At 66.3% G+C, this 53,338-nt stretch carries 55 protein-coding genes and 6 pseudogenes (1 of these 61 only partly in view); 31 read left to right on the top strand and 30 right to left on the bottom strand.

All coding sequences use genetic code 11. The features are described 5' to 3' along the window. Nucleotides 1-245 (bottom strand): annotated as a pseudogene (locus ABIB51_RS03680) (AraC family transcriptional regulator); the annotation flags it as partial. A gap of 138 nt (nt 246-383) precedes the next feature. Here ABIB51_RS03680 and ABIB51_RS03675 point away from each other — a divergent pair. From ABIB51_RS03675 to ABIB51_RS03665, 3 genes and pseudogenes are all read left to right on the top strand, one after another. After that, nucleotides 384-1,418, top strand: a complete 1,035-nt coding sequence (locus tag ABIB51_RS03675; RefSeq protein WP_354185546.1) for a zinc-dependent alcohol dehydrogenase family protein — start codon at nt 384-386, stop codon at nt 1,416-1,418. Between the two features lie 191 nt (nt 1,419-1,609). After that, nucleotides 1,610-2,590, top strand: a pseudogene (locus ABIB51_RS03670) (IS3 family transposase). 157 nt (nt 2,591-2,747) lie between these two features. Then, nucleotides 2,748-3,080: pseudogene (locus ABIB51_RS03665) on the top strand (IS3 family transposase); the annotation flags it as partial. A gap of 160 nt (nt 3,081-3,240) precedes the next feature. Here ABIB51_RS03665 and ABIB51_RS03660 read toward each other — a convergent pair. Beyond that, complete coding sequence (locus tag ABIB51_RS03660; protein ID WP_354185544.1) at nt 3,241-3,684, bottom strand: MarR family winged helix-turn-helix transcriptional regulator; 444 nt, start codon at nt 3,682-3,684, stop codon at nt 3,241-3,243. Between the two features lie 85 nt (nt 3,685-3,769). Between ABIB51_RS03660 and ABIB51_RS03655 the strand changes: the two genes are divergently transcribed. Beyond that, complete coding sequence (locus ABIB51_RS03655) at nt 3,770-4,111, top strand: rhodanese-like domain-containing protein (protein ID WP_354185542.1); 342 nt, start codon at nt 3,770-3,772, stop codon at nt 4,109-4,111. Between the two features lie 563 nt (nt 4,112-4,674). On the opposite strand, the pseudogene ABIB51_RS03650 reads toward ABIB51_RS03655, so the two are convergent. The 6 genes and pseudogenes from ABIB51_RS03650 to ABIB51_RS03625 form a co-directional block, all read right to left on the bottom strand. After that, a pseudogene (locus ABIB51_RS03650) lies at nt 4,675-5,898 on the bottom strand (IS256 family transposase); the annotation flags it as partial. A gap of 199 nt (nt 5,899-6,097) precedes the next feature. After that, nucleotides 6,098-6,703 carry a PadR family transcriptional regulator gene (locus ABIB51_RS03645; RefSeq protein WP_354185540.1) on the bottom strand — a complete coding sequence of 202 codons (606 nt, stop codon included), beginning with the start codon at nt 6,701-6,703 and terminating at the stop codon, nt 6,098-6,100. A gap of 122 nt (nt 6,704-6,825) precedes the next feature. Beyond that, nucleotides 6,826-6,990, bottom strand: a complete 165-nt coding sequence (locus tag ABIB51_RS03640; RefSeq protein WP_354185538.1) for a hypothetical protein — start codon at nt 6,988-6,990, stop codon at nt 6,826-6,828. 62 nt (nt 6,991-7,052) lie between these two features. Beyond that, nucleotides 7,053-8,066, bottom strand: a complete 1,014-nt coding sequence (locus tag ABIB51_RS03635) for a GGDEF domain-containing response regulator (RefSeq protein WP_354185536.1) — start codon at nt 8,064-8,066, stop codon at nt 7,053-7,055. After that, nucleotides 8,063-11,353, bottom strand: coding sequence for a hybrid sensor histidine kinase/response regulator (locus ABIB51_RS03630; protein WP_354185534.1), 3,291 nt, complete (start codon nt 11,351-11,353; stop codon nt 8,063-8,065). The genes ABIB51_RS03635 and ABIB51_RS03630 overlap by 4 nt, the downstream gene beginning before the upstream one ends. A 32-nt stretch (nt 11,354-11,385) precedes the next feature. Then, entirely contained in the window at nt 11,386-11,535 is a 150-nt protein-coding gene (locus ABIB51_RS03625; RefSeq protein WP_354185532.1) for a hypothetical protein, read from the bottom strand. A gap of 378 nt (nt 11,536-11,913) precedes the next feature. Between ABIB51_RS03625 and ABIB51_RS03620 the strand changes: the two genes are divergently transcribed. The 3 genes from ABIB51_RS03620 (at nt 11,914) to ABIB51_RS03610 (ending at nt 14,366) form a co-directional block, all read left to right on the top strand. After that, nucleotides 11,914-12,597, top strand: a complete 684-nt coding sequence (locus ABIB51_RS03620) for a hypothetical protein (RefSeq protein WP_354185514.1) — start codon at nt 11,914-11,916, stop codon at nt 12,595-12,597. A gap of 105 nt (nt 12,598-12,702) precedes the next feature. After that, nucleotides 12,703-13,917, top strand: a complete 1,215-nt coding sequence (locus ABIB51_RS03615; RefSeq protein ID WP_354185530.1) for a molybdopterin-dependent oxidoreductase — start codon at nt 12,703-12,705, stop codon at nt 13,915-13,917. Further along, complete coding sequence (locus ABIB51_RS03610) at nt 13,914-14,366, top strand: hypothetical protein (RefSeq protein ID WP_354185528.1); 453 nt, start codon at nt 13,914-13,916, stop codon at nt 14,364-14,366. The genes ABIB51_RS03615 and ABIB51_RS03610 overlap by 4 nt, the downstream gene beginning before the upstream one ends. Nucleotides 14,367-14,396: 30 nt before the next feature. Here the strand turns inward: ABIB51_RS03610 and ABIB51_RS03605 are convergent, their stop codons facing one another. From ABIB51_RS03605 to ABIB51_RS03575, 7 genes are all read right to left on the bottom strand, one after another. Further along, nucleotides 14,397-15,458: an NAD-dependent epimerase/dehydratase family protein gene (locus ABIB51_RS03605; protein ID WP_354185526.1), complete on the bottom strand. Its 1,062-nt coding sequence runs from the start codon at nt 15,456-15,458 to the stop codon at nt 14,397-14,399. Then, nucleotides 15,455-16,336, bottom strand: coding sequence for an MTAP family purine nucleoside phosphorylase (locus ABIB51_RS03600; protein WP_354185524.1), 882 nt, complete (start codon nt 16,334-16,336; stop codon nt 15,455-15,457). The genes ABIB51_RS03605 and ABIB51_RS03600 overlap by 4 nt, the downstream gene beginning before the upstream one ends. 50 nt (nt 16,337-16,386) lie before the next feature. Next, nucleotides 16,387-17,859, bottom strand: a complete 1,473-nt coding sequence (locus ABIB51_RS03595) for a glycosyltransferase 87 family protein (RefSeq protein WP_354185522.1) — start codon at nt 17,857-17,859, stop codon at nt 16,387-16,389. Next, nucleotides 17,856-18,563, bottom strand: coding sequence for a methyltransferase domain-containing protein (locus ABIB51_RS03590; RefSeq protein ID WP_354185520.1), 708 nt, complete (start codon nt 18,561-18,563; stop codon nt 17,856-17,858). The genes ABIB51_RS03595 and ABIB51_RS03590 overlap by 4 nt, the downstream gene beginning before the upstream one ends. After that, entirely contained in the window at nt 18,560-19,237 is a 678-nt protein-coding gene (locus tag ABIB51_RS03585; protein WP_354185518.1) for a TIGR04282 family arsenosugar biosynthesis glycosyltransferase, read from the bottom strand. Before ABIB51_RS03585 ends, ABIB51_RS03590 begins: the two co-directional genes overlap by 4 nt. 5 nt (nt 19,238-19,242) lie before the next feature. After that, complete coding sequence (locus ABIB51_RS03580) at nt 19,243-19,959, bottom strand: glycosyltransferase family 2 protein (protein ID WP_354185516.1); 717 nt, start codon at nt 19,957-19,959, stop codon at nt 19,243-19,245. 148 nt (nt 19,960-20,107) lie between these two features. Then, on the bottom strand, nt 20,108-20,791 hold the full coding sequence (locus ABIB51_RS03575) for a hypothetical protein (RefSeq protein ID WP_354185514.1): 684 nt from the start codon (nt 20,789-20,791) through the stop codon (nt 20,108-20,110). Nucleotides 20,792-20,984: 193 nt separating this feature from the next. Here ABIB51_RS03575 and ABIB51_RS03570 point away from each other — a divergent pair. Both ABIB51_RS03570 and ABIB51_RS03565 read left to right on the top strand, forming a co-directional pair. Next, a pseudogene (locus ABIB51_RS03570) lies at nt 20,985-21,254 on the top strand (hypothetical protein); the annotation flags it as partial. A gap of 264 nt (nt 21,255-21,518) precedes the next feature. Beyond that, complete coding sequence (locus ABIB51_RS03565) at nt 21,519-21,782, top strand: hypothetical protein (protein WP_354185512.1); 264 nt, start codon at nt 21,519-21,521, stop codon at nt 21,780-21,782. 170 nt (nt 21,783-21,952) lie between these two features. On the opposite strand, the gene ABIB51_RS03560 is transcribed toward ABIB51_RS03565, so the two are convergent. From ABIB51_RS03560 to ABIB51_RS03535, 6 genes are all read right to left on the bottom strand, one after another. Beyond that, complete coding sequence (locus ABIB51_RS03560) at nt 21,953-22,444, bottom strand: hypothetical protein (protein WP_354185511.1); 492 nt, start codon at nt 22,442-22,444, stop codon at nt 21,953-21,955. A gap of 109 nt (nt 22,445-22,553) precedes the next feature. After that, nucleotides 22,554-23,054: a HEAT repeat domain-containing protein gene (locus tag ABIB51_RS03555; protein ID WP_354185509.1), complete on the bottom strand. Its 501-nt coding sequence runs from the start codon at nt 23,052-23,054 to the stop codon at nt 22,554-22,556. Between the two features lie 83 nt (nt 23,055-23,137). Continuing rightward, the gene (locus tag ABIB51_RS03550) at nt 23,138-23,971 is read right to left on the bottom strand and encodes an ABC transporter permease (protein WP_354185507.1); all 834 of its coding nucleotides are present in this window, start codon (nt 23,969-23,971) and stop codon (nt 23,138-23,140) included. Next, nucleotides 23,968-24,939, bottom strand: a complete 972-nt coding sequence (locus ABIB51_RS03545) for an ATP-binding cassette domain-containing protein (RefSeq protein WP_354185505.1) — start codon at nt 24,937-24,939, stop codon at nt 23,968-23,970. Before ABIB51_RS03545 ends, ABIB51_RS03550 begins: the two co-directional genes overlap by 4 nt. A gap of 26 nt (nt 24,940-24,965) precedes the next feature. Beyond that, a complete protein-coding gene (locus ABIB51_RS03540) occupies nt 24,966-25,832 on the bottom strand; it encodes a DUF4097 family beta strand repeat-containing protein (protein WP_354185503.1) in 867 nt (288 codons plus the stop codon). A 9-nt stretch (nt 25,833-25,841) separates the two neighbouring features. Next, nucleotides 25,842-26,345, bottom strand: a complete 504-nt coding sequence (locus ABIB51_RS03535; RefSeq protein ID WP_354185501.1) for a toxin-antitoxin system HicB family antitoxin — start codon at nt 26,343-26,345, stop codon at nt 25,842-25,844. 191 nt (nt 26,346-26,536) lie between these two features. On the opposite strand from ABIB51_RS03535, the gene ABIB51_RS03530 reads away from it, so the two are divergent. The 3 genes from ABIB51_RS03530 to ABIB51_RS03520 are packed head-to-tail and all read left to right on the top strand — an operon-like array spanning nt 26,537 to nt 30,002. Beyond that, nucleotides 26,537-27,064, top strand: coding sequence for a PadR family transcriptional regulator (locus tag ABIB51_RS03530; RefSeq protein WP_226774166.1), 528 nt, complete (start codon nt 26,537-26,539; stop codon nt 27,062-27,064). Next, entirely contained in the window at nt 27,061-27,774 is a 714-nt protein-coding gene (locus ABIB51_RS03525) for an ABC transporter ATP-binding protein (protein WP_354185499.1), read from the top strand. Before ABIB51_RS03530 ends, ABIB51_RS03525 begins: the two co-directional genes overlap by 4 nt. Beyond that, nucleotides 27,771-30,002: an FtsX-like permease family protein gene (locus ABIB51_RS03520; protein ID WP_354185497.1), complete on the top strand. Its 2,232-nt coding sequence runs from the start codon at nt 27,771-27,773 to the stop codon at nt 30,000-30,002. The genes ABIB51_RS03525 and ABIB51_RS03520 overlap by 4 nt, the downstream gene beginning before the upstream one ends. A gap of 132 nt (nt 30,003-30,134) precedes the next feature. On the opposite strand, the pseudogene ABIB51_RS23180 reads toward ABIB51_RS03520, so the two are convergent. Then, a pseudogene (locus tag ABIB51_RS23180) lies at nt 30,135-30,413 on the bottom strand (DUF805 domain-containing protein); the annotation flags it as partial. Between the two features lie 294 nt (nt 30,414-30,707). Beyond that, the gene (locus ABIB51_RS03510; RefSeq protein ID WP_354185495.1) at nt 30,708-31,043 is read right to left on the bottom strand and encodes a hypothetical protein; all 336 of its coding nucleotides are present in this window, start codon (nt 31,041-31,043) and stop codon (nt 30,708-30,710) included. A 120-nt stretch (nt 31,044-31,163) separates the two neighbouring features. Between ABIB51_RS03510 and ABIB51_RS03505 the strand changes: the two genes are divergently transcribed. The 5 genes from ABIB51_RS03505 to ABIB51_RS03485 are packed head-to-tail and all read left to right on the top strand — an operon-like array spanning nt 31,164 to nt 34,543. Continuing rightward, nucleotides 31,164-31,574, top strand: a complete 411-nt coding sequence (locus tag ABIB51_RS03505) for a TOBE domain-containing protein (protein ID WP_354185493.1) — start codon at nt 31,164-31,166, stop codon at nt 31,572-31,574. After that, a complete protein-coding gene (gene modA / locus ABIB51_RS03500) occupies nt 31,571-32,389 on the top strand; it encodes a molybdate ABC transporter substrate-binding protein (protein ID WP_354185491.1) in 819 nt (272 codons plus the stop codon). Before ABIB51_RS03505 ends, modA begins: the two co-directional genes overlap by 4 nt. A gap of 7 nt (nt 32,390-32,396) precedes the next feature. Then, the gene (locus tag ABIB51_RS03495; protein ID WP_354185489.1) at nt 32,397-33,218 is read left to right on the top strand and encodes an ABC transporter permease; all 822 of its coding nucleotides are present in this window, start codon (nt 32,397-32,399) and stop codon (nt 33,216-33,218) included. Further along, complete coding sequence (locus ABIB51_RS03490) at nt 33,215-34,264, top strand: sulfate/molybdate ABC transporter ATP-binding protein (RefSeq protein ID WP_354185488.1); 1,050 nt, start codon at nt 33,215-33,217, stop codon at nt 34,262-34,264. Before ABIB51_RS03495 ends, ABIB51_RS03490 begins: the two co-directional genes overlap by 4 nt. A 30-nt stretch (nt 34,265-34,294) precedes the next feature. Beyond that, on the top strand, nt 34,295-34,543 hold the full coding sequence (locus ABIB51_RS03485) for a hypothetical protein (RefSeq protein WP_354185487.1): 249 nt from the start codon (nt 34,295-34,297) through the stop codon (nt 34,541-34,543). Between the two features lie 43 nt (nt 34,544-34,586). Here ABIB51_RS03485 and ABIB51_RS03480 read toward each other — a convergent pair whose 3' ends face one another. Then, the gene (locus tag ABIB51_RS03480) at nt 34,587-34,988 is read right to left on the bottom strand and encodes a hypothetical protein (protein WP_354185485.1); all 402 of its coding nucleotides are present in this window, start codon (nt 34,986-34,988) and stop codon (nt 34,587-34,589) included. A gap of 232 nt (nt 34,989-35,220) precedes the next feature. On the opposite strand from ABIB51_RS03480, the gene ABIB51_RS03475 reads away from it, so the two are divergent. The 4 genes from ABIB51_RS03475 to ABIB51_RS03460 all read left to right on the top strand — a co-directional run bounded on the left by ABIB51_RS03475 (nt 35,221) and on the right by ABIB51_RS03460 (nt 38,953). Continuing rightward, on the top strand, nt 35,221-36,474 hold the full coding sequence (locus ABIB51_RS03475; RefSeq protein ID WP_354185483.1) for a serine hydrolase domain-containing protein: 1,254 nt from the start codon (nt 35,221-35,223) through the stop codon (nt 36,472-36,474). A 179-nt stretch (nt 36,475-36,653) separates the two neighbouring features. After that, complete coding sequence (locus tag ABIB51_RS03470; protein WP_354185481.1) at nt 36,654-37,742, top strand: hypothetical protein; 1,089 nt, start codon at nt 36,654-36,656, stop codon at nt 37,740-37,742. Between the two features lie 218 nt (nt 37,743-37,960). Beyond that, entirely contained in the window at nt 37,961-38,236 is a 276-nt protein-coding gene (locus tag ABIB51_RS03465; RefSeq protein ID WP_354185479.1) for a hypothetical protein, read from the top strand. A gap of 288 nt (nt 38,237-38,524) precedes the next feature. After that, a complete protein-coding gene (locus ABIB51_RS03460; protein WP_354185477.1) occupies nt 38,525-38,953 on the top strand; it encodes a hypothetical protein in 429 nt (142 codons plus the stop codon). Here the strand turns inward: ABIB51_RS03460 and ABIB51_RS03455 are convergent. Beyond that, nucleotides 38,950-41,619 (bottom strand): PEP/pyruvate-binding domain-containing protein, encoded by a 2,670-nt coding sequence (locus tag ABIB51_RS03455; RefSeq protein WP_354185475.1) that lies wholly within the window; start codon nt 41,617-41,619, stop codon nt 38,950-38,952. The two genes, ABIB51_RS03460 and ABIB51_RS03455, sit on opposite strands and share 4 nt — an antisense overlap. A 489-nt stretch (nt 41,620-42,108) precedes the next feature. Here ABIB51_RS03455 and ABIB51_RS03450 point away from each other — a divergent pair, with 489 nt between their 5' ends. Beyond that, entirely contained in the window at nt 42,109-42,432 is a 324-nt protein-coding gene (locus ABIB51_RS03450) for an antibiotic biosynthesis monooxygenase family protein (RefSeq protein ID WP_354185473.1), read from the top strand. Here the strand turns inward: ABIB51_RS03450 and ABIB51_RS03445 are convergent. Together ABIB51_RS03445 and ABIB51_RS03440 are read right to left on the bottom strand one after the other, a co-directional pair. Beyond that, nucleotides 42,429-43,058, bottom strand: a complete 630-nt coding sequence (locus ABIB51_RS03445) for a DUF6919 domain-containing protein (protein ID WP_354185471.1) — start codon at nt 43,056-43,058, stop codon at nt 42,429-42,431. The genes ABIB51_RS03450 and ABIB51_RS03445 overlap by 4 nt on opposite strands. A 5-nt stretch (nt 43,059-43,063) precedes the next feature. After that, nucleotides 43,064-43,624 carry an SRPBCC family protein gene (locus ABIB51_RS03440; protein ID WP_502916065.1) on the bottom strand — a complete coding sequence of 187 codons (561 nt, stop codon included), beginning with the start codon at nt 43,622-43,624 and terminating at the stop codon, nt 43,064-43,066. Nucleotides 43,625-43,735: 111 nt separating this feature from the next. Here ABIB51_RS03440 and ABIB51_RS03435 point away from each other — a divergent pair, with 111 nt between their 5' ends. Continuing rightward, entirely contained in the window at nt 43,736-44,077 is a 342-nt protein-coding gene (locus ABIB51_RS03435) for a GNAT family N-acetyltransferase (protein WP_354185467.1), read from the top strand. A 68-nt stretch (nt 44,078-44,145) separates the two neighbouring features. Continuing rightward, nucleotides 44,146-44,706 (top strand): LacI family DNA-binding transcriptional regulator, encoded by a 561-nt coding sequence (locus ABIB51_RS03430; protein WP_354185465.1) that lies wholly within the window; start codon nt 44,146-44,148, stop codon nt 44,704-44,706. 50 nt (nt 44,707-44,756) lie between these two features. Here ABIB51_RS03430 and ABIB51_RS03425 read toward each other — a convergent pair whose 3' ends face one another. Beyond that, nucleotides 44,757-45,758, bottom strand: a complete 1,002-nt coding sequence (locus ABIB51_RS03425; RefSeq protein WP_354185463.1) for a bile acid:sodium symporter family protein — start codon at nt 45,756-45,758, stop codon at nt 44,757-44,759. 273 nt (nt 45,759-46,031) lie between these two features. Between ABIB51_RS03425 and ABIB51_RS03420 the strand changes: the two genes are divergently transcribed. Beyond that, entirely contained in the window at nt 46,032-47,555 is a 1,524-nt protein-coding gene (locus ABIB51_RS03420) for a SulP family inorganic anion transporter (protein ID WP_354185461.1), read from the top strand. Between the two features lie 136 nt (nt 47,556-47,691). On the opposite strand, the gene ABIB51_RS03415 is transcribed toward ABIB51_RS03420, so the two are convergent. Continuing rightward, on the bottom strand, nt 47,692-47,985 hold the full coding sequence (locus ABIB51_RS03415) for a DUF4287 domain-containing protein (protein WP_354185459.1): 294 nt from the start codon (nt 47,983-47,985) through the stop codon (nt 47,692-47,694). A gap of 179 nt (nt 47,986-48,164) precedes the next feature. On the opposite strand from ABIB51_RS03415, the gene ABIB51_RS03410 reads away from it, so the two are divergent. After that, nucleotides 48,165-48,605 (top strand): protein-tyrosine phosphatase family protein, encoded by a 441-nt coding sequence (locus ABIB51_RS03410; protein ID WP_354185457.1) that lies wholly within the window; start codon nt 48,165-48,167, stop codon nt 48,603-48,605. Nucleotides 48,606-48,728: 123 nt separating this feature from the next. On the opposite strand, the gene ABIB51_RS03405 is transcribed toward ABIB51_RS03410, so the two are convergent. Further along, complete coding sequence (locus ABIB51_RS03405) at nt 48,729-49,088, bottom strand: hypothetical protein (protein WP_354185455.1); 360 nt, start codon at nt 49,086-49,088, stop codon at nt 48,729-48,731. 169 nt (nt 49,089-49,257) lie between these two features. Between ABIB51_RS03405 and ABIB51_RS03400 the strand changes: the two genes are divergently transcribed. From ABIB51_RS03400 to ABIB51_RS03380, 5 genes are all read left to right on the top strand, one after another. Next, nucleotides 49,258-49,542, top strand: coding sequence for a DUF1540 domain-containing protein (locus ABIB51_RS03400; RefSeq protein ID WP_354185453.1), 285 nt, complete (start codon nt 49,258-49,260; stop codon nt 49,540-49,542). A 116-nt stretch (nt 49,543-49,658) separates the two neighbouring features. Continuing rightward, the gene (locus tag ABIB51_RS03395; RefSeq protein ID WP_502916067.1) at nt 49,659-51,224 is read left to right on the top strand and encodes a pyridoxal phosphate-dependent decarboxylase family protein; all 1,566 of its coding nucleotides are present in this window, start codon (nt 49,659-49,661) and stop codon (nt 51,222-51,224) included. After that, nucleotides 51,221-52,594 (top strand): lysine N(6)-hydroxylase/L-ornithine N(5)-oxygenase family protein, encoded by a 1,374-nt coding sequence (locus tag ABIB51_RS03390; RefSeq protein WP_354185449.1) that lies wholly within the window; start codon nt 51,221-51,223, stop codon nt 52,592-52,594. Before ABIB51_RS03395 ends, ABIB51_RS03390 begins: the two co-directional genes overlap by 4 nt. Further along, on the top strand, nt 52,591-53,154 hold the full coding sequence (locus ABIB51_RS03385; protein WP_354185447.1) for a GNAT family N-acetyltransferase: 564 nt from the start codon (nt 52,591-52,593) through the stop codon (nt 53,152-53,154). The genes ABIB51_RS03390 and ABIB51_RS03385 overlap by 4 nt, the downstream gene beginning before the upstream one ends. Further along, nucleotides 53,151-53,338: the 5' end (the start) of an IucA/IucC family protein gene (locus ABIB51_RS03380; protein WP_354185445.1), read on the top strand. 1,822 nt of this gene lie beyond the right edge of the window; only the first 188 of its 2,010 coding nucleotides appear in the window; its start codon is at nt 53,151-53,153; the stop codon falls past the right edge of the window. Before ABIB51_RS03385 ends, ABIB51_RS03380 begins: the two co-directional genes overlap by 4 nt.

The following is a 53,338-nucleotide window of genomic DNA, read 5'->3' as shown; positions in this document are numbered from 1 at the left end:
GTGGTCAGCGAGGACGAGGGGACTGCGATCAGGTCAGCGTCTGCGGCGTCGGCCAGCGCGCCGGTCGCGGTGACGAACGCACCTGCCCCCGCCGACAGAGGCTCCTCCGGGGTTTCGGCACACACCAAGTATTCGAATCGTGGTACGCCATCGGCAGAACGGTCGACGCCGAATACCTCCGCCAAGACGCCCAACTCAAACAAAGACACCGGTGGTTGCAGGATGACGGCAATCTTTTTAAGCACCTCATCATGATATGGCCGAATTTTGTCTATAAACAGCGTTTACGCCACTTTCGCTGCATAACTTGCCGGTGGAATATTGCTTCTATGACTACTCAACCAGCCGCCAGCCCGACCGTGATGTACGGGCACGCCGGCCCCATGACTGCCTGGACCACCCACGGTGACGGGATCGAAAAGATCTCACCACGCCAGCTGCCGATACCGACACCAGGGCCTGGTGAAGTGCTGGTGAAGATCGCGGCGCTGTCCCTTAACTACAGGGACCTGTTGGTCGTCGGCGGTTTGGGTGGTTGGAAGCCGGCCCACCCCGTGGTGCCAGTTTCTGACGCGGTGGGCACCGTTGTCGGGGTCGGAGAGGGAACCAACCGGTTCGCCGTCGGCGACCGGGTCTCTGCGATATTCCTACCCAAGTGGCAGTCGGGCCCGCTCACGCGTGAGACGTATGTGACTCCAACAGGTGGCCCGGCTAACCGCGGCATGCTTGCCGAATACGTCACGATCGATCAGGACGAGGCCGTGAGCGCACCACGCTCTCTTGATGATGAGCACGCCGCAACGCTGCCGGTCGCTGCCCTTACTGCCTGGCACGCTGTCGTGCGCCGCGGACGCATCCAGCGAGGCCAAACGGTTCTCATTCACGGCACGGGCGGCGTTTCGTTGTTCGCGCTGCAGTTCACTCTCGCACTTGGAGCCATCCCCATCATCACCTCCAGCAGCGACGACAAAATCCGAAAATTGCACGCGCTGGGTTCCCTCAAGACGATCAACTACCGGAAGACTCCCGATGTGGCCTCGGAAGTCCTAAGACTTACGGGTGGGGAGGGCGTTGACCACGTCATCGAGACGATTGGCGGCGAGAACCTTAACCACTCCCTGAGGGCCGTGAAAATCGGGGGAGCCATCGCCTTCATAGGACTCATCGCCGGTTTGGCGGCGCTCATCAACACCTATGAGTTCGTCAGCAAAAACGTCACAATTCATGGCGTCGAAACCGGATCGCGTGAAATGTATGAGGAAATGGGCGCGTTCATCGACCAACACTCCATCCGCCCCTTGGTCGACTCGACATACACAGCCGAGAAGATCCACGAGGCACTCAAGCACCTGGAAGCTGGCCAACACTTCGGCAAGATCGTCATCACAATGCCACAATCCCCGCTGCCCGGGTGGTGACTCCTAGCCGGCGTCCACTCCGTGTCCACTGCACGCTCACCTTCAAGGCAGGGGAACGCCCCAGAGGGGTCGTATCACGGCGAGCGACCACAGGCCAGGGAAGAAACGCGCCCCACTAGGAATGAGCTGCCGCGGAGATCTCGGACAGTGGGCCCTCTTAAAATGAGGGTCTACCGAAGGTAGAGATCAGCATGACCGCATCACGCAAGCGATTTACCCAGGAGTTCAAGGACGAGCTGTGCCGGGAGGTGATCAACACGTCCAAGCCGATCAAGGACGTGGCCACCGCGTATGGTGTCGGCCCCGAGACGCTCCGGAACTGGCTGGTCAAGTACCGCGCGGCCAACGGCGGCACGGAGGCGGATCTGACGGTGTCTGAACGGGCCCGGCTGAGGGAGCTCGAGCGTGAAGTTCAAGAGCTGCGGGCGGAGACTGCCTTCCGGAAAAAAGCCAGCGCTTACTTCGCGCGGGAGCAGCGGTAGTGAGCACGTATGAATTCATCGATTCCCGCGGAACAGACCGGGTGCTCTCCCGAGCTGGTGCGGCAGATCATGCGCGGCCAGGGCCTGGTGGCCTGTCAACCACGCCCGTTCCGCATCACCACCGAGGCTGGCGCTGAGGCGGCCGCGGGCATGCCCGACCTCGTCCAGCGGGACTTCACCGCGGACCGCCCCGGGGTGAAGTTCGTCGGCGACATCACCTACATCCACACCTGGCAAGGATTCCTCTGCCTCGCCACCGTCATCGACTGCTACTCGAAGAAAGTCGTCGGCTGGTCCATCGTCGATCACATGCGCACCGGACTCGTCGCAGACGCGCTCAAGAACGCCGCCGCTACGACCCGGATCGAGCCGTCCGCGATCTGGCACTCTGATCGGGGCAGCGTCTACACCTCAACGGATTTCAGGGCACTGGTGGCCGGCCTGGGCATGCGCTCCCCGATGGGACGCACGGGCGTCTGCTGGAACAACAGCATGGCCGAATCGTTCTTCTCAGCCCTGAAGAACGAGCGTGTGTATCGGACCGTTTACGCGACCACATCACAAGCCCGCAGCGACGTCCTTCGCTACATCGAGGGGCTTTACAACAGCCGGCGCCGCCACTCCGCGCCCGGTTACCGGCGGCCCAACGAAGTCCACTCTGGTTATCAACAGCCAGCCCTGGCAGCGTAGAAAACCCACTCAATCCGCTGTCCGAAATCCCCGCAGCAGCTCAGAAGCCGGGGTCTTCAAGTGCAGAACGCTCTGCATCGGCCAGATCTGCCCCGTCAGCCGGTCAATAGTCTGTGGGCGCCGGCTTCTGGATCTATTAAGGCGGCTGCGAGTTCACGTTCGAGCCTTCAGTTTCGACTTCCAGTCCGATGTGGCCTCCTGCGGGCGGCACATCCGGTTCTCCACCGGTCGTTCAAGGCCTCCGACGTGGTCGCGGCGCGGGAGGGCATCATCGCCGAAACCGGATACCACACCGGCCTACGTCCGCTGCGACAACGGGCCCGAGTTCACCGCTGAGGTTCTGGTCAGCTGATGCAACACCGCCAGGGTGTCCACCGCATTCATCGACTCCGGATCGCCCTGGCAGAACGGCTTCGTCAAATCATTCGACGCCCACTTCAGAAGGGAACAACTCTCCGGAGAAATCAACGACCCCATGGCCGAAGGCAAACGGTAGTGGGAAACCTGGACCCAAGAAAACCAATTTAGCTATCGCATAGAAGCCGGACTGCAACGGGGCCCAGCATGTCCCGGTGAAGGCATCGGCTGTTTTTGGCGAGAGGAGGCCGACGGATCGGGTGCTTCTGTGGGGGCGGGAGTCCATCATGGAGTCACGCGGTTGGCTTCTGGATCTTGCCGAGGACCCGCGACAGAAGCAGGAGGTCCTCGTTGGTGAGGGTGGACGCGAACTTACTCTCGATCGCGCGGATGTAAACCGGGGCCGAGGCGCGGAATTCGGCCAATCCGGCCTTCGTGATGACAGCGTATGCCGAGCGTCGGTCATCAGGATGGCCCTCCTTGGTGATCAGGCCTCGGACGACCAATTCGTCCACGAGCCGGCTGACCCGTGTTCGGCTAAGGACCACTCGTTCTGCGAGGTCGCTCATCCTCAGTCGTCCCTCTGGCTCGGTTGCCAGTTCGAGCAGAACGTCGTACCACGACAACGGTAATCCGGTCTGACTTTGGACTTCCTTGTCCAGGATTGGGACAAGCGCGGCGTGTACTTGGAGCAGTGCGCCCCAAGCATCGGAGGCGAGCTTCTTGCGGGAAGGCATAAGCCAATCCTATTCGATGTTGCGTGCACACGCACACTCCTTTATAGTTGTGTGCACACGCACATAACTAGAGAAAGAAGGCATCATGGTCGAACTCATCAGCCGCGACGAACTCCGGCTGGCAATTGACTCGGGAACTGTCACTGTAGTCGACGCGCTGGGGGGCATGTACTACGAGCAGCAGCACCTGCCCAAGGCGCTGCCACTCGTGGAAGCCGACGTGGCGGCACAGGCACCGAGCCTGCTCCCGGACCAGAATGCTGCGATCGTTACCTACTGCTCCAATGAGTCCTGCCCGAATAGTCAGAGCGTAGCGAACCGACTGGTGGCAGCTGGGTATACCAATGTGCGCAAGTACCGCGAAGGCATTCAGGACTGGGTACAAGCGGGCCTGCCGATCGAGTCTGGCGCGTTCATCAACGCCTAACGAGGTCGCCGATCAGGCCGGCCCTCGCCGTGACCTCGGCATCCTCCTGACTTCCGTGGAGGCCACCGATGCAACAGGCCAGAGTGGCAGCGCCTCCGGCGACGCCACTTCCTGGAAGGCGGAACTTTTATGCAGACCCGGGCGACTGAGACCATGAGATACCGCCGCAAGAAATGATGATCAGCGCCCTGTCGTGGACGTGCCCAGATGCGGGTTCCAGCGGTCGTTGCAACACCCAGACTATTTTTGGGCGTTGCAACGACCGTGGTTCGTCTGAGCGGACCGGAAGAAGGCGTTTTTCGAGGTCTTTGACCGCCTGGGGAGTACGACGGCGGCCGCTAGGGAGCTCGGATTCAACGCCGCGACATGTGCCGGCTGGGTCCGCAGTGCCGGGTTGAAGAGCCGTGGGAAAGTGGGATCGGGCCGCGCCCCGGGGTTACGTCCCGCTGAGTGGTGGAGTTTGCCTCGACACCGTGCGGGTCAGTTCTCTGATTGTGCTGCAGTGAGTTCGGGAGCAAAATCGCCTCCTCGACCGGTTCGGCGGGTGCCGTGTTCATTGCCTTGAGTTCGGCGATGGAGGCCTCGGAAAGGTAGCGGCGGTCCCCGGCTTCCCACTCGTCGTGTTGCTCGACGAGGACCGCGCCGGCGAGCCGGAGGAGGGCCGCGGGGTTGGGGAAGACCCCGACGACGTCGGTCCGCCTCTTGATTTCCTTGTTGACCCGTTCCCTGGGATTCGTGGACCAGATCTGGCGCCAGTGCCTGGCCAGGAACCCGGTGAACGCGAGCACGTCGTCCCGGGCGTCGCCGAGCATCGCGGCGACCTTCGGGTGGGATTTGAGAAGCATCCGGGTGACTTCGTCGAACTGGGTGTTGACGTGCCCGGCATCGGGCTGGGCGAAGGCGGTGCGGATGATCGAGGCGACCATGTCCTGGGATCCCTTGGCCACGGTCGAGAGCACGTTGCGCATGAAATGCACCCGGCAGCGCTGCCAGGCCGCGCCCTGGAACACCGTCCCGATGGCTTTCTTCAAGCCGCTGTGGGCGTCGGAGATCACCAGCTTCACTCCGTCCAGCCCGCGGGTCTTCAGCGACCGCGGGAACGTGGTCCAGAATCCCTCGTTCTCGCTGTCGCCGACGTCGAAGCCCAGGACTTCCCGGCGTCCGTCGGCGGCCACCCCGAAGGCGACCACGACTGCCTGGGACACCACCGGGTGCCCGACGCGGGCCTTGCAGTAGGTGGCGTCCAGGAACACATACGGGTAGTCCATGGCCGAGAGGTCGCGGTCCCGGAACGCGCCGACTTCGTGGTCCAGGTCCTCGCAGATCCGGGACACTTCGGACTTGGAGATCCCGGTATCGGCCCCGGGCGCTTTGACCAGGTTGTCGACCTTGCGGGTGGAGACCCCGTGCAGGTAGGCCTCCATCACGACCGCGTAGAGGGCCTGGTCGACGCGGCGGCGGCGCTCAAGCAGGGCCGGGAAGAACGACCCGTTCCGCAGCTTGGGGATCTTCAGGTTCAGGTCCCCGGCGGTGGTCGTCAACGTCCTGGGCCGGGACCCGTTGCGTTGGGTGGTCCGTGCCTCGGTGCGTTCGAACGGGGCGGCGCCTATGAACGCGGTCGCCTCGGCCTCGCTGAGCTGCTGGTACAGCGTTTCGGTCGCGGCAGGGATCCGGTCCGAGACGTCGGTGAGCTTCAGTTGTCCAAGCAGGTCGAGCAGGGCGGACTGGTCTAGAGCATCGTGTGTTTGTGTCCTTTGTGAGTTCTTTGATCGGTGCTCACTGACCATCGCACGATGGCTCTTCACGTCGGGAATCAGATACTCAGAAGCCGGGAACTACACCACTCCACGGGACGTAACCCAAGGATAGGCCGGGGCCGCTGGGCGAACGAAGAATTCGGGCGAGCGGAACAGGCGATCCAGCACCTTCGCCGCCGAGCCGCCGCCGAGGGGCGTCCGCTATGTGACGGGCGCCCCGGCGACGGTGTCAGTCGGCGAGGATGTGGTAGAGCGCGCGGCGGGTTTCATCGATTTTTTCCATCGCGGCATTGCGTTGCTCCTCGGTGGCCGAGAAGCGGAACTGGTGGATAACGCCCATGAGTTTTCCCACGCTCTGATGGAATGCCGGGCCGGATCCCTGCGGGTCGGTGTTCCACGCGTTCCCCAGCTCTTCGACGTGCTCGGCCACGTAGGCCCTGCCCGCATCGGTGAGCGCGAACTCGGTGCCCCGGCCATCACCCACCGGCTCGATGAGCTCTTCATCAACGAGCTGCTGAAGCGTGGGGTACACGGAGCCTGGGCTCGGACGCCAGGCTCCGGACGTCTTTTCGGCGATTGTCTTGATCAGGCCGTAGCCGTTGGAGGGTGATTCGGCCAGGAGCGAGAGAATCGCCGAACGAACATCGCCCCTGCTGGCCCGACGTGAACCGCCGGGACCGAACCCGGGTCCAAAGCCCGGCCCGAAACCTGGCCCAAACCCGCGGCCCGGCCCGAAACCGCCGTGTCCGTGGGGCCCGCGGCGGCTCCTGCTGCGCCCGAAGCGTCCCAAGTAGGCTCCGTCGTCTGTGAATTTATCGTCTGGAGTGCCTTTCATAGTGGCATCGTCCTTCCACTGCATTTGTGTTTCACTGATGGTCACCGATCCTTCGGCGATAGTTAACGATATATCGGTGAGTATCGCGGGTCAAGGGTTGAGATCGGCCCCTCTTAGGCGGGTCATGGCTTCGGCGCCGTTTCCCCGGTGATGTCCGACGGGCCTGAAAATTCATCGGAGTCCTGCCAGGTGGTGCCTAGGACAGCCGTCAGGGCCACGGCGGCCAGCGCAGGCATAAGGCCAGTGCGGCCGGTGGTCAGCGGGGCGATGGGACGGTAGATGATCATCAGGGTCCTCCTAGGGGCGGGTGTTCCTGTGACCACTCTCCTGCAGCGGAATTGTCGGGAACTTAGCTTGGCCTGTGCCCTGGCTGTGCGACGGCTGGAGTGGTCTGCGAAACCCGGTCCCACGGTCGAGCGGCCACCGGTGCCTCAGCCGGCAGTTCAGCGTTGGCCGCATCTATCCCGGCGACGGTGTTTCTGCCCGCGGCTTTGGCGGCGTACAGGGCGACGTCGGCCTCCTTTAGGAGCTGTTCTGTGCTGACGCGGTGGCCGGATGAGTAGGCCGATATTCCTGCGCTCATGGTCAGGACGCCGAGGGGACCGCCGGAGTGCGCGATTCCCATGGCCTGGACTGCCGCCCTTGCCCGTTCCACGGCCATTCGGGCCCCGGAAATCTTCTGGTTGTGCAGTATGAGGAGAAATTCCTCTCCGCCGTAGCGGTAGACGCCGTCGCTGCTCCGGGCATGGCTGGCGAGTGTGTCTGCGACGGTCTGCAGCGCAGTATCGCCGGCGGGATGTCCGTAGAGGTCGTTGTACGCCTTGAAATTGTCGACGTCGCAAAGGGCGACGCAGTAGTCCTGCCCGTACCGCTCGCTGCTCTCGTGCAGCCGTTCGATGTCTTCGGAGAGTTGGAGCCGGTTGGAGAGCATTGTCAGGGGATCCCGGCGTGCCTGTTCGGCCAGGGCGGTGCGGTAGCGGGCGAGGTCCGTGTGCAGCGAAGTTACCCTGAGCGCTACGAGAAGGCGCGTGTGAAGGATGAAAGGGTCCAGGGGCTTTGTCACGTAGTCGTCAGCCCCGGCCTGCAGCCCGGCAAGGACATCGTCCTGCGACCCGTGCGAGGTCACGAGGACAACGTAGGTGTAGGAGTCCTCGTCGGTAGCCCGGATGGCGCGGCAGAGGGCCAGCCCGTCCAGGCCCGGCATTTTCAGGTCGGTCACCACCACCTGGGGCCGGTGGACCTGGAACAGCTCCCAGGCCTCGTCGCCGTCAGCGGCGACGAGGCATTCGTGCCCGGACTGCTCTACCGCAGCCTTTGCAACCAGCCGGGAAATGTAGTCGTCGTCCGCTACCAGGACTTTCATGGCTTCCCCGCCAGTGCGTGACCCAGGGCCTCGTCGACCAAAGCGAGTTCCGCCTCGAGCCTCGCCAACAGCTCCGGGTGGGTCTGATCGGGTGTGTCCGTGATGTGTTCGAGTTGGTGGCAGAGCGCAGCCGCCCGGTTGGCTCCGATGCTGGCCGCGGCGCCCTTGAGCTTGTGGGCGGCTCCTGCGAGGGCGTCGCCACGGCCCTCGTCCAAGGCCCGGCGCATGGAGTCCATGCTCGGTTGAATGTCCTGCCGGAATGCTTCTGCGGCTTGGGGCAGCAGCCCGTGCCCGTCCCGGGCACCGAGGGACCGAAGGATCGACAGCCTGGCGGGATCGAGTACGGGCTCGTGGCCGCGCGGAAGGAGTGCGGGGATCCATCGGGCGAGAACTGCCTCCAGTTTGGCCAGATCCACCGGCTTGGAGAGATGGTCGTCCATGCCTGCGGTGGTGCACCGTTCGCGGTCCTCGTCCAAGGCGCCGGCCGTCATGGCGATGATCGGCAGCCGGCGGCCGCTTCCTTCCCGCGCACGGATCGCCCCGGTGGCCTCGAAGCCGTCCATGACCGGCATATGGCAGTCCATGAGCACGGCTGCGTACCGGACCTTCCCGGTTGCAGCGACCGCCTGTGCACCGTCCTCGACGACGTCCACCTGGTATCCCAGTTTCGCGACCATACCCTGCGCTACGAGCTGATTTACGTCGTTGTCCTCGACGACGAGGATCCTGCCGCGTGAGGGACCGATGTGCTGCGCGGCCGCTGACTGCGCGGGCCCGGGGCGGGCAGCTGCTGGCCCTGCGGCTGCTGCGGACGGGGCGGCGACCAGTCGCATGAGCCGGTCGAAGAGCGCTGAGCTGCGCACGGGTTTGGTCAGCCATTCCCGGACACCGGCCGCTGCAAGCTCGGCCCTGTCGACCTGCATCGTGGAGGTCAGCATCATCATCCGGGCGGACACTGCGGTTCCCTCGGTGCTGAGGATGTGTGCAAGCTCCAGCCCGTCCATGTGTGGCATGCACATGTCCAGGACGGCGATGTCGTAGGGCCGGCCGGCCGCTTCCTCTGCCCTGGACCGGGCCAAGGCTTCCCGGCCGCTGGTCACGGCGTCGGGTTTCATTCCCCAGCCCGCCAGCTGCGATTCCAGCACCAGGCGGTTGGTCGCGTTATCGTCCACCACCAGCACCCGGAGCCCGGTGAGCAGATCCGGTGGCAGAATGGCCGGGGCAGGGGCCGCCGGCAGCGGGATGGCGAACCAGAAGGTGCTTCCTTGGTCCGGGGTGCTCATGACTCCGATTTCCCCGTCCATGGCCTCGGTGAGCCGACGCGAGATCGCCAGGCCGAGGCCGGTCCCGCCGAAGCGACGGGTGGTGGACGCGTCGGCCTGTGAAAATGATTCGAACATCCGGTCGTGGTCGGCGGAGTCGATCCCGATCCCGGTGTCACGGACTTCGAAGCGCACCACGCCCAGGCCGGAATCGGCGTCGGCCTCCTCAACGTGGACGCGGATCGCGACCTCGCCGGAGGCGGTGAATTTCACGGCATTAGAGGCCAGGTTCAGCAGGATCTGGCGGATGCGGCCCGCATCCCCAAGCAGCCGCGCCGGGACGTCGTGGCTGCAGTAGGCGATCAGTTCGAGACGTTTGGCCTTCGCGGATTCGGCCAGGAGAACGGCGACTTCTTCGACGAGCACGCGCGGATCGAACGGTGCGGGGGCCAGATCAACCTTGCCGGCCTCGAGTTTCGAAAAATCCAGGATGTCGTTGATCAACGTCAGCAGGGCTTCGCCGGCGCCCTTCACGCCTTCGGCGTACTGGCGCTGAGTCTCATCCATGTCCGTCTGCAGCATTAGCGAGGTCAAGCCGATGACGCCGTTCATGGGAGTGCGGATTTCGTGGCTCATCGTGGCCAGGAACTCCGATTTGAGACGGCTCGATTCTTCCGCCGCCTCACGGGCAACAAGTAGTTCCGCTTCGGCTGCCCGGCGGGCGGTGATGTCCTGGGCAATCGTTGCTACCCCGCGGACGCCATGCTCGCCCCGGATGGGTGAGACGGTCATCGAGACAGGCAGCACGGTCCCGTCCTTCCTGACCCGTTCGGTTTCGTAGCTGCAGGCATCCCCGCTGTCGAATGCTGCCTTGATGGTGGCCAACTCGGACTCGCGGTCCGGATCCCGCATGAGGAACCCGCGGTTCCGGCCGATCGCCTCGGACGCCGCGTAGCCGTAGAGCCGTTCCGCACCGGGGTTCCAGATCGTGATCAAGCCCTGGCTGTCCGAGCCGAGGATCGCATCGTCCGAGGAATTCACAATCGCGCCCAGGCCTTCGAGCTGCGCGGTTCGCTCGGCCACCTTCGACTCGAGATCACGGGTCAGCGTGACGTTCTGGTAGATGATGACGAACTGGCGGGCGGCGACCAGCACCACCACGGTTAGTCCGGTGAGCAGGAGGAAGGGATCAGTTTCCTGCCTCAGGCGGTCAGGGGAGACCAGGATTGCGCCCGCCACGGGCAAGTAGGGCAGCAGTTCCAGCGCAAGGGTGTATCTGCGCCGGTCGACCCGGCTCCGTTCCGTGCGGCGGGCCAACGGGGCCAGCGCAATCAGCAGGAACGCAAAGACCCATCCCGCCGCCAGCGGCGTTCCGGTCACTCCGGTGACGCCTTCGAAGGTCAGCCTGACATAGACGCTGTCGGTCAGGGCCAGGACGAGCATGCCGCCGCCCAGGCAGAGCCACCGCAGCCGATCTCCGGGCGCACTGCGCATGGTCAGCACCAGCACCAACGAACCCATGAGGACATCAACCACCGGGTAGGCCACTCCGGTCAGGTGGGCGAGAAAAGCCTGGCCTTCCGTCTGGGACACGGGACCGAGCACCGTGGCCCAGCTGATGAACAGGACTGCACTCGCGATGACCGCTGCGTCCAGCAGGGTGCGCATGAGGGCAACGCGGGAGCCCGGGGGCCGTTTGAAGGAAAACAGGGCAACGACCGCCGGTACCGCGTAGCCGAGGAATGCGGCGTCGGCCAGCGACGGGAACGGATAGATGTGGTCCCGGGTGAGGCCGAAAAACGTCCAGATTCCCTGCCCGGCCGCCCAGAAGGAGAACGCGATGGTCATGAACCGCCAGCCGGCCGCGTTTGCATCCGGGCGCCGGGCAGCACGCGCGCAGCTGGCCACAGCGACGAGTGCGGCGAGCAGAATCGCGAAATCGCCGACCGTCAGCGCCAGGGTCGTTCCCGGGACAGCTGCCAGGACTCCGGCCAGGGCTGCACACGCCGTGAAGGCGGCAGCCATCAGCCACCGTACGGGGACTACGCGCGGCGCTCTCATGAGAGCGCCAGCGAAACGACGGCGGGAACGCCGGGAAAGCTGTCCGCCTCGGTCGGGTCGATGTAGACGGCGTTCCGGCCACATCGGATCAGCTTTGGCACTGCCGGGGATGCCGTTCCGGCGCCGGAGTGGTTTTTCGATTCCATCGGGCAATCACGGGGCAAAATCCGCTTAGCCCCGGCGGTTCCGGCCCGTTGACGGTCAAACATTCAATTCCCAGCTGCCGGTCTGTTCATACTCAGATGATGGTGAATCTACCGTCCCATACCGGCAGAATCGCATCCGGCGCGTTCACGCAGGAAAACCGAAGGATCTGCGCAGCTTCCCTCGCCTGCCATTCCCGCTCAAGCTGCGTCGCGTCCGTGTAACGGGTTGGTGACGGTTCGGGTGGGACCCATCCGGGAGGTCTGTGTTGTCGAAGTACTCCTGACAGACCAAGCCGGACCCGCTGGAAATATGTCAGGCCGTGCACCACGGCCGCGGGTACGGGAACATCCCGCTCACCGATTTCAAGGAGTACTCCCATGCGTACATCGATCAAGACTTTCCTCGGCGTTGCCGCTGCCGGTTCGCTGATGCTTTCCCTGGCCGCCTGCGGCCCGTCAAACACCGCCTCCACCGCCTCCTCCGCCCCGGCCGCCTCGTCCTCGGCATCGGCCGAGATGCCGAAGCCGCTGGCCGCCATCCCGGCACTGACCGGCACGAGCACCGCGGTCAAGCTCGACGCCTCCTTCGCCAAGGCCCTGGAGACCCTGCAGCTGACACCCGGCGTTGTCGGCACCGCGGCGCTGACCGACGGCTCGCTGGTCTTCCCGATCACCGGCGGCAAGGTCGACTACTACGACCCCGCCAAGGACTACCGCCCGTACGTCCAGGGCCTGATCAGCCACGCCGGCTCCGGATTCTCCCTCACCGCCGGTGAGACCAAGGTCGACCTGACCAACTTCACCATCGACCCGGGCAGCTCCAAGCTCTACGGCGACGTCGCAGTCAACGGCGAGACCGCCGCGAAGCAGGCCTACATCTTCAACCTCGACGGCTCCACCCTCAAGCCGCTGGCGAAGTCCGGCGACACCGCCATCCTCGAGGGCACCCGCGTGCTGATCTCCGACACCGCCGCCGGCCTGCTGAACAAGACCTTCAAGACCGACGCCGTGAAAGCCGATATGCTCGTCGGCATCGCCAAAATCACCGTCAACACCAAATAAGACCCACCCCGATAACCGAAACGCCACGGACCTTGGGGGTCCGTGGCGTTTCGGTTCGGCTCTTAGAGGGGTCCCTGGCGGTCCCGGAATGGTGGAGATCAAGTCATGCATAAGCCCGACCCGCAGAGGCTGACCGAGGCGTTGGCGGCCAAGTTCTGCTCGCCCACACGAAGCTCGCGTCTGACCGTCGTCCTAGGCCGCTGGCTCGGCGTCAGCTTCACCATCTGCTTCCTGACCGGACTTTTCAGCCACGGACTGCAGAATCCGCCGTCGTGGATGATCTTTCCCACCAGCCCGGTGTGGATCTATCAGCTGACCCAGGGGCTGCACGTGACGGCGGGAATCGCCTCCATTCCGCTGCTGCTGGCGAAGCTGTGGTCCGTGTACCCCGAACTGCTCAAGTGGCCACCGGTGAGGTCGCTGACCCACGGTCTGGAGCGGGCTTCGATTGCGGTGTTTATTGCCTCGTCACTTGTTCAGCTGACCACCGGACTGATCAATACCTACAAGTGGTATCCGTGGCCGTTTCCGTTTCGCGAGACCCACTACTGGCTGGCCTGGGTGATCTGGGGTTCGCTCCTTGTGCACATCGCATTCAAACTGCCAGTCATTGCGGCCCACTGGCGTGCGCGCCCGGCGCCTGGGAGCACCCACACGTCAGCGGCGGACGACGGCGGCCTGACCGCCGTCGGGCGTGCATCCGGCTCCGGCAGGGCAGGACCCGGCCGGTGGTCGCGACGGGCATTCCTGACCGGTGTTGCCGCGGCGACAGGAACCGTCGTCCTGACGACGGCGGGACAGTCGTTCTCCTGGCTCGCACCGGCGAACTTTTTCGCCCCGCGCAAAATGGGCACGGGACCCCAGGGCGTCCCGGTCAACCGGACCGCTGCCGACGCTAAGGTGATGGAGCTGGCCAGTTCCGACAACTGGGTCCTCCACGTACGCCATGGATCCACTAAGCATGCCTTCAGCCTTGCCGAACTCCGGGCGCTGCCGCAACACACCCAGGAGCTGCCGATCGCATGCGTCGAAGGCTGGAGCCAGATGGCGACATGGCGCGGCGTGCGGATGAAGGACCTCATGGATGCCGTCAGGGCTCCGGCAGGATCAGCTCTCAAGGTCACAAGCCTGGAACCCGAAGGGGCATACCGGATCATGAACATGCCGGCGGAGTACGCCCAGGACGGGAAAACGCTCGTGGCTTTGGAACTTAACGGCTCCGTGCTCGATCTGGATCATGGCTACCCGGCCAGAATCATCGCCCCCGGGCGTCCCGGGGTCCTACAGACCAAGTGGCTGCACAGCGTGGAGGTCCTGTGAAAACATCGAGAACTGTGAAAGGCGTCCGGGCCGCGCTCGGCATTGCCGGCACCGCAATTTTGGGCTACGGGCTGCTGGGTCTGCCCACCCAACTGGGTCCGGAACAGTTGATCGGTCTGCTGACCTGGATGGCTGTTGCGGTCCTCATCCATGACGGCGTCATTGTGCCGCTCTCCACCCTCGCCGGCGCAGGTCTGACCCGAGCAGGCTCGAAACTCCAGTCGCCGTCCGCTGCCGTGCTCCGTGGCGCCCTGCTGACAGGCGCGGTAGTCACCCTGGTGGCGGGGGTCCTCTTGAAAGCCCAGTCCGTGGCGCGATCCGCCACGGTCCTGGAAGCAGACTACGCCGGGAGCCTCATATGGTTTTGGGTACTATTGGCCGCCGGCTCCGCCGCCGCCACCGTCACGCTCGAACGCCGTGCCGGCCGGTCAGGGCGCATCCGTCCCTGACCGGATCGCCGGGCTGCCACTCTGTAACGGTCAGACAGGTTCACCGCGCAGGGGAGCGGTGGCAAATTCCCGCATCCCTTCGTCGAACCCAACAGCAGGGGCCCAGCCCAGTTCGGCTTTGATCAGCTCGGAGGAAGCGGTGACGTGGCGGACGTCGCCGAGCCGATACTCGCCGGTTACGACGGGGGCCGGACCGGAGGCGAAGGTGCTCAGTGCCGTGGCAACGTCACCGATCGTCCGTACATCATCCGCGCCGACGTTGTAGGCGCGGAATCCCGGCGCATCGGCGTCGGACAGCAACCTGGCGGCGGCAATGTTGGCGGCGGCGATATCCCTGACATGGATGAAGCTGCGCCGCTGCCCGCCGTCCTCGAAGACCCGCGGCGCTTCGCCGCGGGCCAGTGCCGAGCGGAACAGGGAAGCGACCCCGGCGTAGGGCGTATCCTTGGGCATTCTGGGGCCGTAGACGTTGTGGTAGCGCAGGGCTACTGCCGAGCCGCCGGTGCTGCGGGCCCACGAAGCGGCAAGATGCTCCTGGCTCAATTTTGATGCAGCGTAGACGTTGCGCGGATCCAGGGCGGCGGCCTCGGTGACCATCGCGGGGACAAGGACCGCGCCGGTTTCCGGGTCTCGGGGATCATAGATGCCTGCTCGCAGATCGGCCTCGTCCCGGGGTCCTGGCCGGACCGGCACCCCCGTCGTGGGATGGACGTAGGCGCCTTCGCCGTAGACCACCATCGAGGAGGCCAAAACCAGGCGGGTGACGCCGAGCCGTTCCATGGCGGCCAGCAGCACGGCAGTGGCGTAGTCGTTGTTGCGGATGTAGTCCGGCGCGTCGGCGAAGCTGACGCCCAGCCCCACTTTCGCACTTTGGTGGCAGACCGTATCAACACCCTCCAATGACGCACCGACCGTGGCCGGGTCCGCGACATCGCCGGTCAGGAGTTCCACGCGCGGGTCCAGGGCCGGAGGGCGGGGGTGCAGGCCAGGATGCAGTGAGTCGAGGACCCGCACGGACCAGCCCTCGGCCAGGGCGGCATCGACGACATGTGAACCGATGAAACCGGCGCCGCCCGTGACGAGGAGTCTCATCGGGTCGTCACAGCTTCCCGGACAACGGGGAGGGCCATGATCCTGGCCACGGCTACCTGATCCATCAGCGGGCGGGGGGAGTAGTCAGCGCCGATCGCGGCGACGGTCGCTTCCAGAACGGCCAGGACACTGTGCTGGGCATTCTTCAGCCGGGCAAAGACGGCGTCGGCCGTCACCGGCTCCGAGCCATCGTGTCCTGTGTCGGAGTCCGTGACGAAAGCCAGGTTGGCGAAGCCCATGTTCAGTTCGGCGGCCAGAACCGGTTCGGGATACTGGGTCATGCTGATGATGTCAGCGCCGCCGGTGACGTACCATGCCGACTCTGCCTTCGTTGAAAAGCGCGGACCGTTGATCACCACCACCGTTCCTTGCGGGACGAAGGACAGGTTTTGCCCCGCGAGGGCGGCGGCCAGATGGGAACGCAGGGTCGGGCAGAACGGCTCGGAGGCCGGCAGGTGCTGGACACCGGCAGGGGCGACGCCGTCGGCTATGGAGCCGTCGAAGAACGTATCGGTGCGTCCCCATGTGCGGTCGATCAGTTGGTCGGTGAGCACAAAGGTCTCAGGCCCGAATCCTTCCCGCAGCCCGCCCACGGCGGAGGATGAGAGCACTGCTTCGACTCCGAGACTCTTGAGCGCCCACAGATTGGCCCGGTAATTGATTTTCTGGGGCGGGACAGAGTGGTCTCCGCCGTGGCGGGGGAGGAAAGCCACGCTTTGTCCGGCCAGGTCGGCGAGCGTCACGGGGGCCGACGTCGGCCCGTACGGGGTCTCGACGTCGACAATCGACCGGACGGTAGCCCCGGGGAGCCGGTAGGTCCCGGAGCCGCCGATGATGCCGATGCGCGCCCGTGCCGCGCCGGGAATTGATGTGTCCATGATGCAATCCTGCCATTCGTCGGAGTGATTAAGGGGCAGCGGGTGGCCCGTCATCGAGCCGCCGCCGGAGAGTGAGGCGCCTTAGTTTGGAGGCCTTGGATGACAGCCACTCGAGACCTGCCGCGGTGACGCAGCCATGCACCTGAGGCTATGGCTACGGCTGCCAGGAGGAGGACGCCCTGGTTGAGCGGCCCGCTGAAGGGGGCGACCGTGGGGACCATGTAAATGACGTCCAGGGCAAGGATCACTGCCACGTATTCCCACCTCCGGCTCAGGACGACGAACGGCAACAGCATAAGCGCATACCAGGGGTAATTGGGGCTGACAATCAGCAATGTCAGCCCGATCATCACGGTCTGCTGTTCCCAAACATTCCCCGCGCGGGTCCGCCGCAGTACAACGAGGGAGACGACTGCCAGGGCCGCGGCGCTGAGCACCGGCGGCCAGGGACCGGCGGAGACGAGCTGCGCGAGGCCGAAGCGGATCCCGCCGCTTTGGCTGTAGCCCTCTTCTTTGAGGTAGCCGGGCAGGAAGCCCAGGACACCTTCGCCGGCGGCAGCGAGATAGGGGACGTACAGGAGGGCAAACGTCGCCACGGCTGCGGCGATGAACCTGGCCGGGCGCCGGAACAACAGGGCCGGGGCTGCAATGACCGGAATGAGTTTCGTGGCCACCGCGGCGCCGAAAGCGACCCCCGAGCGCAGCGGTTTGCCGCCGGTCAGCAGCATCCCGGCGGCCAGGATCAGCGCGCCGCCCAGCAGATCGACGTGGGCATTGTTCACGGCCTCAAGCTGCACGAACGGGCTCCAGCCCCATACCGCGGCGAGGTGGAGGGGCAGGCCACGTCGGGCCAGGACTACGAGCAGCATCAGCCCGACAGCGACGCTGATGAACAGCCCGCCCAGCTGGAAGGGAAGGTATCCGACCGAGTCAGCGACGGCGGCCCGCACCCCGGCGAAGTAGATTTCCGCTGTCGGCGGGTAGATGGTGGGCACATGCGGCCGGTTGATGGCCGTGCACAGGGGATTGCCCGACGGGTAACCGAAGGCCGCGACAGATTCCGTGCCGAAAAGGTCTTTGGCGCAGGCCGTCCGTCCGTCGTCGCCGGAGGCCCCCGGCTGGAATAGCCAGTCCGGCCTCAGATCGCCGAGGGTCTCGTCCACCGGTACGTGGGAATAGGGGGAGATTCCTGCCTTCTGGACGATCCCGTCCCAGGCGTACCGGGCAGAGTCGTTGCTGGTCCGCGGCGGTGCGGCCACGGCGAGCAGGCCGAGCAGCACCGTGCCCGCGACGATGATGGCACCCACCCGGCGCCGGGGAACATGCCTGAGGAGACTGATTGCCCCGAGCAGCACCACCCACGAAATGCACGTGCCGACGATCGGCGCCGATTCGAAGGGGTTCCCGGGGACGACCATCCACCACAGCAGGACCGCAATGACAAGGAAGAGAGCCGGCAAGGCGACGTACAGCTTGAGTGTGGTGCCGGCTGCGCGGATTGGTGAGAGGGGAGCGATGGTCACCCTGCGATCCTGCCTGGTTCGGCGGCAGGCGTCAGGCGGCAAAAGACCCGGCCATTGAGCCGTTGAATCGCAGTCACTGTCCACCCGCTGCGCCGTGCCCGGGACACGAGCCCGGCACTGCCGGTCCGTGCCCAGCGGAAAGACTCGCTCTGGTTTCCATCCCCGTCTTCGAGCACGGCGGAGTAGACGGTGTCCATGTCCTCATCGGCTTCCACCTCAACCAGGAGAGTTCCGTGCGGTGTAATGAGTTGGCTGCAGCGCCGCAACAGGGAGGTGATGCCTCCGCCGATGCCGACGTTGCCGTCGAGCAGGATGATGGATTGCCACAGACCGGGCTGCGGCAGCGGGGCAAACACCGATTGCTCAAGTACACGGGCGCCGCGGCCTCGCGCCCGGCGGACCGCCTCGGCGCTGGTATCGATACCCAGGGCGGGCAGGCCCATCCGCTGGGCGGCAGCCAGCAACCGGCCGGGGCCGCATCCGACGTCGAGGACCGGACCTTGAAGGCTCTGCAGCAGCGAACGCTCCAGGGGGCTTGCGTCCTCGCACCAGCTGCGGACATCAAAGTCCACGGCGTCTGCTTCGTGGTCGGAGCTGTCCGGACGGAGCGTCAGCGTCCCGGATCCATCCGCAAGCGCCTTCGCGTAGGGCTCGCGGTGCCCTTGGCCGAAGTGGGCGGCAGGAGCCACAACAGTGGCCGTCACGGCCGCGCACCGGCGCCGAGCAGCGAGCCCCGCACAAGGTGTGCAGCCGCATCGACAGCGCAGGCAAAGTCCGTGCCCGGCATAAGGGCGGCGATCTCGAGGGCATCGCCGAAGCGGTCCATGTCAGTCAGCTCGGGAAGAAGTCCGACGCTCAGCCCGGCGGCGACCAGCCGAGCGAGCTGCCTGGCCCCGGTTGTGTCAGTGGACATGGGCACGCCCCGGATCAAATCTCCGTTGGGCCGGCGCAGGGCGAGGGCCCAAAAGCCGCCGTCCGTGGCCGGACCTATCCAAGCCTCATGACCCGCGCCGGTGGACCAATCATTAAACAGTGGCGCCACATGGTCGGCAGCGAACTGGGGTGTATCCATGCCGACGATGAGAAGCGGACCAGTGACTGCATCGCAGATGCCAGCGAGGCGTTCGTCCAATCCTCCGGCTGCCTGCGGTACAACGGTGAAGCCGGCGGCGTCCGCGGCGGTCGGCGTTCCGTCCATGACCAGCAGCCGGTTCCGTGCGGGGAGGAGCCGGACGGTGCCCAGCGTGCGGCTCAGACTCAGCTGGGCCAGGGCAGCGGCCCGCTCGGGCGTCAGCGGAGGACTCAACCGGGTCTTGACGCGCCCAGGCAAGCACTCTTTGGCGATGACCGCCACTGTCAGTTCCATGCTGCTGCTCATGACTGTCATTCGCTGCCGGAACCCGTCCGGACCGGTCTGGACGGCGAAGCCGCTGCGGCTGCCTTGAGCTGGACCGACATATCCCGCACCGCCGTCACAGTTCCGCGTACCGTTCCTGTCACCTTCGACTTGCCGGTACGGGGTGCGTAGGGAACAGGCATCTCCTCTATCCGCCAGCCGCGCAGGCTCGCCTTGAGGAACATCTCCAACGGGTAGCCACTCCGGCGGTCTTCCAGCCCGAGGGACAGCAGCTCCACGCGGCGTGCTGCTCTCATGGGGCCGAGATCAGTCACCCGTTCACCGGTCAGGCGCCGGAGCCGCCATGCCAGGACAATGTTGGCGATGCGGGCGTGTAGGGGCCACGAGCCGCGCTGCGGCTGACGGCTGCCCAGCACCAGCTCCGCAGTGCCGTCCATGATCGGAGCCAGAAGGGCCGGCAATTGGGCAGGGTCGAGTGAACCGTCGCAGTCACAGAAGGCGACGAACTCGGCGGTGGCCGCGAGCAGGCCCGCGTGGGCGGCGGCACCAAATCCACGCCGGTCCTCAGCGATCACTGCCGCGCCCAGACTCGCCGCCAGCTCAGCGGACCCGTCCGTGGAGCCGTTGTCGACAACAATGGCCCGATACCCTTCCGGCATGCGGGAGAGCACCCACGGCAAGGCGCCCCGTTCGTTCAAACACGGCAGAATGACATCAACCATGGCTCCGGTCATCTCAGACATCCTTCAAGGCTTGGTTCCCGCGACGTCGTTTCGCGCGGGATTTCTAACGGTTCCCGTACAGAAAAGTGCCACGGACTCCCCAAGGAGGAACCGTGGCACTTCCCACCGGTGCAGACCATGCATCCGGCAGGTTTTCCTGGGGTGGGTCTTATTTGGTGTTGACGGTGATTTTGGCGATGCCGACGAGCATATCGGCTTTCACGGCGTCGGTCTTGAAGGTCTTGTTCAGCAGGCCGGCGGCGGTGTCGGAGATCAGCACGCGGGTGCCCTCGAGGATGGCGGTGTCGCCGGACTTCGCCAGCGGCTTGAGGGTGGAGCCGTCGAGGTTGAAGATGTAGGCCTGCTTCGCGGCGGTCTCGCCGTTGACCGCGACGTCGCCGTAGAGCTTGGAGCTGCCCGGGTCGATGGTGAAGTTGGTCAGGTCGACCTTGGTCTCGCCGGCGGTGAGGGAGAATCCGGAGCCGGCGTGGCTGATCAGGCCCTGGACGTACGGGCGGTAGTCCTTGGCGGGGTCGTAGTAGTCGACCTTGCCGCCGGTGATCGGGAAGACCAGCGAGCCGTCGGTCAGCGCCGCGGTGCCGACAACGCCGGGTGTCAGCTGCAGGGTCTCCAGGGCCTTGGCGAAGGAGGCGTCGAGCTTGACCGCGGTGCTCGTGCCGGTCAGTGCCGGGATGGCGGCCAGCGGCTTCGGCATCTCGGCCGATGCCGAGGACGAGGCGGCCGGGGCGGAGGAGGCGGTGGAGGCGGTGTTTGACGGGCCGCAGGCGGCCAGGGAAAGCATCAGCGAACCGGCAGCGGCAACGCCGAGGAAAGTCTTGATCGATGTACGCATGGGAGTACTCCTTGAAATCGGTGAGCGGGATGTTCCCGTACCCGCGGCCGTGGTGCACGGCCTGACATATTTCCTGCGGGTCCGGCTTGGTCTGTCAGGAGTACTTCGACAACACAGACCTCCCGGATGGGTCCCACCCGAACCGTCACCAACCCGTTACACGGACGCGACGCAGAAGAACATGCGGACGAAGTTCGAGGCAGGGGCCGCGGACGGATTCAACATCATGCAGCCTGTGTTCCCGTCCGGCCTTGACGTCTTCGTGGACCACGTCATCCCTATCCTGCGGGAGCGCGGACTCTTCCTGCGTGAATACACCGGACGGACCCTGCGCGAGCACTACGGGCTGCCCCGGCCGGCCAACACCTTCGCTCCGGCCTCCCGGTCCAGCCGGCCCGACAACCCGGCCCCGCAGGGAAGGGCACTCCTGGTCTCTACTCCGGGTCTCTGCGCGATGATCTGAAACCGGCCGCCGGGGCCTGACGACTTCCGGCATATTTTGGACCGGCAGGGGGCTGCGTCAAAGACCCGCGTCGGGAACAAGGGCAGTACATCCATGTTCCCCATGCGGGTCTTTAGCCCCTGACCCGAGGCTCGGGTGCGAAGGAAGAATAGGCGACAGGTCTTGTCGTGTGTCGCGCACCGGAATCAAATGAATTTCAGAGGAAACCGCCGCCGCACCGGCCCGGGTTCCTGGCCTCAGAATATTGACCAAGTGGAGGAAACAGTGAGCAGACCGTCAATCGAGAACCTGTGGGACAAGCTGGATCCAAATACGCAGGAATGGTTGCGGGCCAATCCCGGCAGCGTCATCCTTCCGCGGGGCGTGACGGATGTGCTCCAGCGAGCTAGTGACCGGCAAGAAATCTTCGAGGGAGTGGATCGAAACGGCCAGCTCCCGCTCTCCCCACAAGACCAGGCCTTCATCAAGGCCGAGGCTCTCTCCGCGCCGGTGGGTCACCCTGTGCCACCGGGGGCACCGTCCCACTGAACCTTCTGTCGACACGAAGCTCGAGGCGGATCCGGATACACAAGCCAGAATAGCCATATCAGGGATCTGGCCGCGATCGAACCTGCGCGCCAATGGGTTGCCCGGCGCAGCGCCGGTGGCGCCATCGGTCATGTGCCCGCCGGTCAAGTCCTCAACGCCGACAGCCCGGACTACTCTCCGTGTCCCTGTACGTCGTCGGCCGCGACCGTTGAGATTCCGCTCAGGGTGTCGATGTAATCCAGCGTTTTGGGACTCACATGCCGCACGGCGGCAAGGGCCTCGCGAAGAACGGCTCTCTTGGCGTGGTCGCCGAGTGCGCCTTGGAGTTCCAGTACCGTCTCGATGCCCTGACGCTCGAGCACGCACGTCAAGTCCTCTACCTGGGCGAGACGGCCAGGGGAGGGCCAGCTGATAACGTCCGAGAGCTTCCCCGTGTCGAGGTGACGGCGGAATCCGCTGGTCGTGGCAGCATCCGGCCATGCCGCGACCAGTGCGAGAACACGCGGCTTGACGGTCGCGTGGTAGTTCTGCCGTCGCTGCAACGTGGCATCGACAATGATGGCCCCGATGTGGTCCCAGCCACGGCTGACGTCGGGCGAGGCGTCTGTGCCGTGTGAGTCCGTGAACTCCGGAAGGTTGGCAGCATCATTGTCGATATTCATAAGTGAATACTTTCATGTGCTGGCGGTGGGCGTGTGGCTGCGTCAGCTGACGGCGGAGAGCTCAAACGGAAATGTTGGGATTCCTGACGGACGCTTTGGCCGAAACGAGTCAGCGCAGCCGTCGGTCCAATCTCTGCTCCATGCACCGCAGTGCCGCTGCAGCCACGTCGGCTTCTCGGCGGCTTCCGAATTGTGCGGCCAGCAGGGGGCCGGCCGCGTCCGCTTCGCAGATGTCACCGATCGCCTTTTGCGCCGACAGTCGGACGCGCTCAACCGGATCTGAGGTCAACTCGACCAGGGCAGCCGATCCCTCTGTCAGTTCCCGGCGGCGACAGACTTTGGCGCACATCTCCCGGACCCGCCAATGCCCGTCACCGAGGCCCTTGACCGCGGCCGGTGCTGCTGACTCGTTCCATGCGTAGAGGAATGCCCGGGCTCCCCAGACCCGGGGCCAGTAGGGTGCCCAGCCCGGGGAGCCGCCCAGCAAACCGATATCCGGGCCGTCCCCGGCCGCCTGCCCGGCAAGAAGCGCCACCGCCCACTCGACGACTTTATCCTCGCCGTAGAGGTGGACGGCGCTCTCAATCAAAACCTGCGGACGGGGCCTCATGCCCTGATCATAGGGGCCCTGCCCGGAGCGGGAAATACCCAAGTGGCACCGCAGAAGTGCGGCACTCAGTCAGGCGGTGGGTGTCATGAGCGGGTTTGGCTGGCGTCGTACTTGCTCAGCGACCACAGCATCCCCAGGCTTGTCAGCAGGACGCACCACAGCAGTGCCTGCCACCCGTACTTTCCAACGTCGGTACCCATCAGCAGCCCCCGCACCGTCTCAATGAAGGGAGTGAACGGCTGGTACTCGGCCACCGCGCCCAACCACGCGGGCATGGAATCCGTCGGGACGAACCCGCTGCTCAGGAAGGGCAGGAAGGACAAGGGCATGGGCAGGTTGCTCGCCGTTTCCACGGTGTCGGCAACAATGCCGAGGGCCAGGCAGAGCCAGGTGAGCGCGAAGGCGATGAGGGCAACGACGCCGAGCGCTGCCAGAACCCCCGGCACCCCACCGGCGGGCCGGAATCCCAGCAGCATCGCGGCAGCCCCCACCGCCAGTGTCGCCAGCAGCGCCTGCACAACGCTGACCAGGGCGTGCGCGGACAGGATCGCGACGCGGGAGACGTCCATCGTGGCCAACCGGGCCGCCACGCCCTGTCGCATGTCCATCGCGATATAGATCGCGGTACCGGCGCCCCCGGTGCCCACGGCCATAAGTACGATGCCAGGGACCACGTACTGCAGGTAGGCCGCGACTCCGCCGTCGGCTTCTGCGCCCAGACCCGCGCCCAGCATGCCGCCGAAGACGTACACGAACATCAGCAGGAAGATTACCGGCAAACCGATCATCATGATGACCATCGACGGGTAACGGACCAGTCGTTTCAGGCCTCGCCCCGTCAGCGTCGCGGTGTCCGCCAGGGCGTGTTGCACGGCCCTTGGTTCGCGGCCCGCAGCCGGTGCCGTCATCGTGGTCATGCTTCCTCCTTGGCGGGTGCTCCGGTGAGCGCGAAAAAGACATCGTCAAGGTCCGGCGCGGCGGTGGTGACTTCGGTAGGTTCCACGCCGGCGGCTGCCAGCAGGTTCAGCACGCCGCGCACGGCGGCGCCGTTGGCCGGGGTTGGCACGCGGAGCTCGAGTTCGTCGTCGGAGGCCGGCAAGCCGTCCGGTACGACGGTGGCCAGCGCCAGCCGCGCCCTGCCCACCTGGTCTTCTGTGGCGAAGCGAAGCCGCAGCTGCTCCTCGCCGACCGTTGCCTTGAGCTCGGCCGGCGTACCTTCGGCGACGATGCGTCCGCCGTCGAGCACGGCCACCCGGTCCGCGAGCTGGTCGGCTTCTTCGAGGTACTGGGTGGTCAGGAAAAGGGTGACACCGCCGGCAACCAGTGTGCGCACCACATCCCACATGGCTCGCCGGCTGCGCGGGTCGAGGCCTGTGGTGGGCTCGTCGAGGAAGATGATCCGCGGGTCGCCCACCAGGGTCATGGCGAGGTCGAGCCGCCGCCGCATGCCGCCCGAGTAGGTGGATGCGGGCCGTCCGGCGGCCTCGGTCAGATCGAACTGGCGCAGCAGACGCTCGATCAAGGCCTCCCTCGCGCTCTTGGGCCCATGGCGCAGACGTGCCATCAGCCGGAGGTTTTCGGCGCCGGTGAGGAGCTCGTCGATTGCGGAGAACTGCCCCGTCACGCCGATGGCCCGGCGGACACGGCCCGGTTCGTCGGTCACGGAGTGGCCGCCCACCACGGCCGTGCCCCCGTCCGCCTTGAGCAAGGTGGCAAGGATCTGGACAGTGGTGGTCTTGCCGGCACCGTTGGGGCCGAGCAGGGCGAACACACTGCCGCGTCCGATCCTCAGGTCGATGCCGTCCAGGACGGTGTGATCACCATAGGTTTTGCGTAGTTCACGGACATCGAAGGCGAGGTCCGTGGCAGTGACTGTGGCAGTCATGATGTCTCCTTCTTTAGAGCACCGCTTTAGAGCACCGCCGCGCGGAAGGCGCGGACGCTGCCGTAGTTGGTGCGCGCAGTGACCTTGAGGCGATCGGCGGCGCCGTCGTCGTTCTGGGGTTCGGGCACGGCCACGTCGAGTTCGTTGCGGACGGCGCCGTTCTTGGCATCCAGATCGAGCCAGGTGACAGTGCCCTGGCGGATACCGACCTCGATGTCGCCGTAGCTGGCCTCAAGCCGGGCGGTGCCGCTGACCGCGTCGCTGACCCGGATTTTGCCGTGCGCGGCGCGGGCTTCGAGGCCGCCCATCACGGTGCGGACGTCGATGTTTCCGTATCCACTGGCCACGGCGAGCTGCCCCATGACCAGTCCGATGGCGACGTTTCCATGTGAGGACTTAACCGTCGCGTTGCCGTACACCTCACCCACGTGCAGGCTAGTCCCGGTGAGCCCGCTGGTGCCGCTGACCCGTTCGAGGCTGACCTCACCGTGGGCTGACTTGGCGTTCAGTTCGGCGACATCACCGGCGGTAATGTCGCCGTAGGCAGTGGTGAGCGAGGACGGTCCAATCGGCCCGCGGACGCGGATGCTGCCGTAGGACGATTTCACTTCGAGGCGGGATCGCTTGGGGAGGCGGACATGCACGTCGATCGACCAGCCTTTGTTGACCCATGTGCTGAGCACGTTCTCGCGCTTCTGGGTGATCGTGAGCCGGCCACCGGCGAAGTCGACGGCGGTATTCTCGGCCGCGCGGACGTCGGCAGGGCGGTCCGCCCGGGTGGGCGTGACATCGACCGTGACCTCGTCGACGTCGTCGGCGGTGACCACCAACTCGCCCATCACAAGGTTGATTGTGGCGTCGATGGCGCCGGAGGCAGCGTAGGTGTACTGCATGAGAGCTCCTTACCGGACCCAGCCGGTGAATCGGGTGCCGCTGTTGGTGGGCGGCATCGGGGCGATGGTGGTCTGATCAGCGAGAGCGATCGCGACCGCTCTCACCAGCCAGGTGTTGACGGAGAGACCTTCACGAGCCGCGGCAGCTTCGGCTTTGGCTTTGAGGTTCTCCGGAAGGCGCAGGGTGGTGCGGGTGGCCCGGCCGTCGACGGTGTAGTCCGGGGACGACGCCGGTTCCTGCGCAGCGGGGGGCTCCGTGGTGTCATGTGACATCGGTGGTGTCACCACGAATTCCGGGTCCCGCCCACGCAGCCGAACGTCAACCGAGCCGGGCGCAAGCTCGGCCGTGATCTCACCGGCCGCCTCGGACAAGACCTCGAAAATGACCATGCGTAGGGATGCGTCGAGCGAGCGCGTCAGCCTGCGGGCGATCTCGCTCGCCTGCTCGCCGCCGAGTTCGGTCGCCTCGACCAGCTGGTCCTGAAGTTCTTGTACGTGCCGCGAAATATCCACGGCATCAGTGTGACACCACGCTGGTGTCATATGCAACCCCTGATCGCCTCCGCGTCACCTGATCCGCGCTCGCGGCGGCGTCCGCTGCGCGGAGTCTGCACCCCTCTGGCTTCGACACAGGCCGCGACACGGCCAGGTCCCTTAGATGCAAAGCTGGCTTTGCACTATTCACTCGGTGTATAGATTGACGCGTGAACAACTCACTCACCCTGCTGGGCCTCCTGAGCCGCGAGCCGAGCTACGGCTACGACCTCAAGCACTCCTATGACCGCTACTTCGGAGCCGGAAAGGCTTTGGCCTTCGGGCAGGTGTATTCCACCCTGGCCCGCATGGTCCGGGACGAGCTGATCCGGGCCCTGGGTGAGGAGACCGGCGGCGGTCCGGACCGCAAGAAGTACGAAATCACCGTTGCAGGACAGGACAGGGTGCGCGAGTGGCTGTTCACTCCCGACGTTCCCTCCGAGTCCCTGCAAAGCGAGCTCTTTGCCAAGACGGTGATCGCCTTGTTGCTCGACGACGACGCCGACCGGCTGCTCGATGTGCAGCGCGGTGAACACATGGCCCGGATGCGGGAACTGACCAGGCTGAAGAAGGACGCGGACCTGCTCCGGGTCTTGATGTGCGACCACGGCCTGTTCCACATCGAAGCCGATCTGCGCTGGATCGACCTCACCAGCGCCCGCCTGACCCAACTCAAGAAGGAGCTCCAGAGCGCATGAGCACCCATGCCACCGCTGCACCCATCCTTAGTGCCCGCGGCCTGCACCACTCCTTCGGACAGACCGAGGCATTGCGGGGCGTCGACCTCGACGTCCACGCAGGGGAAGTATTAGCCGTCATGGGCCCGTCCGGATCCGGCAAGTCCACGCTGCTGCACTGTCTGGCCGGAGTTCTTGTCCCAGACGGCGGATCGGTGACCTACCGTCCCGCCGGGCGGTCTCCGATGGAGACCAGTGCCCTCGGGGAGCCGGAACGTGGCCGGCTGCGGCTGACCGATTTCGGGTTCGTCTTTCAGTTCGGCCAGCTGCTGCCGGAGCTCACGGCCGCGGATAACGTCAGCATCCCGCTCCTGCTGGCCGGTACTCGGCGGCCCGAGGCGCTGCGTCGGTCCACAAATCTGCTGGAACGCCTTGGTCTGGACGGGATGGGCGCCAAGCTGCCCGGCGAACTGTCCGGGGGCCAGGCCCAGCGCGTCGCCGTCGCCCGGGCACTGGTGACGTCCCCTGCCGTGTTGTTCGCCGATGAGCCCACGGGTTCGCTGGATTCCCTCGCATCAGAGAACGTCCTGACTCTTATGCTCGAGCTAGTCCGCGAAGCGGGCACCACCGTGGTGATGATCACCCACGACGCGCGCACCGCCGCGTATGCGGACCGGGAAGTCATCGTACGCGACGGTGCAATCGGCGCCGGATACCGGGTGTCCGCATGAGTCTCGGGTTGCTCAAGCTGGCAGTCGTCGGCAGCCGGTCGGCCTACGGCAGGCTCGCCGGCATCGCCGGCGGGGTCGCCATCGGAGTATGCCTGCTGTTGTTACTGTGGGGCGGCGCCAACGGTCTAAGCGCACGCGATGACCGCGGTGCCTGGCTGCGCGAAACCGGGCACCCGTCCGTCGCCGCCTCGCCAACGGAGGATCCGACCACTTCACGACCGGGGACACCGGTGCCGCTGACCCCCGCCACGGTGCTCATGGAAGCCAACCCGGTGGAGGTTTTCCGGGACCAACTGATTAACCGCCGCGACGTCGCGGCCCTGGATTCGGCTACCGTCAGGATCCCCGGGATCGGCAAACCTCCGAAACCGGGCCATTACTATGCATCCCCGGCGCTGCAGCGTCTGATCGAATCAACACCGAGCGATGAGCTTGGCGACCGTTTCGGGACGTTTGCCGGCACGATGGACGATGCCGCCTTGCCCGGACCGGACTCCCTGATCGTCGTCACGGGCGCAACGGAAGCCGAACTCCGCCGGAACGGAAGGGCTTTCCTGGTGTCAGGCTTCACCAGCGACCCCTACGGTGGCAGCGCGGCCGCCTACAACACGGTGCTGTCCATCGGGGCCATCGCGGTGTTCTTCCCGGTACTGCTGCTGATCAGCATTGTCACCGGCCTGGGCGCCGCCCAGCGCCGGGAACGCTTCGCGACCCTGCGCCTCATCGGCGCATCCCCACAGGTTGTCTCCCGGATCGCCGCCGTCGAAACCGCCGTCCCCAGCCTGATCGGGGCAGTGCTTGGCATCGTGCTGGCCCTCGTGCTGAGGCCTGCCGCCGCGCAGATCCCGGTTAACGGCACCAGGATGTTCGCCGCCGATCTGACCACCGGATGGTGGGCCGCCGCCGTCGTCGTCGCCGTGGTGGTCGCGGCCTCGGCACTCGTGGCGGCGCACCGCACGACCCGTGCCGGCATTGGTCCCCTGGGGGTGACGAGGGCCGTGCACGAAAAAGCGCCCACCATGTGGCGGATCGTTCCCTTGCTCGCAGGCCTGGCCGCCATGATCACGGCTGTACTTATGATCCGGGTTTTGGAGGTGCGGGTGCCGTGGCTGGAATCACCGCTCCTTATCCTCGGCTTTCTGCTGATCGTCGTCGGCATCGTGGTCATCGGCCCGTGGCTGACCCGCCTGGTGAGCCGGATGGCGCTGCGCCAGGCGCGGAGCGCGGCGGCAGTTATTGCCGCCAGCCGCATCCAAAAAACGCCCGGGGCGACCTTCCGTTCCGTATCGGGGCTTGTGATCGCCGTGTTCGTCGTCTCCGTCTTCGCCGGGGCATCCAGCATCATCGAGTCCACTGAGGCGCCTCCGGCCCGGCCCGGCCTGCTCCAGCCCACCAGCCTCCACGCCACCGTGAGCGCCGGACACACCCCGGCCCAGGCCGCGGAGACCGCGCGCCAAGCCAGCAAATTGCCGGGGATCCGGAGCGCCACCGTCGGCTACGGCCCGGCAGTCCTCTCTGAAAGGGACGCCGGCCCTGAAATCTACCTTCGCGCCGCGGACGCTCCCGGCCTCGGATTTGAGGACATCCCGGCAACAGGGACCGTCGCCGTCGATACATCGTTCCTCCACTACTGGACAGCGCAGCCACTTACACTGACCCCGGCTCCCGCCGCTCAACTGGACGGAATGGTACCGGTCGTGATCGTGCTCGGCACCGACGGGACCCCCGAGGCCATGGACCGCGCCCGGACAGCGTTAGACGGTTCAGGCCTCACGGCCATCCCGGCCACCTCACCGGTGGACTTCAAGCTGCAGTCCACCGGCCGCCTGATTCAGGGTCTGGCCGTGCTCGCCTACCTGGGCATGTTCGTCGCGATCGCCATCGCCGGACTGTCCCTGGCCGTCGCCACCGCCGCCGCCGTTCTGGACCGGAAGAGAGTCCTCGGCCTGATGCGGCTGATGGGGATGCCGGTTTCCGTCCTGCGCCGCATCATCACCCGCGAAGCAGCAGTCCCGCTCCTGACCGTGCTGCTACTCTCGGTCGGCCTCGGGTTCGTCGTGGCCTGGCTGATGGTGACATTCATCAACGACACCTATCGGGTGACCTGGCCGGCGCCCGCCTACTTTATAGCTCTGGGCCTCAGCCTGCTCCTGGCCCTCGGCGCGGTCACCGCGACGTTCAGTCTCATCCGGGGCAATACGGCAATGACGGCTACCCGCTTCGAATGAACGGCTGGCCATGAACAGTTGGCCTTCGATGCCAGAAGGCAGGTGGTCAGACGAGCACCGGACGTCCCTGCGGAGGAGCGCCATCCAGCCGCTGAAGTTGGCGTCATGCAAGCGGCGGACGAGCAGTGCCACTCCGGTGACGAGGGTCACCACTAGCCAGGCCGCCGTGAGGATCAGGGTGATGATCACTCCGAGGCTGGTCTCGCCGGTGCCTTTGGGGCTGGTAAGCGTAAGGACGGCGCAAAACAGGGTGTTGACGATGCCGTCGACGATCGCCCACCACGAGTATTCGCTGCGGCTGGCCCGTCCCGAGAACGTGGTGAATTTCTTGAAGAACCGAATGACGGCGTCCGGGGCGGACGCGCCGTAGAGTGGCGCCGAGAGCGGCACGCCGGCCGGCCGGCCGGGCATGTTGCTGTTGCGGTGTGTAGGTCATGAAATTCTCCCCGTGTGTTCGGGTGAGGTCTGTGGTAGGTCAGTTCGCGCCCAAGTGGAGTGGCCGGCTTCGCTGTACGGAGTGATTTCACGATGAGCACCGCAGCGACATTGCCGGCGGAATGACGCGGCCGGACAGAAGTCCATGATTCCCCCAAATGATGCCCCCCACAGGCGCCGCCAGTCATCGTAACGGGGTATATCCATCAACGGCAGTAAACGGTCCCAGGTGAAGCCCGTCCCGGCACCTAGGGGTGTAGTTTGGGTGGATCATGACGAGCCCCGAGGCCCCGGACGTCCCCAAACCTTCCCGGCAGACCGCTGGCCGGACCGGTTGGGCCTGTTGACCATCTTCTCTACACGGCCTACGAACTGTTCTGCCACCGCGGGATCCGTCACGTCGGGATCAACGAACTTATTGCCGAGGTTCGGGGTCGCGGCGCTACGCCGGACGAACAGCTGCTGGCCGTCTTTGACCTCTTCGGTGTCTGGTTCGGCAGAGGCGATTTCGAGTCCAACACCTTCATCAATGTCCTGCTGGAGATGGGCCCAGAGCATTCCCTGGGCAGGGCATGGATCGGCTACCTCGCCAGGATCCGGGAACACATCCGGCTCCTGGCTGAAGAAGCCGGGCTTGAGCGCGCCGGCAACACCCCAAAAAGCGCGCGCATACTGATTTGCGGATCAGAACGCCCAAAATATCCGCAAATGGGGGATCATGGACCTATGCCGAAAATTCGCGTGTCAGAAGCAGCACGATTTCTTGGGGTCAGTGACGATACCGTCCGGCGCTGGACTGAGAACGGGACACTGACCCCGGTCAAGGACGAGTCCGGCCGGCTGGCCGTGGACGGGCTGGAACTCGCCCATGTCGCCCGCGACCAGGCCCAGCTGCCCGAGGACCCCACCAGGGTGGGCAGATCGGCCCGCAACCGGTTCGTCGGGCTCGTCACGGGCATCACCACGGACAAGGTCATGGCACAGGTGGAACTGCAGTGCGGGCCTTTCCGCGTCGTGTCCCTGATGAGCAGCGAAGCCGTCCGGGAACTGGGCCTGGAGCTCGGATCCGTTGCGACAGCCGTGGTCAAAGCCACCACCGTCATCATCGAAACCCCCCAAGGAAAGAGCCTCATATGAGCCTCGCCCGCAAGCACGTCACTGCGCTGCTGGTTGCCGGCGCCCTGACCGCCGCCTTGCCCGGCTGCGCCTCCGGCACGCCGGGCGCACCCGGAACCTCCTCCGCCGCCAGCGCGGGGGACGGCGAGACCCCCAAACTCTCCGGAACGGTGACCGTGTTCGCCGCAGCCTCCCTGAAGGCGACTTTCACCCAGCTGGCCAGCGACTTCGAGGCTAAGAATCCCAGCACGAAAGTTACGCTGAACTTCGCAGGCTCCTCGGACCTGGTCACACAGATCACCCAGGGTGCACCGGCCGACGTCTTCGCCTCGGCCGACACCAAGAACATGGCCAAGCTCACCAACGGGAAGCTGATCGACGGCGACCCGGTCAACTTCGCCACAAACGTCCTGGAGATTGCGGTGCCGCCGTCCAACCCGGCGTCCATCAGCGCTTTCGCCGACCTGGCTGAACCGGGCGTGAAGGTCGTCGTCTGCGCACCGCAGGTTCCCTGCGGCGCAGCGACCGACACTGTGGAAAAAGCCACCGGCACCACTCTGACGCCGGTCAGTGAGGAATCATCCGTCACCGATGTCCTCGGCAAGGTCACCTCGGGTGAGGCGGACGCCGGCCTCGTCTACGTCACTGACGTCAAGACCGCCGGCGACAAGGTCAAGGGCATCCCCTTCGCCGAGTCGGACAAAGCCGTGAACACCTACCCGATCGCAACGATTGGGACCAGCAAAAACAAGGAACTGGCCAAGGCTTTCATCACCGCGGTCACGGGCGGCGAGGGCAAGAAGGTCCTGACCGATGCCGGATTCGGCACCCCCTAAGCGCCGCATGAACAAACGCAGCGGCACCGGATACACTGGCATCCCGCCATGGATTTACGCCATCGCGGCGGCGGGAGCACTCTTCGTCCTGCTGCCGCTGGTGGCCATCGTGGCCAAGGTCAACTGGCCGCAGTTCATCCCGCTGGTCACCTCCGAATCCTCACTCACCGCACTGGGCCTGAGCCTGCGCACCTCGGCAGCAAGCACGGCATCCTGCATCGTCCTCGGCGTGCCCCTGGCACTCGTCCTGGCCCGGAGCCCGTTCCCTGGCCAGCGGCTCCTCCGCGCCTTCGTCCTGCTGCCCCTGGTCCTGCCGCCAGTGGTTGGAGGCATCGCCCTGCTCTACACCTTCGGACGCCAGGGCCTCCTCGGCCGGAACCTGGAACTGGCCGGAATCCAAATCGCGTTCTCCACCACCGCCGTCGTCCTCGCCCAGACCTTCGTCGCCCTGCCGTTCCTGGTGGTCAGCCTCGAAGGCGCCCTGCGCACCGCCGGCAACAAATACGAGGCAATTGCCGCCACCCTCGGGGCACGCCCTAGCACCGTCCTGCGCCGCGTCACCCTCCCGCTCGTCCTGCCCGGTCTCGCCTCCGGCGCAGTCCTGTCCTTCGCACGCAGCCTGGGCGAATTCGGAGCCACCCTTACCTTCGCCGGCAGCCTGCAAGGCGTGACCCGCACCCTCCCGCTGGAGATCTACCTGCAACGCGAAACCGACGCCGACGCCGCCGTCGCGCTCTCCCTCGTCCTGGTGGCCGTGGCCGTGGCCGTCGTCGGGCTCTCCTACCGGCGCCCCCAAACCGGCGCGGCACCACTAGGGGCACCGCAATGACCTTCCACCTGCACGCCACCCTCGCAGCGCGGGGCTTCGAAGTCTCCCTCACCCTCGGACCGTCCGAGACCATAGCCATCCTCGGGCCCAACGGGGCCGGGAAATCAACACTGCTCGACATCATCTCCGGGCTGCTGCGCCCCGACGCAGGCAAGGCCACGATCGGAGATAAAGTCCTCTTCGACCTGACCGCAGACAGGAACATCTGGACCGCACCGCACACCCGGGGCGCGGCTCTCCTGGCGCAGGAGGCACTCCTCTTCCCGCACCTGAGCGCACTGGACAACGTCGCGTTCGGCCCCCGCAGCGCCGGGGCCTCCAGAGCCGAAGCCCGCGAAAAAGCAACTCACTGGCTCACCGAAACCGGTGCGCAATCCCTCGCCTCACGCCGGCCCGGACAGCTCTCCGGCGGACAGGCCCAGCGCGTGGCCGTCGCGCGTGCCCTTGCCGCCGACCCCGAGCTGCTGCTCCTCGACGAGCCGATGGCAGCCCTCGACATCCACGCGGCCCCACTGCTCCGCCGGCTCCTCAAACGCGTCCTCGCCAACCGCAGGGCCATCATCATCACGCACGACATCCTTGACGCCCTCATGCTGGCAGACAGGGTGATTGTGCTCGAGGGCGGCAGGATCACCGAAGAGGGCCCCACCCGCGAAGTCCTGGAAAAACCGCGCAGCCGGTTCGCCGCAGGCCTCGCCGGACTGAATCTCATGACCGGCACCGTCACCCTCGCCGGCATCACCACCGCCCAAGGGCAGGTGGTCGCGGGCCACCACGACGACACCGCCGTCCACGGGCAGGACGGCGTGGCGGTCTTTCCCCCCTCGGCAGTATCGGTGTTCCTCAGCGAAGAGCACGGCAGCCCGCGGAACTCCTTCCCGGTGACCATCACGGACCTGGAGCCGCACGGCGATCAGATCCGTGTCCGCGCCGGAGGCCTCTCAGCCGACATCACCCCGGCCGCGTCAGCTGACCTCGGCCTGGCACCAGGGATGACCGTCCACTTCGTTATCAAGGCCACCGCCATCGCCATCCACCCGGCGTAGACCGCGGAAGCCGGTGATGACGGGATCTGCTTGGCGAAGACAGGAAACACCTCCCGCATTGGGCTTGAACGTCTGCCCTCCGATACCTCCCCCAAGGGGCTCCGCCCGCCGCAGCAGGACATCAACGTCCTCATCGGACAAGCCCGTCAGGAAGCCTTGGGCAACACGATGGCGAGTAACTCGCTCGAGAAGATTCATACGCGACGCTACCTCAGCGCTCCGTTCATGACCTTCCCGGTCGATGCCGGCCTGCCGGCCGGAACCGGCCCCGCGGATTAGGTGAGGATGACGAGTTGCTCGAGTCCTTTCGACAGCTCCGGGGTCAGCATCCTGGCGCGGGCCGTCGCCCGGAGCAGGCCGTGTCCGATGTTGCCCGTGCTGATGACGCAGGCGATCCCGTCGGCATGGGCGGCGAGCCAGGTGTCGAGGACCGGGCCCAGCTCCGACGTGGATCCGTGGACGACGGGGAGGCCAAACCGAAGCGCCGCAGGGCGCGCGGACGGGCGGTGAGCCGGCGGATCTCCACGTCCCGCTCCAGCGCCTCCTGGCCGAAGCGGGCGGGCGCCTTGCGCGTGGCATCGAGACGGTCGGAGAGATCGGCGATCGTCTGCTCGAGGCTCTCCGCGATTTCCGCGAAGTGCTGCTCATCGCCGGCGATCAGCGTCGGGTCGGACTTGGGCGTGAGGTGGTCGGGAAGGTTGAACGCGCGGGTAGTCAGGGGCACGTCGTCAGCTCCTTTTTGAAGGTGCGCCGAACGGGCCGGTGAGCGCTTCGCGGTGCGGGCGCGGCGGGTTTCCTCTTGGTTTCGCTGATGGCCGCTCCAATCCGTTGCTCCGGCTTCGGCTCTCAATTCTGCGGCCCAACCCGGGGCTTGCGGCAAGCCCCCCGGTGCCTTATAGATTGGAAGTAGAGAGGAATGTGCTGGCACCGTTCTCCCTTTCCCGGAAGGTTCTCAAATGGCTGCGGCTCGCGTCGCCGGATCGCCCAACCGGGCGGGCGCGCTGTTGGGCATTGCCGCACTGGCGGCCAGTGCGCTCCTCGGCGGCTGCACCGGCGAACCGGAGCCGGCGCCGTTCCAGCCCACCCCGCCAGCGACGACGGCCCCGCCGCCAGCGACGGCGACAGCGCCGGCGTCGTCCTCCCTTCGCGAGCTCCAGGCGATGCTTGAGCTGTACAGCGAGGAAATGCTCCAGGAGGGTGCATCGGCCGTTCTGATCCAGGCGAAAGCCGGACACGAGGAGTGGTCGCACGCGGCAGGCGTCAGGAGCCGCGGGGGCGACCCCGTCCAACTGAGTGATCCCATGCAGGTGGGCGGCATTACCCAGACCATGGTGGCGGTGTCCGTGCTGAAGCTCGTGGACGAGGGCCGGCTGGCGCTTGACGACCACATAACCACGTATCTGCCGGAGCTGGCGGGACTCGTGCGCCCGCCCGGGCCCGTTTCAGTGCGCCAACTCCTGGGCCACACCTCCGGCATCCCCGACTTCTACGCTCTCCTGCTGGAGTCCGCTCCGCCCCGGCAAGTCCTGACCACCCCGGTCAGCCCCGGGCAGAGCCTCGCGCTCGCCGGGACGGTTCCCTGGCAGCTGCGCGGGCCGCTGGAGTTCAGCTATTCCCGCTCGGACTATGTGGCCCTGGGGCTATTGGTGGAGCGACTCCGGGATGCGCCGCTCGCTGACGTCCTGCGGGCCGACATCGTGGAGCCCCTGGGTCTGCATTCCACGACGATGACTGGCGACGGCCCTGCCCCGGCCGGTTTGGTCCACGGCTACGCGCTGGTCGATGGCGGATTTGTGGACGTCGCTTACTCCGCCCTGCAGAGCGGATCCGCCTCCGGGGGCATGATTTCCACGGTCGAAGATATCAACACTTTCTATGCCGCGCTGCTCCGGGGCGAACTGCTGTCCGCGGAGAGCATCATGGCCATGAAAGGCCGCGCTGACACCCATTACGGCCTTGGCTTGGACCAATGGAACGACAGGTGCACCAACGGCTTCTACTACGGCCATTCCGGCGATGTTCCAGGCTATGGGACTATCGCGATCAGCAGTGCCGACGGCAACCGTCAGCTCGCGGTTTCGGTCGCCTACCCGCCGTCACCCCTGAGCGCACGGTCCCACGCCATCGCGCTGGAAATAACGGGACTTGCGCAGGTTGCGCTGAACGCGAGCTGCCGTCTCCAGATTCGGTGGGCCCGTACGGGTGAATAGATGATCTTCCTAGGCAACCGTCGTCCGTCCGTCCCGTCGCCCGAGGCGAACGCCCCGGTCTCTGCGCGCTCACGCCGTTCATGAGGGTTTCTTCATGACCGTTTCATCCGTCCCTCATGGTTGTGGTTCAAGCTGAAGCCACGAGACGTGAGCCGGACATAGCGTGCTGGAGTTGATACATGGACTGGACCTCTCCCGTCCCATTGACCGCCGACGACGATACCGGCACAACCTGGCACGTCCGCCGGGCCTGGCCCGGCAAGAGGCCGGGAGACTACGTCCTGGAGGTCTCTGCACCAGGACGCCCCGGAGTCCGGGGAGCCCGTCTCCGCCAGGGACGCTTCAAACTCATCCCGCCGGACGATCCCAGGCTGCCCGCCTTGCGGGCGGAAGCGGAACAGGGGGAACTTATCGCCTATCGGCCCTACGACCGGGCGGTCGTCAAGGGGGAGGGCCGCTATACCAAAATCTTCCGGCCCGGCCGCGCCGCCGTGGCCGCCGAGCGCAGCGCCCAACTGAACGTCGTGCTGGACCAGGGGACTTTCACGACCCCCGGAATCCTTTCTCGGAGATCCCAGGACGTCATCGATTTCAGCGCCATCCCGGGACCGACGCTGTACGAGGTCCACTCGCTGACGAGCGATGAATCATTCGCCAGAGCGTGGGAGAAATGGTCGCGCGCCTGGGCCGCCCAGGTGAGCAGCCCCAACGGCCCCGCCGCACAAGACGTCCTCAACAGCCTTCCGCTCCATTCAGCAGAACGGGAATCCGGGAAGGTGTGGCGGCTGGTGAACCTCTGGCTGCAGCACAATGAGGGCGTCCCGGAACTGGAAACTCCAGGCGATGCCTTGCGCGCCGCCGCACAGCAAGTGACCACGGACCTGCTTCGGACCGAGCCGGATCCGTTGGTGTGGGCCCACGGAGGACTCCACGACAAGCAGATCATTTCAACCGACGGCACATCCCCGCTCGGACTGCTGGACTTCGACGCTACGGCTCGGGCCGAGGCCGCCCTCGATCTGGCCAGCATGGACGTCTATCTTGAGCTTCGCCTGAGGAAGAACCACATTACGCCGGCACGTTACCTCACGGCACACACCCAGGTGCTATGCGCCGCAGAAGAACTGCACGTCAGTCCGGCCCGGTTCCAGGCCTACTCGGAAGCCAGATGGCTCCGGCTGGCATACATGCCGCTGCCGGGCCGCTTCTCGATGGCCCTTTCCGTCCTCGCGGAGATGAGGGGGCGGTACAGGACCGGCACGGGATGACGTCAAAGGTCACGCTGGAGCGGCCCGTCCCCGCTCGCGAAGGGCGCGGACCCGGCCGGACATTAAGATCTTCCTCAGGTCGGTGGCGCTTGGCTCTTATCCGCGGCTGCTGAGCCGGATCGTCCGTGCTTGGTGGACGGCGGCCAGGGCGACGGCGCTGGCTGTGAGCCTGACGGCTGCTCGCCGGTGAGCAGCTCCCATCTGCGAAGCTGTTCAGCATGACGGTCACCTGGGAATGGCGCGGAGCGATTCGGAACGACGAAATCAATCAGCTGCACGCGGAAGGCTTCAATCATGGTCTTTCCGGCGACGATTGGACGGACCTGCTCTCGCGCCTCAGCCTGGGATGCGTCGCTGTCGCAACGGAGGAAGCCAGGAAAGCCGGCTGCGAATGGCTCCATGTTGACTTAGACGATCACCTCAAGAGCTTCTATTTCGACGTATGCGGATTCAGTCCCACCAACGCCGGACTGATCCAACTGCGCGGTTTGTAGCCGTCGCCGCCACATGAACGACGGGTTCAACCGAACTCTCGGTGAATCCACCTGAATCATCCTCTGCCAGGCGAGCCTATCCCAGCCACCCCCGGGCGTGCCCCGGCAGTTGCTGGCGCGGGCTGCTGAAGTCGGCATGTGCCAGCGACGCTTAGCCCCATACGGAGAGGCGTACCCGGCCAACTAGGTTGTATTACAAACTAGTACAACGGCTCAAATTGCTGAGGGCAGGCTGGCAGGCCTTCGCTGGCCACGCGACGTCGGTTATTTCGGGAAGAAGATGGGGCTATGACTGAATCTCGCTATGAAGAATATTCTGAAGAGCTACGGGAAGCGCTCGAAATTCGAGATGTTCCAGTGCACGCCGCAGACCGGATAGTGCGTGAGGTCGAGAGCCACTTGTTGGAGTCCGGCGAGGATCCGGTCGTCTCGTTTGGGCGCCCGGGGGAGTATGCGGACCAGTTTGCGCCGGGATCCCGAAGGGTCTGGTTTTGGGCCTTGATCGTCTCATCAGTGGTCCTGGCCGGCGGAGGAGCATATGTCCTGATTTCAGGTGTATTTGGTGTGCTGTCGCCCTCGCCCACATTGTGGGACCTGACTCCCTGGGCCCGCATCACCCTCGGAGCGCTCGGGATCGCCGGCTTCTGCGCGCTCATCCTCGCGGCAGCCGCCCGGTCCAGGCGCCGCTCTTCCTCATGGCGAATCAAAACGGACTAGATCGGCCCTTGCGGATCGGCCGGATGCTCGATCGTGACGGTGCCGGCGTCGCCGTCGACGCGGATCAGCTGGCCGCTGGTAAGCCGCTGGGTGGCCACACCGGTGCCGAGCACGGCCGGGATGCCGTACTCGCGGGCCACGATGGAGCTGTGGCTCAACGGGCCGCCGACGTCGGTGACCACAGCAGAAGCCATCGCGAACAGCGAGGTCCAAGCGGGAGTGGTGATGCGGGCGACCAGGACGTCTCCTGGCACCATCCGGGCGAAATCCTGCGGCCCGCCCAGGACGCGGGCTGGAGCACTCACCCGGCCCGAGCTGGCACCTGCGCCTTTGATGACGTCGCCGGGCTGATCCTGTGAACCTGCCGGCATCATGGACCCGAACACCCGCTCCATCCACCGGCTCTCCGGGAGCAGTTGCGGGGCGGCAGCCTTGGCCTGGCCCCGCCACAGCATCTTGCGTTCCTCGACGGCGGCAGCGCGGACTGGCCGGTCCGCTCCGGTAATTGCCGGTGCCGCCGCTGCGCCCGGCGCGGCGAGGCCGAACTCGGCGGCGCTTCGCAGCTCCTGGCTGCGCAGCCAGAACACGTCGGCCGGCTCGGCGATGACAGCGGAGTCAACCAGCCGTTGGCCGAGTTCGAGCAGCATCCGCCGCAGCAGCGGCCACGCCAGGCCGACGTCGGCCAGCGCATCCTCGCGGATCGGGGCGGCGCTCTGTGCCCACCGCAGCAGCCGGAGGAACGCAGCCCGGCGCTTCGGCCCGAGCCGGGTGACCATCCGGCTGGTCTGATCCTCCCGGCGGGTGGCCGACAGACGCTGGCGCTCGTGCGGGTCATTGCCCTGTCCCCTCAGGTAGAACTTGACCGTCTCCAACAGCGCCGAGGGATCGTCGGACGGCACCGGGCAGACAAAATCCAGATTGTAGACCGCATGGCCGAACCGGCCGAGGTGGGCCTGGAAGCGGGGATGCCACTGCTGCCACAGTGCCGGGTCGACACCGGCCGGCGGGAATCCCGTGCGCTGGGACTCAACCAGGACGGCCGCCGGTTCATCGAGGATCGTCGCGGCCAGCCCGGGAACGCCGCGGGCCCACGCTGCGAGGTCGTACAACGACTTCTCCGCCCGGATGGGCTCGCTGTCATACCCAAGGAGGAACGTCAGGGCGGGGGGATCCCCATCGCGCCGAACCATCTTGTTGTAATACGTCCGGAAGGAGATTTCGCTGGTCGCGGCAATCGGAATGATTGACTGCACGGCGGTGTAGTAGACGGTGCAGGCATCCAGCAACGCCTGCACACCCGAGAGCAGTTCCTCTCCGGATAGCTCCCCAACGGGCTTCGCCGACCATTCCCGGATCACGCGCTCGTAGCGGGGGTGCGAGACCTCCCGCCAGCCGGCCAGCCCCATGTGCGCCTTGCCGCGGACCAGCGCGCGTACTGCGGTCAGCGACCTGCCCATCAAACGCCACATTCCCGAGGTCCGGTAATAGTAGTAGGCGTAGCCGTTGATGGTGGGCAGTCCCACGTCGTCCTCCCGGATGACGTTCTTGCCGACGGCCTCGGCCATCAAGGCCCGCAGTGACCGGGACACCGAGCCGTCCACCAGATCGGCGAACAGCGGCGAGAGCGGGTCGGGCAACTGTTCCACGATGCTCGCCCGGAAGTAGAGCCCCTTGGGGTAGGGCACCGGCCAGGTATCCGGGGTGTCAGCCGCCGGTTCAGGCAGCGCGGTGATGGGCCGGGATTGCAGGATGAAGTACGCGTCACCGGCCCGTGCCCACTCGATGTCCTGCGGCGGCCCGAAATGGTCCGTGATCCGCGTTCCAAGACCGGCCAGCTCCGCCGCCGCCCGGTCGTCCAGGACGGACTGACGACGGCGGTCCGCCGGCACCGGCTGTTCCCTGGTGCCGTGCTCCGCGTAGACAGTCATGACCTCCTTGTCGGCGGTGCGACGCGACAGCACGCGGCCTGTCAGCGCTTCGACGACGATGTCATCCGTGGTGACCGTGCCGCTGACCACCGATTCGCCCAGGCCCCACGCGGCGCTGATCACGGTCTGGTCGCGGCGCCCGTTTGCCGGATTGGCGGTGAACATGACCCCGGCGGCCTCTGCCTCGACCATCCGCTGGACCACCACCGCGAGGCGCGCCGTGTCCGGTCCGATGCCTTCACGGGCCCGGTAGGCCATGGCACGCGCCGTCCACAGGGAAGCCCAGCAATCGGTCACGGCCGCGGCCAGTGCCTCCGTCCCGAGGATGTTGAGGTACGTTTCCTGTTGCCCGGCGAAGCTGGCTGAGACGAGGTCCTCGGCCGTCGCGGAAGAGCGCACCGCCACGGCGGAATCCCCGTTGCCGAGACGACGGTAAGCGCCGTCGAGTCCGGCAGCGATCGCGGCAGGCATGGTTCCGCCGGTGAAGAGGGCGCGAATCCGCTTCGAGGCATCCTCATAGTCCTGTGGAGCGGCATTCGGTCCCAGTGCGGCCAGCTCCCGGATGCCGGCCTGGAGCTGATTGGAATCCACAAAATCCGCATACGCCGCGGTGTTCAGCACAAACCCCGGTGGGACCGGCAGCCCGGCCCGGACGAGGCCGCCCAGCCCGACGCCTTTGCCGCCTGCTGTGGCGACCTCGCCTGGTCCCACATCGCCGAAGTTGATGACGTAGGTCATGACCGCGCGTCCTTTCCGCCCGGAGCCGGGGCGTCTTCACTGAGCCTGATTCCCCACATACTGGCACTGCCGCAGGCCGGAGACCATAGGCCTTAGCTGTGCCTGCGGTCCTCCGGACGGGGACCGGGATCCCGCATGATTTCTTTGTTTCACGTCATTCAGCTTCAATAACGACATGCCTCCCGTCTGGTCTTTGCGCCAAAGCCTTCCCTCCGACGCTCCATGGATTGCAGAGCCCCGCGCCGAAGTCATGCGTCCCGATCTTGAGCGCCTCGGGCGCTGGGATCCAGTGCGCGTCCGGCAGTGCTTCCTCACCGGCTTTCACCCGGGGCAGGGCGATCACCGGCCTTTCCGGCTCAACGTCCTCCAAGGCAGCCCGGCGCCCCAGACCGACTGACGTGCCCTGCCGGGGAGGTCCCTCGGGCAGATCGGCCCTACCGCCGCCCGGGTGAGAGGCCCATAATCGGGCGTATCAACCCCGAGCAGAATATGGAGGCGGTCGACGTGTCGGTTTATACGCTGGGAATCTGGTTGGTGCATCCGGGCCGTGAGAACGATTTCGTGCAGGCCTGGCGGGATCTGGCCAGAAAGACGAAGGAAGATTTCCCGCACGCCCAGGCCGTGCTGATGCACGACAGGGATGTGCCCAACCGGTTCATCAGCACCGGGCTGTGGGAATCAATCGAACAGATCGAGCAGTGGCGGGCGTCGGCGACCTTCAAACAGGGCGTCGAAGCGATGAAAGACATGCTGGAGCATTACGCCCCCCACACCCTTGACGAGGCGGCCAGTATCGGCAGGGATCCGGACTAGCTCCCCGGCTGCAGCGTGGCCGGCTCCAGGTCTGCCAGTGTCCCCAGCACCGCGGGCAGGAGCACCCCGTTCCGTCCCCAGACGGGATCGAAGACCTCGACATACCAGGAGTCCGCCAGCACGAGGGCCAGGCTTTCGTTGGCTTCCTCGGCCCAGTCGCGGAGCTGGTCGTCGCCGACCGGGCCCTCGCTGCTGCCGAGCACCGTCACCACATCACCGTCGCGCAGGGTCACGGGGATGGACGACTGGTTGGCTTCACCGGGGGCATGGGCCACGGTCACCAGGTCGGTCCGGCCGGACAGCTCCAGGAGCGCGGCCGCTGACTCCACACTGCAAAATCCCGTCACGTATGCGCGCTGGGCATGCCCCTCGGAGAGCACCCCGGGCTGGGATTCCTTGGTGAAGAGCCCGCTGCGGTTCAGCTCCGCGAGCCCGCCGGCGATCGCCCGGGTTTCGTCGTCGAAGCGCGGCGCGAAGGTGCCCGGCTGGTACTCGCTGCGGCCTTCGAGCCACCGCGCGGTGAGCTCGCCGGCCGCCGGAATGGTCCCGGCCTGCCGCCAGATCTCGCGATCAGCCAGGAGCCGGCCGAAGCCGTCCCGTTCGGTGGTGTACCTGTCTTCTGTCATCGGCTCTACGCCTCCCATGCGGCGGTGCTGGCGGAGGTGGTGGCCGCGGTCTTGGGCGCGGTGTCTGCGCCGGTGATCGGGCCGGCGCTGCCCGCGGAGTGCAGCTGCAGGGCCAGGCGCTCGCAGCTCAGGCGCAGGGCCTCGAGCTCGCGCCGGCTGTACTCATCGATGGTGCGGTGGATCAGTTCCGGGAGTTCGCCGGCGTTCTCCTCCACCTCGAATTCGTGCTCCAGCGTCACCTCGGACTGACCCTCGGCCCGGCGGATCGCCCAGCCGCCGTCGAGCCGCAGCCGCGGGGATTCCAGCCCCAGCTCACGGAACTCGGCGCGGAGTTCGGCGGCATCAAGAATCCGGTGGCAGTGGCTCCAGCTCAGGGAGCCGTTGACCACCACGGAGGTCCGGAGCTCATGGCTGGCCTCGTCGCCGCTGACACGCTCGGAGTACACCGTGAGCCCGTCCAGGTGCGGCCAGTGGGACGAGTCCCGCAGCATGCGGAAAACGAGGTCGCCTGGGGCGTCAATGCTCAGCCGGTGAGTTGTCCGGCGCGTTGTCTGCGGCAAGTCCACACCTCCTGTAGTCAGCGGGCCTATTAAGCAGGCTAGGCCAGCAGCGCCCCGACGCGCAGAAATACTTCCCGCCGCGTCACGCTGGGAAATGTTGGGTAACACTTGGCCTCCGTGGGTCAGCACCACACTCACATCAGGCGTCATGGCGGCGCTAACCACCACCGCCATGATGACCCGCACGGCCCACTCCGATCCCGGCGCCTCTGCCCCCCAGCAGCGCCGACCCGGCGGCACCGCCGCCGCGGGCTGGCGCGGTTCGTGCTCAAGGAATTTGAGTCGCTGGCCGCCAGGCGCAGGTACCGGACGGTCTACCTGACCACCGGACCCCGCCAGCACAAGGCCAGACACCTCTACCTCAATACCGGCCACGAGCCGCAGTTCGACCTTGCCGCGGATCCGGAAACCATCGGACCGCTGGCCTTCACCGGGGACCTGCGTCCGGCTTCGGGCTAGAGTTCAATTCAGAACGGCATTTCAGGACCGCCGCGTTGTCGCGGCGGAGAGGCACCCGGGAGCAATCAGTGCGGTATGGATCCAAGCCCACCATCCGCGACGTCGCGGAGGCAGCCGGGGTGTCTCTGACCACCGTCTCCTACGTGCTTTCCGGCCGGCTCGGCGGAACCACCCGGATCAGCCAGCCCACCCAGGATCGGGTCCACGACGCCGTCCGCGACCTAGGATACGTCCCCAACCGGGCGGCTCGCGGGATGCGGCGCGGACGGACGGACCTCGTGGCCGTGGCCGTCACCGACCTCGACGATTCCTGGGACCGGACGCTCGCCACCGCCGCGGCAACCATCCTGCCGCGGCACGGCTACCAGCCGGTCATCCTGCCGGGCGGAAGCTGGCGGCAGTTCATGCTCGCCGGCGGGGCCGACGGCGTCATCCTCGGCTCGGTGCCGGCAACCCGCGGCGCCGGCGATCTCGAGACGATGGCGGAACTCACCGCACGCGGGGTGGCCCAGTTGGTCTTCTCGGACACGCTGGAGCCGGACGGTTTCGACGTGCTTTCCCCCGGTGGCGCGCCGGCAGCCCGCGCGGAGCAGGCGGTCGCAACCTTGATCGAGCGCCTGCCCGGCTGAACGCACCCTTCGGCGGTGGTTTCCCGCCGTTAGTTCCCGGGCGCCGGTTCCTAGGCGTCCCGCAGCGGGCGCCGGGCCAGCCACGCGGCGACGATCGCTCCGGAGATGTTGTGCCAGAGCGAGAACACGGCGGACGGCAGCGCGGTCAGCGGGCTGAAGTGTGCCGTGGCCAGCGTCGCGGCCAGGCCCGAGTTCTGCATGCCGACCTCGAAAGCCAGCGCCCGGCGGGCCTTGTCATCCAGGCGCCCCAGCTTGCCTGCCAGGTACCCCAGGCCCAGGCCGAAGCCGTTGTGCAGCACCACGGCCAGGAACACGATCCCGCCGGCGGCGACGATCTTGCTGGCACTGCCGGCCACGACGATCGCCACGATCAGGGAAATCACGACGGCGGAGGCCCACGGCAGGGCCGGAAGCACCTTGGCGACGAGCTTCTTGAGGAACAGGCGGGCCAGCAGGCCGGCGACCACCGGCAACAGGACTGTCTTGACGATGTCCAGGAACATGGCCCCGGCGTCGATCTGCAGGTAGGAGCCGGCCAGGAACAGCACCAGCAGCGGCGTCACCACCGGGGCGATCAGGGTGGACACGGAAGCGACGGCAACTGAGAGGGCAACGTCGCCCTTGGCCAGGAAGGCCATCACGTTGGACGCGGTGCCCGAGGGTGCGCAGCCGACCAGGATCAGGCCCACGGCCAGTTCCGGTGAGAGGTTCAGCGCGACGGCGATCAGCCAGCCGGCCCCTGGCATGATGACATAGTGCGCGACGATGCCGAGGACCACGGCCCAGGGGCGCTTGGCCACGGAGGCGAAGTCGGGTGGCGTCAGGGTCAGGCCCATGCAGAACATGATGATGCCCAGCAGGTACGGCACGCTGGGGCCGAGGGGCTTGAAGGCCCCCGGCAGCAGGTACCCGGCGACGCCGGCCACGATGACGAGTAGCGGGAAGACGGTGACCGCGATCCGGGCGATCTTGGCCTCGGCGGCCAGGGCGGGATTGACCGCGCCGGCGCTGGTCTCTGGAGCGGACTGTGGGGATTTGGTTGCCTCAAGCATCCAAGAATGGTGGCACTGCGGCCGCGATGTGGCCAGTTCGTGACCGCGCCGTGCCGGAATATGTCAGATTTTTGGCCGTGGCATCCTGTGGTTTCCCGCCCGTCCAGCACGGGTCGCGCACGCAGGCCGGGCCCCGCGGCCCCGGCCGTCTACGGCGCCCCGCGGTAGAGTTGAGCCGCAGGCGAGCTGCGGCCACAACGGCCGGTGCCTCTGATTCCGGATGAACCCTTCTGGCGCGGTGCTGCGTCTTCCCGAGCCTGAACGGAGCCAGCAATGGCCGCCATACCCGCCGGCGCCCCCGCCGCACTCACCCCTGAACAGCTGCAGTCGGTCCGCGGCACCTTGCTGTCCCCGCGCCGGCTGAAGACCGAGGTCCTCGCCGGGCTCGTCGTCGCGCTGGCCCTCATCCCGGAGGCGATCGCCTTTTCGATCATCGCCGGCGTCGACCCGCGGATCGGGCTCTTCGCCTCCTTCACCATGGCGGTCACGATCTCCTTCGTCGGCGGCCGCCCCGCGATGATTTCCGCGGCCACCGGAGCCGTCGCCCTGGTCATCGCACCTCTGGTGAAGTCGCACGGGCTGGACTACCTTGTGGCCGCGGTCATCCTGGCCGGCCTCTTCCAGGTCATCCTGGGACTCGCCGGGGTCGCGAAACTGATGCGCTTCATCCCCCGCTCCGTCATGATCGGGTTCGTCAACGCCCTGGCCATCCTGATCTTCATCTCCCAGGTCCCCGAGCTGATCGGTGCCCCGTGGCTCGTCTATCCGCTCACCGCACTTGGCCTGCTGATCGTCTTCGGGCTGCCGAAACTGACCAGGGCCGTGCCCGCGCCGCTCGTCGCGATCGTGGTCCTGACCCTCATTACGGTGCTGGCCGCCATCGCCGTCCCGACCGTGGGAGACAAGGGTGCCCTGCCGGATTCGCTGCCCTCCCTGTTCCTGCCGAACGTCCCGTTCACCTGGGCGACGCTGCAGGTCATTTTCCCCTTCGCCCTGGCGATGGCCTTTGTGGGGCTGCTCGAATCCCTCATGACGGCGAAGCTCGTGGACGACATCACGGACACCCGCTCAGCCAAGACCCGCGAGGCCTGGGGCCAGGGCGTGGCGAACATCGTGACCGGGTTCTTTGGCGGGATGGGCGGCTGCGCGATGATCGGCCAGACCATGATCAACGTCAAGGCCTCCGGAGCCCGGACCAGGATCTCCACGTTCCTTGCCGGTGCGTTCCTCCTGATCCTCGTGGTGGTGCTCGGCGACATCGTCTCGCTGATCCCGATGGCCGCGCTGGTTGCCGTGATGATCTTCGTTTCCGTGGCCACCTTCGACTGGCACAGCATCAGGCCCGCCACGTTGAAGGCCCTGCCCAAGAGTGAAACCCTCGTTATGGCCTCCACGGTGGTCGTGGTGGTGGCCACGCACAACCTGGCGATCGGCGTCGGCGTCGGCGTGCTCGTGGCCATGGTGCTGTTCGCCCGGCGCGTGGCGCACTTCGTCACCGTGGACCGCACAGTCACAGACGTCGACGGCGTCCGGCTCGCCACCTACCGCGTGGACGGCGAGCTCTTCTTCGCGTCGTCGAATGACCTCTACACCCAGTTCGAATACGCCCTGGCTCCGGAGCGGGTGGTCATCGACCTGTACGCCTCGCACCTCTGGGATGCCTCGACCATCGCCGTCCTGGACGCAGTCACGGAAATGTACCGGCACCACGGCAAAGAGGTCACGGTCATCGGCCTGAATGAAGCCAGCGTGCTGATGCGCGAACGCCTCGCCGGGAAGCTCGGCGCCGGCCACTAGATGTAGGGCTTGCGGATTCGTCCCCGCGCGGGAACTCCCCACCGTCGACAGGTCGCCCCGGCGTGTCCGGCCGAACCGCCGGTGATTTCCGCCGTCGTGGTGCCAATGCCGGGGAGGTTCTGCCGTGCACCGAAGCTTACGGCGCCGGCTTCGTCGCCTTGCCGTCAAGCCAGAGCGCGTCGGACTCGTCGCTGTGCGCCCCGGTGGCCCCGACATATTTCGTGTCGATGGTGGGACCTTTCTTGATGACGTGGACCAGTGCCATGCCGTGGCCGCGCCCGAGACCGTAGTCCTCCTTCAGCCAGTCGAGGATGGCGCCTGCCTTCACGGACGACTCAGCGAAGCCCTTCCGCTCGGCGATCTCGAGGAGCTGGCGAGGGGTGAGGCCGGTCTTGTCCTCGATTGTGTCGAGGTACGCCTGGAATGACATTCGTGGCTTCCTTTCAGCGACGGCTGTTCCTTGGACACTCTATGGAGCGGGGAATGAGACCGCTAGTCTCTCTTGGCCCTAAAGTGTCTTGCAGTCTGCACCAAGGACAGTCCGCCCGGGCCCAGCGCGCACTTTTCCGGGCCTTCGATGCGGCTCCGCGAACGACTACGCTCGGACTCATGACGCAGACGTGGGAGCCGGGCCAGGCCGGTGTGCTGAGGCTTCCTTCCGGGCGGCTCATCCGGGGCCGGCCCCTGCTGGCGCCGTTTCCGGCGGGGCTCCGGCCCGAATTCGGCCTGTATTTGCTGGGCAAGCGCCCGCGGCCGGCGGACTGGGATTCGCGCTGGGTCCGCTGGCGGGACCTTCGCCTGCCGGCCGACGACGGCGATGCGATGGATGCCCTCAGGGAGGCCTGGCGCCGCGCCGAAACCGAGCGCGTTGAGGTGGCCTGCTGGGCCGGCCGCGGCCGGACCGGCACCGCCCTCGCCTGCATCGCCGTCCTCGACGGCGTCCCGCCGGCCGGCGCCGTCGCCTATGTGCGGCAGCACTATCGGCGGGGCGCGGTGGAGACGCCTTGGCAGCGCAGCTACGTCGCACGCTTCCGGCCTCAGGGCACCTGACGCGGCCACGATCCGCCAATTGCCTTGCGACGCGCAAAATTCCCGGCGCGGCCGGAATTCCGGTAGCGCCAGGAGTCCGTCGGGTCGCAGGGAAATTTGCGCGTCGAAACTCGGCCCGTGCGCTCAGGCCATCGGCGTCAGCACGGCGATCTGGTACCCGGCCGGACCCTCGATGAGCTGGTAGCAAAAGTGCTCACGCGGCCGGCCGCCGTAGGACCAGGCGACGTCGGCCCAGACGCTGCCTGGCGCCTCGCCCATGATGGCAAGGGCTTTCTCCAGCTCGTGGATTCCCTCGTACTGGCCCCACGAGGAGGCGAAGAATTCCTCGGTCTGACGGGCGTCGCTGACGGGGATGGGCCGGCCGGGGAACAGGATGAGGGCGGGGACGGCGTACATCCCCGCAATGGCCTTGGCATCCCGTGCCAACAGCGCCTCCGCATAGCGGTCGAAGAACGTTGCCACCTGCTGCGTGATGTCTCCCATGAACCCACGATACGAATCCGGCCGGGAGCGTCAAGGCTTGGGCCGCCGCCAGCCATCCCAGGCGCCGGATTAGGTCACACGATTGGGTCTTTTTGATTGCGCCGGCTGCGCCTACCGTGGGTGGCAGGGAGCCGCCCAGACCGGACGGCCGCACCGAGGAGGATGTCCAATGGCGACTCACGTAGCCGACTGCAGCGTAGCCAACTGTTCCTTCAACGACCATTCGCATTGCAATGCCGCCGCCATCACCGTCGGGGGTGCTGAAGATCACGCCTCCTGCGCCACTTTCATCGATATCGGCGTCCACGGTGGCCTGCCCAAGGTCCTGGCCGACGTCGGGGCCTGCCAGCGCACCGAATGCGTCCACAACAACCACCTGATGTGCAACGCCACTGAAGTTCATGTCGGTCCCGGCGCGGACAACGCCGACTGCCTGACGTACGCACACAAGTAGGGTATTCACAGCTCCACTGGAATTAAGTCACACAAGTTTGACGTAAAGGTAATCCTAAGTAAGGGTTAGCTAAGTTATCTTAACGTCAAACAAAGGATTGCTCCGTGACGCCCAAAATGCCTGTGGATGTTCACCCGTCGCCGCCTTCCGGGCCTGCCGCCGCGACTCGGCGCCGGCCGGGGCTGGCGACGCCGGCAACCGCCCACCTTTTCAATGCGCGCAATTCGGCCGACTATGCGGCGCAGATGTTGCAGGGTGTGACGGCGGTGGCCGGAAAGGTGTCGCGCTCCACCCGCCCGTTCACCGGGGCCACCCCTGCGGAGCTGAAGTCCAGGGTCGACGGCGTGGACCTCGACTCCCCGCTGGCGGATACCGCGGCCGCCCTCACCGAACTTGAGGACGTCTACCTCCGCGACGCCGTCTACTTCCACGACACCAAATATGCGGCCCACCTGAACTGTCCCGTCGTGATTCCTGCCCTGGTGGCCGAGGCAGTCCTGTCCGCAGTGAATTCCTCGATGGACACCTGGGACCAGAGCGCCGGCGCCACGATGATCGAGCGGAGGCTCATCACCTGGGCCGCCGGCGAGCTTCAGCTCGGAGCCGCCGCGGACGGGGTCTTTACCTCGGGCGGGAGCCAGTCCAATTTCCAGGCCCTGCTGCTTGCCCGGAACCAGGCGGTCGAGTGGCTGAAGCTGGATCCGGAGAATGACGGGCTCCGGCTTCCGTCCCTCCTGGAGAAGCTCCGCATCTTCACCTCCGCGGACAGCCACTTCAGCATCGAGAAGTCCGCGTCGATGCTGGGGCTGGGGTATGACGCCGTCGTGGCGGTGCCGTGCGGACCGGACCACCGGATGGACCCCCAGGCCCTGGCCGGGGAACTGGCACGGGCCCGGAAGGTGGGGCTGGTGCCGATGGCGATCGTGGCCACGGCCGGCACCACCGACTTCGGCGCGATCGATCCCCTCGCCGATCTGGCGGCCGCCGCGCGCGAGCACGGCGCCTGGTTCCACGTGGACGCGGCGTACGGCGGCGGGCTGATGGTGTCCGGCCGCCACGGGCACCTGCTCGCCGGAATCGACCAGGCTGATTCCGTCACGGTCGATTTCCACAAGACGTTCTTCCAGCCGGTCAGCTCCAGCGCCCTGCTGGTCCGCGACGCCGCCACGCTCCGCCACGTGACTTACCACGCCGACTACCTCAACCCGGCCGCCGCCGTCGACCGCCCCAACCAGGTGGACAAAAGCATCCAGACCACCCGCCGTTTTGACGCGCTGAAGCTCTGGCTGACGCTACGGATCATGGGCGCCGACGCGATCGGGGACCTGTTCGACGATGCGATCGACCTTGCCTTGGACGTTGGCGGGATCCTGGCCACGGACCCGGAGTTCGAGCTGGCCGCCACGCCGCAGCTGAGCACGCTGGTGTTCCGCTACCGTCCGCTGAACCAGGATGGCAGCCGCCTGTCCGAAGACACGGCGGACCGCCTCAACCAGGACATCCGCTCGGCCGTCTTTGCCTCCGGCGAGGCCGTCGTGGCTGGCACCAGGGTGGCGGGCCGGCACTACCTGAAGTTCACGCTCCTCAATGCCGAGGCCGGAGTGGAGGACATCCGCGGCATTCTCGAGCTCCTGCGCACCACCGGTGCATCGCTCCTTGCCGCCGCGGAGGTCTCCGTATGAGCGCCGGCAAGGCACGTCCGGCAGGGCACGTCTACGGCTTTGCCGCCATCGGCATCGGGCCGTTCAACCTCGGCCTCGCGGCGCTGAGCGAGCCCGTGGACGGGCTCGACGGCGTCTTCCTGGAACGCCGGGAATCCTTCGACTGGCACCCGGGCATGATGCTGGAACCGGCCCATCTGCAGGTCCCCTTCATGGCCGACCTCGTGACCCTAGCCGATCCGACGTCGCCCTATTCCTTCCTGAACTTCCTGAAACAGACCGGCCGGCTTTACCGCTTCTACATCCGCGAAAGCTTCTACCCGTTGCGCGCCGAGTACAACCAGTACTGCCAGTGGGTGGCCGGCCAGCTCGAGTCGGTCCGGTTCGGCACGGACGTCCGGGAAGTCACGTACGACGACGGCGTGTACCGGCTCGCGGTGGACGGCCCGGACGGCCCGGAGGTGCTGCTCACGCGGCGGCTGGTGCTCGGCACCGGTACGGCGCCGCATGTGCCGGCCGCCTGCGACGGCATCCTGGAAGCCGGCGGACTGGTCCTCCACAACGCCGACTACCTGCCGCGGAAGAGCGAACTGCAGAAACAGGGGAGCATCACGATCGTGGGCAGCGGCCAGAGCGCCGCGGAAATCTACTACGAGCTGCTCCAGGAAATCGACGTCCACGGCTACCAGCTGACCTGGGTCACCCGCTCCGGCCGGTTCTTCCCGCTGGAATACACCAAGCTGACGCTCGAAATGACGTCGCCGGAGTATGTGGACTACTTCCACGGCCTCACGCAGGATCTGCGCGACGGCCTCATCAAGAGCCAGAAGAACCTGTACAAGGGCATCAACTCCGAGCTCATCGACGCCATCTACGACCTCCTGTACACCAAGAGCCTTTCCGGGATCGTGGATACCCGGCTGCTGACGCACTCGGCGCTCACCGCTGCGGCGTGGGACCCGGCAACTGGTTCGCATACGCTCCAGCTCCGGCACGAGGAGCAAGGCACCGATTACACGCTGGACACCGGGGCCGTGGTGCTCGCCACCGGGTACGGCTACGTCGAGCCGGGGTTCCTGGCCGGCGTGCAGGACCGCATCGCCCGGGACAGTCGCGGCCGGTTCGCCGTCGAGCGCAACTACAGCACCGGCGTCGAACCCGGCGAGATCTTCGTCCAGAACGCCGAACTCCACACCCACGGCTTCGTCACACCCGACCTCGGCATGGCCGCCTACCGCAACTCCTGCATCCTGCGCGAGATCACCGGCCGGGAGGTCTATCCCGTGGAACAAAGCATCGCCTTCCAGCAGTTCGGAACGCAACAGCTTCCCGGGCTCCCGGACGGCGTCCGCCCGGCGGCCGTCCCCGAGCCGGCAGGGGTACGCGCATGACGTTCACGTTCCGCTGCCTCGACCCGGAAACCGACGCGGCCCTCCTCCACAGCTGGGTCACGCAGCCCTACGCCTCGTTCTGGGGGATGCTCGGCTGCTCCGTTGACGACGTCGTGGCGGAATACTCCAAGATCCAGTCCAGCGGGCATCACCACGCACTGCTGGGGCTCGACGACGGCGTCCCCGCCTTCCTGATGGAGGAGTACGTTCCGTCGCTGTCGCCGCTCGCGGCCCTGTACTCCGTTCAGCCGGGGGACGTCGGCATGCACCTCCTGGTCGCCCCGCCGGCCGGTCCGGCCCGGCCCGGCTACACCGCCGCCGTTATGGAAGCCGTCCTGGAGCGGCTCTTCACGGCCGCGGACGTGGAACGCATCGTGGTGGAACCGGACGCCCGCAACACCAAAATCCAGGCCCTCAACACACGCCTCGGCTTCGAACCGGCCGGAATCGTGCAGCTGCCCGACAAGCAGGCGCTGCTCAGCTTCTGCACCCGGGAGGCCTTCCACTCTGCCCGCACCGGGCTTCACTCATCCCCGATCCGCCAGGGAGCACCGCTATGACCACTGCTGAACTTGAATCCGTCCTGACCTCCACTACCGCCGCGACCCATCTGACGCCCGAGCGCTGGGCCGCCGCGAACCGGCACCTCATCCGCAAGGCGCTCGCCGAGTTCTCGCACGAACGGATCCTGGTGCCGGAACGGCTCACCCCGGAGCATGACGGAGGCGCGGAGGGCGCGGAAGG

The sequence above is a fragment of the Arthrobacter sp. UYCu712 genome (assembly GCF_040547005.1).
Classification (GTDB): domain Bacteria; phylum Actinomycetota; class Actinomycetes; order Actinomycetales; family Micrococcaceae; genus Arthrobacter.
The sequence above is the reverse complement of the archived record's forward strand: the minus strand, read 5'-3'. Positions and strand labels throughout refer to the sequence as shown.

Excerpts from the sequence above, each read along its gene's own strand:
- ABIB51_RS03585 (WP_354185518.1), bottom strand. The coding sequence starts at position 19,237 with ATGAGCAGCAGCATGGAACTGACAGTGGCGGTCATCGCCAAAGAGTGC.
- ABIB51_RS03450 (WP_354185473.1), top strand. The coding sequence starts at position 42,109 with ATGGAGGCGGTCGACGTGTCGGTTTATACGCTGGGAATCTGGTTGGTG.
- ABIB51_RS03615 (WP_354185530.1), top strand. The coding sequence starts at position 12,703 with ATGCATAAGCCCGACCCGCAGAGGCTGACCGAGGCGTTGGCGGCCAAG.
- ABIB51_RS03465 (WP_354185479.1), top strand. The coding sequence starts at position 37,961 with ATGACGGTCACCTGGGAATGGCGCGGAGCGATTCGGAACGACGAAATC.
- ABIB51_RS03550 (WP_354185507.1), bottom strand. The coding sequence starts at position 23,971 with ATGACCACGATGACGGCACCGGCTGCGGGCCGCGAACCAAGGGCCGTG.
- ABIB51_RS03540 (WP_354185503.1), bottom strand. The coding sequence starts at position 25,832 with ATGCAGTACACCTACGCTGCCTCCGGCGCCATCGACGCCACAATCAAC.
- modA (WP_354185491.1), top strand. The coding sequence starts at position 31,571 with ATGAGCCTCGCCCGCAAGCACGTCACTGCGCTGCTGGTTGCCGGCGCC.
- ABIB51_RS03545 (WP_354185505.1), bottom strand. The coding sequence starts at position 24,939 with ATGACTGCCACAGTCACTGCCACGGACCTCGCCTTCGATGTCCGTGAA.
- ABIB51_RS03580 (WP_354185516.1), bottom strand. The coding sequence starts at position 19,959 with ATGTCTGAGATGACCGGAGCCATGGTTGATGTCATTCTGCCGTGTTTG.
- ABIB51_RS03675 (WP_354185546.1), top strand. The coding sequence starts at position 384 with ATGACTGCCTGGACCACCCACGGTGACGGGATCGAAAAGATCTCACCA.
- ABIB51_RS03640 (WP_354185538.1), bottom strand. The coding sequence starts at position 6,990 with ATGATCATCTACCGTCCCATCGCCCCGCTGACCACCGGCCGCACTGGC.
- ABIB51_RS03635 (WP_354185536.1), bottom strand. The coding sequence starts at position 8,066 with ATGAAAGTCCTGGTAGCGGACGACGACTACATTTCCCGGCTGGTTGCA.
- ABIB51_RS03415 (WP_354185459.1), bottom strand. The coding sequence starts at position 47,985 with ATGTCATTCCAGGCGTACCTCGACACAATCGAGGACAAGACCGGCCTC.
- ABIB51_RS03445 (WP_354185471.1), bottom strand. The coding sequence starts at position 43,058 with ATGACAGAAGACAGGTACACCACCGAACGGGACGGCTTCGGCCGGCTC.
- ABIB51_RS03505 (WP_354185493.1), top strand. The coding sequence starts at position 31,164 with ATGCCGAAAATTCGCGTGTCAGAAGCAGCACGATTTCTTGGGGTCAGT.
- ABIB51_RS03555 (WP_354185509.1), bottom strand. The coding sequence starts at position 23,054 with ATGAGGCCCCGTCCGCAGGTTTTGATTGAGAGCGCCGTCCACCTCTAC.
- ABIB51_RS03620 (WP_354185514.1), top strand. The coding sequence starts at position 11,914 with ATGCGTACATCGATCAAGACTTTCCTCGGCGTTGCCGCTGCCGGTTCG.
- ABIB51_RS03490 (WP_354185488.1), top strand. The coding sequence starts at position 33,215 with ATGACCTTCCACCTGCACGCCACCCTCGCAGCGCGGGGCTTCGAAGTC.
- ABIB51_RS03645 (WP_354185540.1), bottom strand. The coding sequence starts at position 6,703 with ATGAAAGGCACTCCAGACGATAAATTCACAGACGACGGAGCCTACTTG.
- ABIB51_RS03655 (WP_354185542.1), top strand. The coding sequence starts at position 3,770 with ATGGTCGAACTCATCAGCCGCGACGAACTCCGGCTGGCAATTGACTCG.
- ABIB51_RS03475 (WP_354185483.1), top strand. The coding sequence starts at position 35,221 with ATGGCTGCGGCTCGCGTCGCCGGATCGCCCAACCGGGCGGGCGCGCTG.
- ABIB51_RS03560 (WP_354185511.1), bottom strand. The coding sequence starts at position 22,444 with ATGAATATCGACAATGATGCTGCCAACCTTCCGGAGTTCACGGACTCA.
- ABIB51_RS03405 (WP_354185455.1), bottom strand. The coding sequence starts at position 49,088 with ATGGGAGACATCACGCAGCAGGTGGCAACGTTCTTCGACCGCTATGCG.
- ABIB51_RS03470 (WP_354185481.1), top strand. The coding sequence starts at position 36,654 with ATGGACTGGACCTCTCCCGTCCCATTGACCGCCGACGACGATACCGGC.
- ABIB51_RS03420 (WP_354185461.1), top strand. The coding sequence starts at position 46,032 with ATGGCCGCCATACCCGCCGGCGCCCCCGCCGCACTCACCCCTGAACAG.
- ABIB51_RS03525 (WP_354185499.1), top strand. The coding sequence starts at position 27,061 with ATGAGCACCCATGCCACCGCTGCACCCATCCTTAGTGCCCGCGGCCTG.
- ABIB51_RS03425 (WP_354185463.1), bottom strand. The coding sequence starts at position 45,758 with ATGCTTGAGGCAACCAAATCCCCACAGTCCGCTCCAGAGACCAGCGCC.
- ABIB51_RS03605 (WP_354185526.1), bottom strand. The coding sequence starts at position 15,458 with ATGAGACTCCTCGTCACGGGCGGCGCCGGTTTCATCGGTTCACATGTC.
- ABIB51_RS03460 (WP_354185477.1), top strand. The coding sequence starts at position 38,525 with ATGACTGAATCTCGCTATGAAGAATATTCTGAAGAGCTACGGGAAGCG.
- ABIB51_RS03400 (WP_354185453.1), top strand. The coding sequence starts at position 49,258 with ATGGCGACTCACGTAGCCGACTGCAGCGTAGCCAACTGTTCCTTCAAC.
- ABIB51_RS03575 (WP_354185514.1), bottom strand. The coding sequence starts at position 20,791 with ATGCGTACATCGATCAAGACTTTCCTCGGCGTTGCCGCTGCCGGTTCG.
- ABIB51_RS03600 (WP_354185524.1), bottom strand. The coding sequence starts at position 16,336 with ATGGACACATCAATTCCCGGCGCGGCACGGGCGCGCATCGGCATCATC.
- ABIB51_RS03625 (WP_354185532.1), bottom strand. The coding sequence starts at position 11,535 with ATGGAATCGAAAAACCACTCCGGCGCCGGAACGGCATCCCCGGCAGTG.
- ABIB51_RS03385 (WP_354185447.1), top strand. The coding sequence starts at position 52,591 with ATGACGTTCACGTTCCGCTGCCTCGACCCGGAAACCGACGCGGCCCTC.
- ABIB51_RS03410 (WP_354185457.1), top strand. The coding sequence starts at position 48,165 with ATGACGCAGACGTGGGAGCCGGGCCAGGCCGGTGTGCTGAGGCTTCCT.
- ABIB51_RS03630 (WP_354185534.1), bottom strand. The coding sequence starts at position 11,353 with ATGGCTGCCGCCTTCACGGCGTGTGCAGCCCTGGCCGGAGTCCTGGCA.
- ABIB51_RS03520 (WP_354185497.1), top strand. The coding sequence starts at position 27,771 with ATGAGTCTCGGGTTGCTCAAGCTGGCAGTCGTCGGCAGCCGGTCGGCC.
- ABIB51_RS03390 (WP_354185449.1), top strand. The coding sequence starts at position 51,221 with ATGAGCGCCGGCAAGGCACGTCCGGCAGGGCACGTCTACGGCTTTGCC.
- ABIB51_RS03395 (WP_502916067.1), top strand. The coding sequence starts at position 49,659 with ATGCCTGTGGATGTTCACCCGTCGCCGCCTTCCGGGCCTGCCGCCGCG.
- ABIB51_RS03455 (WP_354185475.1), bottom strand. The coding sequence starts at position 41,619 with ATGACCTACGTCATCAACTTCGGCGATGTGGGACCAGGCGAGGTCGCC.
- ABIB51_RS03495 (WP_354185489.1), top strand. The coding sequence starts at position 32,397 with ATGAACAAACGCAGCGGCACCGGATACACTGGCATCCCGCCATGGATT.
- ABIB51_RS03660 (WP_354185544.1), bottom strand. The coding sequence starts at position 3,684 with ATGCCTTCCCGCAAGAAGCTCGCCTCCGATGCTTGGGGCGCACTGCTC.